Below are 57671 nucleotides of genomic sequence, written 5' to 3' on the forward strand. Positions count from 1 at the left end.
TGGGCAAAGCAGCGCACAGCATGGCGGCAGACTCAAGGCGCGATTAGTATTCATATGCCGGAGTCTTCGATCAAAGTCAAAAATGACGGAGAAGTGACGATCGAGGTTCTAGACGATTCGATGTCTCGGCAATTGGTCGCTGAAATGATGATTTTGGCGGGTGAAGTGGCGGCGCGCTATGCTCAGACTCACAGTTTGCCATTACCGTTTCGGGGACAGCCTCAACCAGAGCTTCCTTCAGATGAGGAATTGTTGCAGCTTCCAGCGGGACCTGTGCGATCGTGTGCGATTCGGCGCTGTATGCCTCGGAGCGAATTGACGATTACGCCTGCGCGTCATGCGAGTTTGGGATTAGATACATATACACAAGTCACTTCTCCCATTCGCCGCTATAGCGATTTACTCGCGCATTTTCAGATCAAGGCACATTTGCGGGGAGATGTGCTGCCCTTCTCTGAAGAAGAAGTCAAAGAATTGATGATCAATATTGGCTTAGCCGTTCAAGAAGCGGTCTTTGTGGAGCGACATACCAATCGCTACTGGAGTTTGGAGTATCTCCGCCGACATTCAGATGAGGTTTGGGATGCTCTGATGCTGCGCTGGTTGCGAGAGCATGAAGGCTTAGGATTAGTGTTGCTAGAAGAGCTAGGTTTAGAATTACCAATGGTGTTTCAACAGCGATCGATTCGCCCTGGTGATCAATTGCGCTTAAAAGTGAGCTTAGTTGATCCACGTCGCGACGAAATCCGATTCCAAGAAGTAACTTCACAAGAAGCTCAGCAGGTTGCAGGTTAATTAAAGGTTACAGTAGGCGCGATTCGCATGGAGTTTGAGTGGAACCCAGAGAAAGCGGAATCAAATTATAGAAAACATGGCATCTCCTTATGAAGCAGCAGCAACTGTATTTGATGATGCTCTGTCTTTCACCTTCCCAGATCCAGATCATTCGATCGGAGAAAGTCGCTACGTTATCATTGGGATGTCTCAATATGGAGAACTGCTAGTCGTTGCTCATACTGACCGAGACGAAAAAATCCGAATTATCAGCGCCCGAAAAGCCACTCGTTCAGAAAGGAGGTTCTATGAGCAAGGAGAATGAGATGGAAGATGAATTACGCTCTGAGTATGACTTTTCTCAACTTGGAGAAGGAGTCCGAGGGAAATATATTGAACGATATCGAAAAGGAACCAATTTAGTTCTCCTAGCTCCTGATGTTGCACAAGCTTTCCCAACCGAAGAAGATGTCAATAATGCTTTACGGCTATTGATGCAAGTTGCTCAGCGCCAAGTGAGTAGATCATCCGAGTCAGAGGCATAGGCAGCTCGATTCGCCCCGGTGATCAATTGCGCTTGAAAGTGAGCTTAGTTGATCCACGTCGCGATGAAATCCGATTCCAAGAAGTAACTTCACAAGAAGCTCAGCAGGTTGCAGGCTAATTGTGAGCATTTACATTGCTACAATTTAGAGCTAGCAAGCAAGCTCTAATTGCTGCTGGATGATTTGAATTGACCTAGAATTAGACCAAGCATTCAATTTCTAGTCATGCCTACTGCACAGACTCATTCTCAGGATTCTGTAATCCTGCTCCATAACAAAAGTTGGCAAGATTTTGAGCAAATGGATCGTCTTTTCTCTGAGGTGAAAAGACGGTTGAGTTTTTATCAAGGAACCATTGAATTACGGATGCCTGGACAAGACCACGAAGTTTTTTCGGGAATCATTGCTTTTCTGCTAGGGCTTTACTGCTTAGACAAAGGAGTCTGGTTTCTTCCTACAGGAAGTTTTACTCAGAAAAAACCGCCTGAAGCTGCGGCAGAAGCAGATGAAAGCTATTGTTTTGGGTCTAGAAAACCGATTCCAGATCTCGCGATCGATATTATTTTCACTTCTGGTAGTGAGTCTAAATTGTTGAAGTATCAAGCTCTAGGAGTGCTAGAAGTCTGGTTTTGGGAAGATGGTGTATTTAAGCTGTATCGCTTATCTGACAATGGATATCAAGCGATTCAAAGCAGTTTGATTCCAGGGTTAGAAGATTTGGATATTCAACTTCTCAGTCGATGCGTTTTGATAGCAGAAACGGATATGCAGACTGCTGTCAATGAATTGAGAAAAGGGATTTAGGAAATTAGCGTCGTAGCTCTTGAATGCTCTGGCGAATCAGTGGAATGGTTGAGCCTAGAATTAAAACTGCGATCGCTAAACTAATCGCGCCATCTGCCCACATCCAATGAAATGCCGCCACCGAGATCGCTGCGATAATCACTCCAATTGCTCCCAACGCATCTGCAACCACATGCAGAAAAGCGGCACGCAAATTCAAATCGAATTCGCTGCCTTGATGTAGCACTGCAATGTTAATTCCATTGACAACTAAGCCTACGATCGCAGTCAGTAACATTGGAATGCTGGAAATCTCTGGTGTAGCCGTTTGAAATCGCTCGATCGCTTCCCAAATAATCCAAATCGTGACGGCAACTAGTCCCAAGCCATTGAGTAAAGCAGCCCAAGTTTCAGGCGATCGGCTCGGTTTAATCGCAACGGTGTTCTCTCCAATCCAGCCCCATTGCATCGGAGATTGAGCGATGCGAGTGGCGAGCAATGCCAGCAACAAAGCAAAGCAATCAGAAACTAAATGTCCTGCTTCAGCCACTAATGCAAGACTATGACTTGATAGCCCGATCGTACATTCCGCAACAGCGAAACTTCCCACCAGAATGAGAGCGGTGAGAAGTTGACGCTGCTTGGTTTGCGGATCGTGGACAGGACAGGAACAATCGTGCGGGTGCATCGGCTCTCTCAACTAACACAAAGAGTCAGGGATCTCTGACTGTGATTAGTGTAGATGAGTTTCCGAGGATTGTCCGAAAAATCTACCACTTCTTATAAGGGAGGAATTTTCCATTCATTGTGACGAGGACGCGATCGCCTTTTGGATCTGCAACTTTCTCAATATCAAGCGTGAAGTCGATCGCGCTCATGATGCCGTCGCCAAATTTCTCATGGATAACCTCTTTCATCGGCATTCCATACACCTGCATGATTTCATAGAACCGATAGACCAAAGGATCTGTCGGCACGATCGGCCCTAATCCTTTCACCGTGGAGCTTACTAATTCAGGCACAAGATCCAGGCTTAAGCCTAATGCTTCTAATAATTTGGTTGCTTCTTCTTCAGATGCACTCGCTTGTCGATAAAACAACGCTGCGATCCAAACTTCATCGCGTCCAAGCACAGATTCGAGATCTACAAAGCTCAATCCTTTTGCTTTTTTCGCGGCGAATAGTTTCTGTGAAATTTCTGGAATAGTCATCATGCAATCAAACTCGATACCGTTCTACTTGTAGTCGAGTTTGATCCCGCTGCGTTGTTACAAACGATACAAAAAATGGGGAGCGCTTTCTACTCTCCCCATTCTGCATTTGCGATCGCCTTATGATTCAGACGTTGCTTCATCTTTCGGTTTTGCTTGGGCTTGCTCACGCTCTTCTCGTTTTTTACGATCGGCAGCCAAAGCTTCTGCAATCACAACTTGCATCTGATTCATTTTTTCGAGATTGCTGCGATACAGTTCTAAATCTTTCTGAACTTTCTCTTCGGAAATATTTAACGCTTGGCAAATTTGCTTAAACGTCTCGTTCAGTTTTGCGGTGTCTTTGACCACATCAGGGCTAGACGCTTCCAAAATCGTATATAAACCCACGGCAAAAAGGCGGCTGTACTTGAATTTTGGATTCGACGCGACGGCTTGTAACGCCTCTCGATAATCGTATGCCTTATCTGGAATCAGCATTGAATCCCAAGCTGCGCTCGATGCCGTCGAAACTAATCGCTGAGCATCAGTGCGATATTGCTGTGGATCCGCTTCTAATGCTTTGCATAATGCTGTAAAAATCGACTCTTTATCAGCTTCAGGGCGATACCCTTGCATAAAGCGATCGAAAGTTGTCACGACACCCAATGCATAAAACGGGTCGTAACGAAAATCAGTATTCACAGCCAGTAGGTGCATTTCGACCATCAATTCTTCCACGACTCGGCGGAAAATCGAATTCACCGGACGGGTGTGAAGACTATAAAACGATCGCTTAGTATCGGAAACAGTACGGACGCTATTCACGGTTTAATTTCTGTGGGATTCTACATTCAACCATTGTAAAGGGTATTGTGGGATCGATATTTTTTTGATCAACCTAGGGAACTGAATCTGCCAAAATCATTCAAGCCATTTGTATTCGGATGAGGTCTGTATGCAGCGCTTAATCACTATGACACTTGCTCTTGCCATTTTGGGTCAGAGTTCAGCAATGGCAGCACTTCCTGATGTTGAAACGTTTAATTTCGTGATGAGAAAATATAGTCTGCTGATGCGGCAGACGCGGGATGGTTGCGAATTTTATACAGATCCAGAATTTATCGTGGCACGTCAGGAACGCCCCAATCAGCCAGATAAAAATATTCGTCAACTGATCGTTGTGCAGACGATGGGAAAAAATAGCGGGACAGCGTGCAGTGGCGTGTTTCAGTTTCTCTATGCAGATGTGAATTGCAAAACCAATCAGATCACGTATACCAACGGAGTCGGCTCTCCTGCAACTTGGAAAACCGATCGCTATTCTGATCCACAGATGACGAAAAAGATTTGTGCGCTGCCGACGGTTGAATTCGGTACGCCTACTCAGAATCTCCCGCCTGCAAAATAGTTTTAGAAACGAGTCGAGTTTTTTTACGATCGACTTCCGATAAGTCTTCTCCTAAACTCAGTTGAGTTGCATTAGTTTGTAAAACGGTTGCCGCATTGCGATCGCCCATTTGCAAAGCAGTTTGTGCGGCTGTTTGCAGCATGGTTACGGCTCCTTGTCGATCACCTTGCTGCAATTTGGTTTCGGCGATTTGGGTTTGTCGATATTTTGCGAGAGCGAGAATATGCTGCTGAACGTCTGAGTTTGGTGCGGGTTGGTATTGAGTTTGAGCTGTAATTTCAACCGGGAAGGTTTCAGAGGCGAGTGCTAATTCACCTGAAGTTGGATCATCGTATTTCACTTGAATTTCGGCGATCGTATTTTTCCCTTCCGGCAACTGCGTCAGGTAAACATTCGCCAAAATCACGCGAGGTGAGCCGACCATCAAATCGCCTAAGCGCGCGCCGACTAAGTTATCTTCATGCTGCACAAGTAATTCGACGGTTTCGGGTGCAACTTGGGCGACAGGCTTAAAGTCTGCGAGGCGAACTCCTGGCGATAAAACAATGCGTAAAAAGGCATTCGTTAAGCCGATCGATTGAATGCGATCGAACAATCGCCCAAACTCTGTCACCGCTTGCTCAGGTTCTTGAATATAAGAAAGTGCCCCACCACCCGCATCGGCGATTTTTTCTAAAACGTCTTGATTCCAAGCACTTCCGAATCCGAGTGAATTAATCGACAGACCGTATCCGGTCGCGACTTGAGCGAGTTTGAGACAGCGATCGTTACTGCCGTGTTCATTCTCTCCGTCCGTCAAGAGAAACATCTGTGAAACGGCATTCTTTTTCCCTTTTGCGACTTCTTCAATTCCGAGTCGAATCCCTTCGTCGATCGCAGTGCCGCCCGAAGCTTCCAGACGGTTTAAGGCAAGTTTTAACGGCTCTGGATCCTCAACGATTTGATTGGGGAGGAGAACTTTGGCTTTGTGATTGAACGTGACGATCGAGAGTCGATCTCCTGGGGATAAGCGATCGATGAGCCTAGCGGCGGCTTGTTGAACAGTTTGCAGCGATCGACCTGCCATCGATCCACTCTGATCGAGAACCAGACAGAGATTGAGCGGAGTCTCACGAGGCGACGCTTGGGGGATGGCTTCGATCGAGATTGCCATCTGACGCTGACTACTTGCTTGAGCAGCATCAATATGGACATCACTCAGCGCACAGTTCAAACCGACCTGCATGATAACAACTCCACTTTGGAGAACTTTGACTTGCTCAACAACTACAGCTTAGCTTATGCTCTCTCCGCATTCGGATTGCCGAACGATTCAAATTGATTGGTTCAAGTTTGTCTGACGGGTGCAGGGAGTGTGAGCAGAGCACACCGAAACTCTGAACATATTCTTGTATGATACCTGTGCAAATCAAAATCAATGTCTAATAACGATGCAGAGCAACATCTTCACCTCTGTTTTACTACCGCTGGCTCTGGCAATTGTGATGTTGGGTATGGGGTTAAGTCTGGTTCCAGAAGATTTTAAGCGAATTACTCGTGATCCCAAAGCAGTTGCGGTGGGCACGATCTGCCAGCTATTACTGCTGCCGCTGATTGGGGTACTGATCACGCTGGTCGTTCCCATGCAACCCGAAATCGCGGTTGGTCTGATTGTTCTGGCAGTTTGTCCGGGTGGTCCTTCTTCTAATCTCATAACTTATCTGGCAAAGGGCGATGTTGCTCTGTCAGTAACGCTCACAGCGCTGAGTAGCATTGCTACTGTGTTTACGATTCCCATTTTTACAAATCTGGCGCTGCAATATTTCCTGGGGCAAAGTGCTGCAATCGCTTTACCGATTGGTCAAACCATGCTGCAAATTTTTCTGATCACACTGCTACCGACAGCGATCGGCATGGCAATTCGTCATCAGTTTCCTGACACAGCACGCCGTCTAGAAAAGCAAATGAGCCGACTTGCCATAGGATTGTTAGCGCTGATTATTGTGCTGTTGCTGGTACGAGAAGGAAGTAAGCTCCCAGGATTTCTGGTGCAGGTGGGAATCGGTGTCGTATTGCTCAACCTCCTGGCAACACTGGCAGGATTTCTGGTCGGAAAGCTGTTTCGGCTGCCGCTCGCTCAACAAATCTGTATCGCTATTGAAGTCGGGATTCAAAACGGAACGCTAGCAATTGCTATCACTGCGGGTTTACTCAACAACCCCGATATGGCTGTGCCCGCTGCGGTTTATAGCTTATTGATGTATATTACTGGCTTCGGTTCTATCCTTTATGGCAGACAAGCGAGCAGTAGAGTGTCCAGTAGTTCACTACAGTAAATCTGATGGGGATAGGGAGCAATGTGAATCTGGGTTCTCCCCACTCCCCCATCTCCCCACTTCGCACGACTAGCTTAAAGTCCTGAACCTCGAAAGATATCTATGGCTTCTCAGTCAACACCATTCGCACTCCACCTGTCGGAGCGAGCGTAAACCCACGGCGCTGTAGTTTCACAGGTTTATCGTCAGCTAAAGCAAGTTGGTATTTCGATAAGATTGTTGCCAGAACGAGCTTCATTTCTAACTGAGCCAGCGCATATCCCAAACATCGCCGACTCCCGCCTCCAAAGGGAAAATACTCAGCAGGCGAGTACTGTCGATCGAGAAATCGTTCCGGCTCAAAGTGGTGAGCATTTGGATATACATCTTCTCGATAATGCACCAGATAAGGAGATATCCAGAGAGTCGTATCTGCATCAAATGAATAGTCTGCAACCTTCACAGGCACTTTAGAAATGCGCGGAAACAGCACAGGAATCACAGGATACATTCGGAGTGTTTCCTGACAGATAGCATTCAAGTAGGGAAGTTGAGCCATGCTCATTGGAGACGCATGTGCATCTAGGCTTTCAAGCTCTTTGAGCAATTTCTCACGCACTTCTGGCTGTTGATGAATCTGGTAAAACGCCCAAGATAGAGTTGTTGCAGTGGTCTCATGTCCAGCAAACAAGATCGTGAGCAATTCATCTCTCAATTCTTCATCGCTCATGGCTTGCCCAGTTTCATCTCGCACTGCCATCATCAGGCTGAGAACATCACTCCGTTTCTCATCTCCCTTCGTTCTTCTCTCGTCAATTTCTGCCTGAAGTAGGTCATGAATTTGGCGTTGGCGCTGTTGCATCCGTCCCCAAGGAGTCCAAGCTCCCCAGTCTTTCTGCAAAAATTTTAGGAATAACATGCTCGATCGTGAAGGTGAATCGGTCATGTCCAGCCATTCGGTCAGGAGAACTTTAAGCTGTTGATATCGCTCTCCTTCACTCAACCCGAAAACAACTTGCAAGATGATTTCTAAGCTAATATTTTGCATCGAGGTTCGGACAATAAAAGGCTGTCCAGTTTGCCACTGACTTGCCACTTGATCAGCAACTTTGCAGATTTGCGTGGCGTAAGTGTGCAGTCTTTCCCCATGAAAAGGCGGCATGAGTAATTTGCGTTCTCGTCGGTGGCGATCGCCATCCAGTAACAGCAAAGAATTTCGTCCTAACAGCGGTTCTGCGAGCGCATTACCCCGTCCCATATCAAACTTTGCATCTTGATTAAAGATTTCCTGAATCGCTTTCGGATTGGCAATGACGACAGACAATCCCAGTCCAGCCAGTTGCATGGTAAAAACATCACTATGCTTCTGAGTGTATTTGTCCAGGAATCCAAGCGGATCAACAATCCAATTGAAAAGTTGCACCCAAGCTGGAGCCGTAATCTGATTCGGGAGTTGGCTCATCATGATTGTTTCTCGTGAAGCGATACATGTTTAGCTCTTAAACGATAGCATTCTTGAGCGATCGCCCAATCTTCTTGCGTATGAATGACTAAAACTCGTACCGTTGAATCTGTTGTGGCAATATCTTGATCAACGGGGCGATTTGCATTCTTGTGAGCATCAAGCTTTAAGCCCAGAAAACCAAAGGATTCACAAGCTAGAGAACGCACGATCGCTGAATTTTCCCCCACGCCTGCTGTAAAAATCAAAGCATCTACCCCTCCTAAACTGGCGAGCATTGCCCCGATGTAAGCGCGCAAGCGATGAATGTAAATGTCGAGTGCTAACTGTGCTTGAGAATTGTTGTCTGCGATCGCCTTCATGACTTGGCGCAAATCAGCAGAAACGCCAGAAATTCCTTTCAAACCCGATTCTCGATTCAGTTCGCGATCTAAGCGATCGACAGAATAGCCTTCTTGTCGCATCAAGTGAATTAAAATCCCTGGATCAACCGAACCAGAGCGCGTTCCCATCATTAAGCCATCGAGCGGCGTGAATCCCATTGTTGTATCAATACTATGTCCTTGGGCGATGGCAGAAAGTGAGCACCCGTTGCCAAGATGACAAACAATCAGGCGCAAGTCTTCTAAGTTTCGCTGTAACAAGTGTGCGGCTCGTTCAGCACAGTACTGATGACTAATGCCATGAAATCCATAGCGCCGAATTCCTTGCTCGACCCAAGCATAAGGAACGGGGTAGATTGCAGCAGCATCGGGGATTTGACGATGAAAGGCAGTATCGAATACGGCAATCTGTGGAATTTCAGTTCCTAAAAATTGCTCGATCGCTTCAATACCTTCGAGATTAGCAGGATTGTGATTTGGAGCCAGTGTAGAAAGCCGATCGATCGTTGCTTTCACTGTTTGATCAATCTGTACAGGTTGAGAGTATTCTTGCCCACCTTGTACGACTCGATGTCCAACCACATCAATGTCAGTCGGGTGATTGAGAACTGCGGTCTTCCCTTGCCAAAGCATTGAGAGCAGATGCGCCATAATCTCAAGACGCGATTTGACTTCAATCTCTTCTGTCAGTTCTTCAGTTGCAGTTTTGACCTTGATCTCTGCAAAGCCGGGATGATGTGCCCAATCGATCGCGGCTTCCCACATTGGCTCTGGGGGTTCATTGGGTAGGCGATCGTCGATTGAATACAGACAACTCTTTTGGCTGCTTGAGCCTGCGTTCAGCACCAGAATTTTCATAGTAAAGCTGGAGAAGGGTGGTAGACAACTTCGTTCTTCAATGGCTTTCCTTGCTCAAAATCTGAAATATTGGAGAGCGTTGTTGTTGCGATCGCTTCTAAGGCATTCCGAGTAAAAAATGCTTGGTGCGCGGTAATCAAAACATTCGGAAAAGATTGTAAAAGCTGAAAGGTGTCATCTTGAATAATGGTGTCAGAGAGATCTTGGAAAAATAAGTTCTCTTCCTGCTCATAAACATCAATTCCTAGATAGCCAATTTTGCCAGTTTTAATTCCTGTGATCACAGCATCCGTATCAATTAAAGCCCCCCGACTTGTATTGATCAGCATGACTCCGGGCTTCATTTGTGCGATCGCACTTTGATCAATCAAATGATAGGTTTCTGGCAACAATGGACAATGCAGCGAGATAATATCAGACTTCTCAAATAGTTCAGGTAAGGAAACATACTGTGTCAATTGCTCGTTTGGATAGGCATCATATCCAATCACAGAACATCCAAATCCCTGCATGATTTGAGCAAAGACCATGCCAACTCTGCCTGTACCAATCACCCCAACGGTACACCCATGCAAATCAAATCCAAGGAGTCCTTCTAATGCAAAGTTATCATCTCGAACTCGATTGTAAGCTCTGTAAATTTTACGATTCAACGCCAAAATGAGAGCAACGGCATGTTCTGCAACGGCATAGGGAGAATAAGCTGGAACACGGACTACTTTGATGTCTAGCTCTGCTGCTCGTTGTAAGTTCACGGTGTTAAATCCAGCCGATCGTAAGGCGAGAAGCTGAGTTCCATATGCAGCGAGACTGTTCAAAGTCTCGGTATCTGCGACATCATTCACGAACATACAAACTGCGGGATAGCCTGTCGCAAGCATTGCCGTATCGGCGTTTAGTGGTACTTCAAAAAAGGTGATGTCGTGCTGATAGGTTGCATTGATAGCTTCAAAAAATCGGCGATCGTATGATTTGGTACTGAAAAAAGCAACTTTCATAAATCTGGCTCACTTTGCGACGATCATTTTAACGAAATTGCCTGTGCGAGTCTTGTCTCTTCAGCTACGAGTTCTGATTCTTTGGATTTCCTCAAGGATTGATGTGTGTGTGGAGTGGGGACTCCCTACTCCACACTCTGCATAATGAATGAGATCGACGAGTAGAGCTAGCAAATCTTATAGCCGAAAGCGCTCAACTTTCTCTTTGAAGATAGTTTGCCAGCCTGCTTTGCGATCGCCAATCGGTTCAGGCGATTTATTCCACAGGGTTTCATAGAAAAAAAACGACATTCCAGCATAGCCTTGATCGCGGACGGCTTTGACTTGACGCTGAATTTCTTCGATTGGGCGAGGTGTGCTAGACAATCCACTTAAAATCCCGATCGCAGTGGGAACCGTATCGCGAGCAGCTTTTAAGGTTACCCAGTTGTCAGGGTTACTACGATCGACAAACTTCTGTCCCTGAAAGTAGATTTGGGGAATGACTTCTTCAAGCAAACCTGCTTCTCTCCACTTATGCCAATCCACTAGATGTTCCTCATAAGCAAAGGGTAAATCTAGCGGTGACAGTGAGATCAGAACATTCGGCTTGCGAGATTTGACCGTTTGGAAAAGCTTGGTCAGAAAGTCTTGTAGTTTATCTGAGCGCCAACGTGACCATTCTGGATCTCGCTCATTGCTAGGTGGAGCTTTACCTTGATGTTCTTTTTTGTAGAGATTAACCGTAAAGTCGTCGTATCCAAAGCTCACAGGTAAACCAAAGTGATCATCGAACTGAATCCCATCAACATCATATTTTTCAACCACTTCAGTGACTAAGTTCAGAAGATACTGTTGAACTTCAGGTTTGAAGGGATTGAACCAGACTGGAATTTGCTTGCCGTCGAGGGCTGAAGGTTGATAATCAACCGAGCCATTGCGTTTCTGTGTCCACCAATCTTTGTGTTTTTGAGCAAGTTCTGAATCTTTGGGAGCCATAAACCCAAACTCAAACCAAGGAATCACCGCCATCCCTTTTGAGCGAGCTTCGGTGATCAGTTCTTGCAGCATATCGCGATCGCGTAATCCTGCTGCAACGGGGCGCGGATCGACTGGAAATCCAATCTCTTGCTGCATGACATTACTGGGATACAAGGTATATCCCCAATTCAGTACCGTCGGATAAAGCGTATTAAAGTTCAATCGCGATAGTTCATTGACAGCATTACTCAGGCGCTCTTTCTCAAACAAGACATCACTATCAATGTTAGTTAGCCATACACCACGAATTTCTCGCGCCTGTGTTTCTGGTTTAGGAATGAATTGGTTGCTAATCAAGCCTTTAGTATCGGGTAATGCCTGACAGAGAAACGCTGCGATTTCACCGCGTTGAGCAGTTCGATTCGGGTTCAATCGACGCATGATTGGATAGTTGACGGTAATTTGCTTTGCGGTGGTTGCCGCGATCGCGCTTTTCGCAAAGTTAGGAATAGTTCGAGTGTCAATGAATGCTTTGTTGCTGAGTTCAACATCATTAGTTGGTTTGAGCTTCAAGCCGCTTGCTAATGCGGTTAATGCTTGCGCTCTCGGAATTTCTAAATCGGGCTTAAAGGTCTGATTCTCAAAGCCTGAAAAAAACTGCGATCGATACGCTTTCTGAATGACATCTCGCGCCCAGAAATTCGCGGGAACATCGCGAAACTGAATCGCAGGACGACTGGGAGCATTCATCTGTTCAGGAAATGCCTTAGCAATCATTGCCGCAAATTGTGCGCGGGTGACTGGTGCATTCGGACGAAACTGATTGCCTGGGAAACCGCTAATGATTCCTTTTTGTGCCAATTTCTCAATGCAGGGTTTTGCCCAGTGAGATTGAATGTCCGTGAAATTGGTTTGGGAGAAAGTGGGATGTGCGATCGTCAAGAGTGTCAGGAGTGTGACGAACCCAAAGATCCAAGCACGACGCATAGATAGGACTCCGATGATATTGAGCTGGTTTGTCTCAAAGCTCTGCGTCGATTCCTGTGAGTTGGGAAGGACGAACGCATCACTCTCTGTGAGTCAAACCAGAAAGCTTGATTCAACATCGCATCTGTGTCGTTCAATTCCGCATTTTGTTAGCGTTTCTTATCTTCGCCGCGCTTTACTAATCATCTTGCGAGACAGTCTCAGGGTCAGATCTTCTTTTTCTGCCCACTCTTGTAACAATCGATAAAAGGTTTGGCGATCGTCATTTTTCAAAACTGCGACTTGATCCGCCGTTTCGATCACATAAGGATATCCGCCGCCAATGATGACCTCAGCCCGAACCCAATCGAGAATTTGATCGTGCCAGCCTTCTTCATAAATCCACAGGGGCAGTTCAATTCGAGCCGCATAGCTATCCCGATTGGTTTTGAGGTAAGTAAATGCGATGCGATCGCGATGTTCCTGATATAAGTCTAGAACTCCAGACCGTTGAGACAAAAAAATCGGCGTGCGATCGCCCCACTGCATCTGATTTTTCGCGCGATTTAACAATTGAGCATCATGAATCGTTTTACTATCGGGTAGCTGAGCTAATCGCTGAATCATCTCTGTTAAATCTCGTGCGCTGGAAGTATCGATATATCCAATCACCGGAACGCGATAATCTTCACTCGCACGTAATACGTTGAGAATACATCTCAAATAAAAACTGCGTGTCTCTTCATCAAACGCTTCTGAAAATGTTGCAATCAGCGATCCATCGAAAAATGCTAAACAATCGCGTTGTCCTGCATGTTCTTCCATATATTGAATAATGCGATCGCATTCCATTTCAAATCGACGTAAATTTACTCGTCGATCGGCAAGATCACCGCGTCCAACTTTCAGATCATTGGGTGTAAGAACATCTAACTCAATATCTTTTTGATACTCACCTGAAGGTAAATGAAAGTTTTCATACCAGCCAATCTGCACAAGTGCGACCGGAATTGAAAAGTCTTTACTAGGATAAATCTGTGATCCGTCTACTGAAAACGTTGAGACGCCAGTAATTCGATCGCGCACCCATTCCAAACTTTCTTCACGATTTTGCCAGGACAATCCTGCGTGCATGACCCATTCTGGAAACATTCCCAACGGCTCTAAGGGTCTAGCTCCACACTCTCTGATCCCGTCGAGTGCTGCTGATATGGCTTGATCAGATTTCTGCGACAGTTGAATTAATGCAGTTCCATACTGCTGCAACGCTTGTAGAGCAGCGCGATCGAACAGTGCAAAATCTTCGCGTTTACGATCGAGCAGATTGAGAATTTGCGAGGGCTTAATCGGCATAGGGAGATACCATTTGGTATCTAGGTACTATATCAGACCTTTGAAGAGGTGAGGAGTGGAGAGTGGGGAGGTGGGGAAATGTTTTTCTGTCCTCACTCCCTACTCCTCTACTCCCCACTCTCCCTACCATTTTCAACGGGACAAACTACTCACAAAAAACAGCTACCGATTCAGCAAAATTCCCCGCAACCCTGCCGCATTCGCCGCTTCATAATCCTCTTGCTGACTATCGCCAATGTGCCAAGCATTCTCAGGCTGGCAATCATGTTTCTCAAGCGCGATCGCAAAAATTTTTGGATCGGGTTTTGCGACTCCGACTTCTGTTGAAATCGTAATTGAGTCGAAAAAATCTTCTAGATTCAACGCTTTTAGAACTTTATATAATCGGGAATCAAAATTTGATAAAACTCCGAGCGGGATGTCTAAAGAGCGCAATTTTTCTAGCGTTGGAACGGTATCGGGATAAATGAACCAAGGTTTTGCAGTCTCGAAATGGTAGTAGAGATCTGAGAAGAATTCAGAAAAATCTGCAAACTGATGCAAAACGCCAGCCCGATCGAAAGTCTGTTGTGCGATCGTATTCCACCACTGCTGCTCAAGCTGCGGAATTTCTAATACATCCACTCCTGGAAATGTACAGGGCGGAGAAGCCTTGAAACTCTCATAAAATGCGCGATCAATCTTCGCGGCATCGACTTCTACACCATGAGCACGAGCAATTTCTCGATAAACTTGCCCGACACTTCCTCGCACACCAAATAATGTACCAACAGCATCAAAAAACACCACTTGGGGGCGTTTCATAACAACAAAATCCCGATTTCAACTAGGAACAGACCCAATAGCCTTCTAATTATTCACCCATTTGCGCGATCGCGGAAATAATTGGGCGAGTGATCCAGTTGAATCCTACACGGAGTTGATGCTTTAAAGTAGGCATCCGATTTAAATACGCTAAACGGCGGATTAAGTGAGCCGCAGTGCCTTCTAATTGAATGCCAAGCCCGGTTAAAGTTGCGTCATGAATGCCTAAAGTCATCATTTCGCCAAAATATTGATACCGAAATGGCAGTAATGGGCGATCGCTCAACGATGCCCAAAGATTCCACCCAGTATAGTCAGACTGCTGAAAGGCAGCTTGTGCAGTGGCAGGCACTTGCTGACCATCGGCATCCTTGCAATCTGCTAAGTCGCCAATAGCAAAAATCTCAGGATGATCCACAACTTGCAATGTCGAAGTGACGAGAATCTGACCGCGCTCATTTTGTTTCAGTGGCAAATTCTTGACGACTTCATTCATGCGCGTCCCGATTGTCCACAGCACCAAATCGACTGGAATCGTATCAACGACCCCTTTGTACAACAGTGAAATACTTCCAGCACCAACCGATTCAACCGAGGTTTCTAAATCTGTCCAGACTCCGCGTTCTTCGAGGGCTTTTGTGGCAGCATCGCGGTTATGCGTAGACGACGATCGCAAAATCTGATCTCCGACTTCGATCACGCGTACTCGACCGCGATCGCCTAACTTATCCGCGAGTTTACAAGCTAGTTCAATCCCGCTATACCCGGCTCCAACGACTGCAACTCGAATCTTATCGGTATCAGATGCTTCTAACTGACGGAGCCGATCTGCGAGTTGATAGGCATCCGAGATCGTTCTAAAAGGAATGGCAAATTCTGCGGCTCCTGGAACCCTGTCCATCGGAGTTTCGCCGCCCATCGCCAGCACTAAGCGATCGTAATCGAGCAGTCCACCATCTGCGAGTCGGACTTGTTTCGTGTCGGTATTAATATCTGCAACCGCCGTTTGGCGAAATCGGATCGTTGTGTCTTCGAGCAATTCTTCGTAAGGCGGAGCAACTTCCCAAGATTGCAGTTCTCCGGTGACTAATTCATACAGCAACGGCGAAAAGACAAAGCGATCGCGCGCATCGACTAACGTAATTTCGGGCTGCTCGTTTCTTCCCCAAGGAAGGTTACTGAGTCGAAGTGCGGTGTACAAGCCTCCGAAGCCACCACCGAGAATGCAGATTTTTGCAGGAGTCTGAGACATAGGGCAACGCAGGAAAGGGCTACTTTAGAGGATGTTTGAAATGTATCGTTCATCGCATTCACCCGCTCCCGACACGAAGCGAGGAAATTGATACGTTTCAAACACTCTCTAAACTATTCTAAGTTCGGATTCTCAATTCTGGAATCACCGCATCCTTGATCGCCTGAATTTCTACCTTGCGTCCTTCGTCTTGATAGGTCAGAACTATCTCAAGGTAGGAATCTGGCTTAAATGCTAACCGCTCTGCCCATTCGATCGCGCAAATTCCCGGCTCCACTTCAATGCCTTCCCAATAGATCTCAGGATAAAGCGTTGCCGTTTGCTCTGGCTCTAATCGGTACAAATCAAAGTGATAGAGCGGAATTCTTCCGGTTAAATACTCATTGATCAGCGTGAAGGTCGGAGACTCGATCGCATCTCGAATTCCCAAGCCTTCCCCAATTCCTTGCACTAAAGAAGTCTTGCCACTGCCTAAATCGCCCTGAAGCAGTAAAACTGTGCCTGCGGGTAAAACTTGACCGAGTTGAATGCCGAGCGATCGCGTTGCTGCTGCATTTTGGAGTTCAATTACCATTTTTGCCGTGCCCGTTCCGACCATCGATAAATCACCCGTGCTAAGCGCCGCGAATCATGGCGGACATAGCCCGTCTCTTCATCTTCGATCATAATATTGGCACGAATGATTTGCCGACCTAACTGCGTCACCGCATCCGCATCGAGATCCACCGGATGAGACTGTTCTTGAGCGTATCGAATCAACGCTTTGGCAGAAGGTGGCGTTTTCTGAACGAGTACTGAATCGAATAATCTTTGTCCACACGCACGATCGATGGCCTGAATATGATCCGCGACCGAATAGCCATCGGTTTCTCCAGGCTGCGTCATGATATTGCACACATAGATGCAAGGCACTTGTCGAGCGGAAATCGCTTCTGCAATTTCTGGAACGAGTAAGTTCGGAATTACGCTGGTATAGAGGCTTCCCGGTCCAATCACAATATAATCCGCTTCATCGATCGCATCTAAAGCTTTCGGCAATGCAGGCGGATTGGCAGGCTTACAGCCCATGCGGACAATTTTTCCCCGTGCTTCTGTAATGTTCGATTCGCCTTCGATATAGCGTCCATCAGCAAGTTCTGCCCAAAGCCTGACATCACTCAACGTCGCAGGGAGCACATGTCCTCGAATCGCCAAAACTTTAGAACTGGCTGCGATCGCGCGTTCAAAATCTCCGGTGATATCACTCAATACGGTTAAAAACAAATTCCCAAAACTATGCCCGACTAAACCATCGCCTGCTTTAAATCGATATTGAAATAATTCGGTTAAAAGTTTTTCTTCATCCGCTAAAGCTGCAATACAGTTGCGAATGTCTCCGGGTGGCAGTACACCAATTTCTCGTCTCAGTCGCCCCGAAGATCCACCATCATCTGCCACAGTCACGATCGCGGTAATATTGGCGCTGATCACTTTTAAGCCCCGCAGCAGCGTCGATAACCCGGTTCCGCCCCCGATTGTAACGACTTTCGCGCCTCGGTTTAATTTGCGATGATTAATCAACACATCGACTAATTCTTCATCGCGATCGCTCATCAAAACTTCACTGATGGAGCGGACGGTGCGCTTTTGTCCCCAAAACACCAGCAACAAGCCCAAACCCAGGACGAGCGGTCCACTGACATAATTCGGAATTAAGCGAGTCAGCAATTCGAGCAAATCACCGAACAACTGCGTAAGATGAAACACTGGAGTCCGTCTGCTCCAAATTCCCACTCCCAGTAGAATCAACAACACCCCGCTGGCACTGATAAACATCCAGCGCTTTACCAGTAACCCCGGAGATAGCCACTTAAACCAGTGATTGGCTCGATTGGGGAGCCGTTGTGATGCCGATCGCGAAACGCGAATGGCTCGTTTCAAAAAACGGTTGCTCGTCATGTGGATTTTCAACTTCAAACGGCTCGAACTATCTCAGCAGGACACACTAACTTTTGACTCTCAAGGGGACTCGCCCGTTCAGAAAAATGCAACGTAGTGATCTTTGAGTGATATTTGACAACTACTCTGTTTTCTCAGAAATCGCCTCAAAACCCGGGAAGTCTTTACGCAAAGTTTACTGAATAACTGTGGTAATTGCGGATTTAATTAGAATTTTTGGGCGTGTCGGGAGTGCGATAAATTCCAATCAGGAGACAAATAATCCCCAGATTGATAAAAACATCCGCTAGATTAAAAATTGGAAACTGAATCCAAACGAAGTTCGGAAATGGGTTGGGATAAGGAACATAGACGAATGGCACTTTAATAAAATCGACAACATGCCCGAGTACAAAGCGATCGATGCCATTTCCGAGCGCTCCACTCAAGACCAATCCGTAACCCCATTGCTCCCAGCGCAGCATTCTCCGCCCAAACCACGCCCACGCCATCAATGCGACACTGGCAAGCAGTGACAACCACCGCAGAATCGGACTCCCCGATAAAATCCCAAACGCTGCCCCATCATTGATCACATACGCCCAATGTAAAATCCCTGGAATCACGATCGTTTCTTGGGGCGGAATGGTCAATACCATCGTTTTCACGACCCACAATTTCGTCAACCGATCAAGGAGTAATCCTGCGATCGCGGCAATCCAGAAAAAACGATTTCTCAGCATGAAAGAATCAGCAAAGGGCAAGATACTCAATTCTCACAGAAAATTGGTTCTGTTAGTAAAACATCACCCGTCGGAGCACAAACGCCAGGACAGCAACCGAGCACGTGACTGCCATTTGTCCGGGCAACAAATTAACCGAATAGGAGAGAAAAGCCTGCCACAGCGACTGTTCGCCGAAATTGATCCAGCGGAATATCGATCCGAAAATTAAATACAGAATCCCGATCGCATGAATCACGACGACTCCACACAATCCACTAAAAGCGAGTGATTCCAAGCGCGGGGGCACCCGAAAAGCGAGATATCCGCAAATCCAAGCTGCCGGGACAAATCCGAGCAAATATCCAAATCCGGGTGAACTCATATACTGAATGCCGCCGCCTTGAGAAAAGACGGGAAATCCAGCAAGTCCCAGAGCAAGGTAAGCAATCTGCGACATGACGGCTGCATTTTTCCCTCCCAAACAGCCAATCAGTAAAACGGCTCCAATCTGATAGCTAGTTCCTAAAAAGTGGAGGGGAACCGCTTGGGGTGTCCATGCCCAGGGTGCGCCTGCGATCGTGGCTCGAAGCAAGGTTCCACCAATCGTCAACATCAGCCCAATCAGTGCCCACAGCATGTCGGTGAGCGTGATCCGAAATCGTTTAGGACGAACCGGAGGACGTTGGCGGGAAGGGGTTCGGGTCATCATCGTGGAATTGTACATTGAAAGAGGGTAGATGGGAGAATGGGGGAGTAGGGAGTGGGGAGTAGGGGGTAGAGGATCTAAAAAATGTCTCTCCAGTCTCCAATTCCCACTCAAAACAAAATCCGGCAGTCGAGATTGTATCTCAGGTCAGAATCACCGATGATAAAGAATCGTTCTTTCTCGACTGTTGCTCATGATTTCTGCTGTTCACACGCGCGATCGCATTGCCCAGATTTATCACCAGCCTTTTCCAGACTTGTTATTTGAGGCGCAGCGGGTACACCGCGAACATCACGATCCGCGGGCGATTCAGTTTTGTACGCTCGGCAATATTAAGAGTGGGGCTTGTCCGGAAGATTGCGGCTATTGCGCTCAGAGTGTGCATCACAATACAGGCTTGAAGCCGGAACCTTTGATGCAACTCGATGCGGTTCTTGAAGAAGCACGAGCCGCAAAAGCAGGAGGTTCGACTCGGTTCTGTATGGGTGCGGCTTGGCGAGAAGTGAAAGATGGATCACAGTTCGATCGCGTTCTCGACATGGTGCGACAAGTGGCAGCCTTGGATTTAGAAGTGTGCTGCACGTTGGGAATGCTGAAACCGCATCAGGCACAACAACTCAAAGAAGCGGGACTCACGGCGTACAATCATAATCTCGATACCTCTGAAGAGTACTACGACAAAATTATTACGACTCGGACGTATCAAGATCGACTAGAGACGATTCGCGCTGTCAGTGACGCAGGAATTTCCGTCTGTTGTGGTGGAATTGTCGGATTGGGTGAAACGATCGACGATCGCTTATCGCTCCTCGAAACTCTCACAAAATTAAATCCGCCTCCTGAATCGATTCCCATTAATGCACTGATTCCAATCGACGGAACGCCTTTGGAGGCGGCAAAACCGATTGACGCGATCGCGCTCGTTCGGATGGTCGCGACAACTCGGATTCTCTTTCCAAAGGCAATGGTAAGGCTGTCTGCGGGTCGGACTGAAATGAGTGATGAATTGCAGGCGATGTGTTTCTTTGCAGGGGCAAATTCAATCTTTACGGGTGCGAAGTTATTAACAGCACCGAACCCAGAGCGATCGCACGATGAAGAATTAATTCTCGATCGATTAGGAATGATTCCAAAACCGCTTTAGAATCGCGTCGAGCCACTAGAATGAAACTGAATTTCAAGCAAATCTTAGAAAGTGCTTGAAAAGCTTAGCTTGCTTGCAGATAATTTCTGATACGACTCGGTAGATTTCTGCTGCAATTCAGTCATCAACTCTGTGTTCCATTCATCTAGTCGGGGGATCTGATATGACAGAAGCACTACTCATCGGCATTGGTCAGTACGATGATGCCAATTTGCAGCCCCTGGCAGCACCCGATCGCGATGTTGCTGCTCTGCAAGAACTCCTTCGCCGTCCTGATATTGGCGCAAGTCGTACCGATGAGGTCACGGTTCTCAATCATCCAACCCTCCAGCAGATTCGAGACACGATCGAGACATTCTGCACGCTGCGTGACCCGAACGAAACGGTTTTAATTTACATTTCGGGTAACGCCATCGTCACTGATCAAAGAGAACTGTTTCTGCCTTGTCGCAATACGTCGCGATCGCATTTAGAACAAACAGCCTACTCGCTGTCTGAACTCAAAGCCGAACTTGAGTCCTGTCCGGCTCGCCAGCAAACTGTGATTCTCGATTGCTGCTTCAGCGGCACGTTTGCCAAAGACATGATCGCCCCCGAAGACTTTAGTGCGATCGCCGCATCCTTCGTCAGTCCAAGCCGTGCCTTGCTGACTTCTCCGATCTCGATCGAGTACTCTGCCAAACACAAATCGAATCGCAATTCAACCTATACCCAATTGATCATTGATGCGTTTGAAACAGGGATGGCAGACGGTGCAGCGAACCAACCGATGCGAGGCGAAATTAATGTCACCGAGCTTCATGCTTACATTGCGACCCGTCTACAAGATAGCTTGCCTGCTCTATCCCCAACTCTACACAGCCAAGAGCAAGGCTATTTCATACAGCTTGTGAATGCGCCTTATCTGAACTTCCGTCAAGAAGCAATGAGCCTAGCAAGTCAAGGAGAAATCTCGATCGTCGGGCACAACATTTTAGAAGCGCTCCGGATCAAAGAAGGCATTCCCGAAAATATTGCGAATGCGATTCGAGAGGATGCGTTACTTCCGCATCGTCAGCAAGCTGAGAAACAGCGCCAGTATGAAAACATCCGCGAACAAGTCAGTCAGCGCGAGTCTCCGTTAAGCGACAATACTCAAGCTGAGTTAATGCAACTGCGGCAACTATACGGGCTGCAAGACAATCCGTTAGTCACACAACCGCTGCCAGTAGATTCAGCAAATGCAACGCTTGCCCCCCTCCCCACAGAAATCGAAGTCCCTGTCGAAGCATCGGTCGAAGCTCCTGTGGAGAATGAGATTCCCGTCGAAGCTCCGACGACTGGCGATCGATTGACTCAATTTCTCAGAAATCGTCGAATTTTGCGATCGTCGGATGAAGCAGTCGAACCTGCAACTGATCCAGCCTCGCGGTTTCTGCAAGAGCGCAATATTTCTCCAGAACTAGTGCGGCTTGGACTAGCAAGCTTAGCGGTACTGGCTCTCTTTGGGGCAGTGCTTTGGGCGTTGTTCCAACCTTTCCCAAATTCGCGTCCTCAAATTGCGACTGCAGATGGCTGGTTTGAGGAAGGCATTCGCAAGTCGAAAGAGGGCAATCACAATGCTGCGATCGCAGCATATACCGAAGCGCTCAATCTCAGTCCCACCCCTGCGAATCGTGCTGCGAATCTTTACTACAACCGAGGAGTGGAATACGCGAAGAATAGCAACTTTGATCAAGCGTTTGCAGACTATAACGAAGCAATCCGGCTCGATCCGAAATTAGCAGATGCTTACTTTAATCGAGCAAACATTGCAGCAAAAAGAGGCGATCGCAGTTCTGCGATTAAAGACTATCGCGCAGCAGCTCGACTCTATCAAGCTCAAAATGCAAGAAATCTTCAGCAGAATGCCCAGAATGCAATTCGCGCATTAGAGCAACCTGCGACTTAATGGGATTGAAAGCAACCTGTGATAGAAAACGTATCAACAGGTTGCCGCTCCGTTCTAGCTCGCCCCGGACTGGAAGTTCGGGGCTAACCGTGCGAAGTCCTTTGAAAAGGACTGAAGAGCTTATTCTGATTGGCTATTAGTCCCTTTAGTGAACTTCGTTCTGTTAGCCCGGATTTTCAATCACGGGTGGGTGAATGCGATAAACAATACTTTTCAAACGTTTTCTGATAGGGATATGGAGAGATAGAAAGCAATCTGAGTTTAGGTTCTCCCTACTCCCTACTCCCCACAATGAATGCCGTTGACTACTAACCCAATTGAGTCAGGAACTGCATTGCTTTTGCTACAAAACTCGCACAGTCATAAGGTGAAGTTTCATAGAACGATCGCCAAGCTGAACCTTTGAACTCATCATAGCGATCGTGATGTTCGGGATGTTTATCAAGCCAAGCTAAGCGAACTGCGTGACCGATGAGGACATCCATCACGATGTATTCTTCTACTTTGAAATCGGGGTTGCGTTCTGCGATCGCAGCAAGTTCCATCAAAGCTTCAACATTCGCCTGTCGATACTCAGGAGCTTGCATTTTGTTCAGCAAATGCTCAATTTTCAAAGCAAAGTTCTTTTCGCCTGCGGTCATTTCTGTGGTCAAGAACTCACTTTCTAACCGATTGCGGCGTTCGAGCTTGTCTCCGACGACTAAGCCTTTGCAGTGATGGAGTACCTTCCACACACTCGGATAGAAGTCTGGCGGAACGCGATTTAATGCACCATCTAATTGACGTTTGCGCCACCAATCTTGAGCAGTCGGTTCGACCTCCGCTTGATCGACGATGACAACCCAATCGATCGCTTGTTTGGGCAGTTTAACTTTCAGAGATTCTTGCTTGAGTAATGCTTTGTTCAAGTCAGCATAACCAACGACGATCTGCCGCAGTCGAGTTTTAATCTCAAAGGGGCTGAGAGTCATTAACTTCTCATAAGCTTCGTCTTGCGTTAGGTCTAGCTCACGAGCCAGATCAGTCGTAATCAGCAAAATCAGATAGCCGACTCGCAGTGTCAGTAATCCCTTAAAAAGATTGGGTTCTGCTTTAATCAGCAAACTGAGATAGATGATCACTTCTTGCGTGAGAACGCGATCGCTAATATCTTCGCGACAGAACTGACGAATTTTTTCTAGTACTTCAGTGTGTGGAAGCGGTTGCACAATCAAAGAATCTTCGCTGTACGCTCGTCCGATCGCAATTTGTTTCTGCCTGACCAGAATATCAGTGACCGCATCAGAAAGCCCAACATCGACTTTATCCAGCAATCCTGCACAACGCCGCAGTAAGCTCCAGTAAGGCTGTCCACTCGAATCTCCCTTACTTGCTCTTGCATAGCTCTCATTAAGCAAGTCTCGCACTGTGACTGGTTTTCCTGCGCCTGCTAATCCGGTGTCAAACTCTAATCCCTCTAATCGAGCTAAGGTTCCGAGTAGCTCAACTTGTTCATAGAGATTTTGCGACGATCGTAAGCTGTCAAGTAAAACTTTGACATCCGATTCGTACTCTAGTTTGAACTCTTGTGAAATGCTGAGTGGATGCGTTTTATCGGGATCGAAGCCCAGATGATAGCGAGACACACTCAATCTAGCAACCGAAGCAGTTTCAAACTTGAACGCATGGAGTGAATCAATTCGCTCCGTTCCTGCTGTAAGAATGAACTGTTTAAGCTGTCCCAACTGCACCGGAATATCACCACATCGTCCAGCTTGAAGTTCTTGAGCGAGATCCAGTAATGCTTCTCGACCCAGTTCAAACATCTCTTTGGTCAATAGTAAGGTGACAATCGGTCTGCCTAAACTTTGCCAATGTCGATGAATGTAAGCGAGTTCGGTTTTGATATTAGAGACGAGGAAGTGATAGTCCAATGTGAGGTAGAAACGCTCAGGTTCGAGAAATGAGGGAAGAAAGACGATCGTATCTTTCTTGATCTTGTAAACCCTTGCAGTGGTCAGACTTCGCATTCGTCGCTGAGGACGACCTGAGAGTGCTAATTTTGAGTTTTGCCCAACGTAGGTATAAGCTGCGGCAAGTTCACGAGCATGTCGGACTTGAATCGGTTCAACTTGTTTGAGCGTTTGAGTCGTAATGTTATTGGCTTCAAGCTTGACCTGTAGTGATTCGTCCTCTGCAATTAGAGCAATTTGAATCGTTGCTTTGCGGCGTTGTCCTCGACGGAGATAGCGTCCACACGGATCAATGTCTCCGACTGAAATGATGCCCTCATGCAGCATTTGAGCAAGCAGATATAAGCTCTGCGCCCAAACTAACGGGACATTGTCATTGGGGACGCGAATTTGGCTACGCGGAGCAGCTTTCTCAGCTTCGATCAACTCTTCTGGAACAATGTACAACTCGGGTAACAGTTTGAAGCCATCTCGCTCGACAGTGAGGGTATCTAAGCGATCGAGATAAGCTTGAGCTTGTGCGCGATCTCCTCTAAAAATTCCATCTAAGGCAAGGTAGGTAAAAAACAACGGCCATTCGCATTCAATATGCTCGAATTGCTTCAGTTCAAATGGCTCGTAGTGTAATCGGGTCGTGTCTTCGATAACGGTTTGATGTCCATCTCGGAGGAAGCGCTTACAGCCGTAATTACCTTGCAGTAAATCAATGATTTTATTGCGAGTGCGATCGACTAATTCCGAGTCTTCGACTGCAAATGCAGGAAACCCGATCGCGCTTAATAACGCTGCATCTACTTCTTTAGAACTTGATTCCCGTGGTAGCAGTGATTCTAATGTCGTGCGGCATCTTGCAATCTCATCCGGCAACACGTGAATAACCGAAGCTTGTCCGCCTTGCGTTCCAAACAGATTTAAGCCGCTCATAGCTTCGAGCGCAGCTTTTGCCATCCCGACAGAACTGCCGTTTAATTCTGGATTGCCATGATTGATCTTATTGCCACGTTCCCAAATTCCGTAATCAGGAGTGCGATAGGTGCGACCAATGTAATAAACCAAGTTTTGGACAAAGTTGACTTCATCGATCGTGTACACAATTGACAATCCCGAATTTGTCATTTGCGCCAACATTAAGAGAAACACTGAAGTCGCATCTAACTGCAAATGTCCCCATTCGTCATCGCCAACAACAGTTGATCCGGTAGCGGTGTCGTATTTGGCGTGGAGTGCTTCTAAAGGATTCTGAGTTTCTTTGAATTTCTCCACTTTCTGCGCTTGGTGCATCATGGCATTGAGCAATCCGCGCATGAGTTTGACAACGCTATATTCTAACTCGTAGGTACGTCCACGATCGTCATCAAATTTGCGATACGCAAGTGACAATCCCCAAACTGCCAAAATGCTATAAACGTTGTCTCGTACCCAGGCATCGGTATAGTTCCCGTGTTCGTTGATCGCCGTACTCGCGGGCAGCAATCCAGAGATCGGATTTTGGCGACTCAAAATAATCGCTTGAACCTGCTCATAATAGCGATCAAGACGATTTGCGAGATCAACTGCGGAAGTTGCCATAGCGGGATTCAGGGTTAAGAGTTGAAAGACGACATTCGGACAGATCTGAAGATCTTAACCGAAGTTGTTGTTATTATTTCATCTTGTCTTAAGGTTTGTAGTTCGGCTTTCCTCCCAATTCAATTTCAAATTCAATGCAATGGGGCGCAATCATTTATGTTGAAGACTGCTCGATCGCGATTTCAGGCAATCCCATCACAGATCGATATCGCGCCTCTGTTTGGGCAACTGCTGCCGATTTTCGTTTCGGGTTCCATTCACTTTGCTCAAACAATTTCCCTGCAAGATCATTGACGCTAACATTACAAATTTCATGATCTGAGATAACTTGTTTCCCATTCACCCAAGCATGACTTATTACACTCACGGGACGACCCAAAATCAGTAACCCAATTGGATCAGTTCTCGGCAATAACGATAAACTCTTGAGATTGTATAGAACGAGATCGGCTTTTTTGCCAACTTCTAGTGAACCAAATTGATCAGCCCGATTTAATCCGATAGCACCTCCTCGCGATGCCATTTCTACAGCTTGTCGAGGCGTGATCCAGTGTAGATAATCAAAATCGGTCACATTATGCAAAATTGACCCCATTTTGATAGCTTCTAGCAAATCTTGAGAATCATTGCTGGCTGAGCCATCACATCCGAATGAGACATTCACCCCGGCTTGTCGGTATTTCAAAATCGGCGCGATGCCGCTGCCTAAACGTAGGTTACTCAGAGGATTATGTACGACGGTCGATCGCGTTTCTGCCATAATTTCGATATCACGATCGTCAAGCCAAACACAGTGAGCGAGAGAAGTTTTCGGACTGAGAAATCCAATCTCTTGCAGATGTTGCACAGCACTACAGCCATACTTCTCTTGTGCTAAAAGTTGCTGTGCTTTGGTTTCTAAAAGATGAGCATGGCGATTGAGATTATAGCGATCGCTCAATTCAATGCAGCCGGCAAACAAAGCATCTGAACACATTTGAATGCCCGTGGGAGCGACCATAATTTCTACGCCTTCGTCAGGACGATGAAACTTTTCTACAGCCGTTTGTACCAAATCGAGCATTGCTTCTGTTGTCGCTTGATAACTGCTGTGTTTTACTTCATCGCCTCCAGTCGGAATACCCGCACTCAAGGCTTCGTCCTGAATCAGCGGTGCAATAAAGGCGCGAATTCCGACGTCGCGATAGCCTCGTTCCGCAGCCGCGATCGTTTCAAGCTCCCGACCTGGGATCAACACTAAATGATCGACAACACTCGTTCCCCCCGTCATTAATGTTTCAACAGCTGTTCCAACCGCGCTGAGATAAGCTTGCTCTGGATCGAGAGGCGTAAACTCGTACAGTTCTGCAATCCAGAGTTCAAGTGGACTCGGAGGAATGATGCCGCGTTGCCACATCTCAGAAGAGTGCGTATGAGCATTGACAAATCCAGGTAGTAAAAGCTGATGACTGCCATCGATCACCGTTCCAACCGCGGGTAAATTCGGCGCGATCGCAGTAATACGATCCGCTTGAATCTGTACGTCCACGGTTTTGTAACCCTGATCGTCTGGAATCAAAACATTCTGAATTGTAAAGCTCATAGATTACGATATCCGATCACGTTCTTGTAGCAGTGTACGTGATTAATTTCGATCGCGAAGTTGTTTAATCCACAATTTCGGGTGATCATCAGGACGCACTCGAAAACTGAGGATGGAGAGTAAAAGCGGAACTCCACCCACTTTTGCACTCATCAATAGGTGTAGAGCGAGACAAATCAGCATCGTTGCCCAGGCTATCAAGTGAAAACTGTAAGCGACATGGAATAACTGACCTTGGGGCAACCAAGTTTCATCCATGAGTTTGCCAGTTCCAGCGGCAAAGACGATCGCCACAATCATCAAGGTGTTGGTGCAGCGTTGCAGCGTTGCCCACCAAATCGGTTTGCCAACTTGGGTGAGATTCGCGATCGTATTGTTTTGAATCAGCTTCTTTCTGCCTAGCCAAAGACTATAAATTAAGAACAAAGGTGAAAACAGAAAAAAAGTCAACCCGATCGTACCGTGATAATCAATAATTGCATTAATTCTCGGTAACGGAATTTTGCCAAATCTTTGATCAAATGTGTCATAGACCCAGAATCCACTGAGCAAAGCAGCGATCACTAATAGCGCATTGATCCCGTGTAAAAATCTCAGCAGTGAAGGTTGATAAGGCTTTGTACGAGACATAAATTCTGAATTTCTAGACAATACTCTTTACTGATATACCTTAGAAATTGCACAAAACTCAAAATTAGTTATTGTTTTTTTTCAGGATGTAACATGATTATTTCCTGACAAATTTCACCAAGCCTGATCAAAAGATTACGTCTGAAGGCTTATTGAAATAAATGCGATACCGTATGTGAACACCAAAAATTTTGAAGTGTGATTTTCTCGATTTCATACTTCATTTTTCCATCATTATTGTTGGAGTTCTTCACATGGCTACTGTGAAAATAGGGATCAATGGTTTCGGTCGCATTGGTCGCCTTGTGTTTCGCGCCGCACTTGAGCATCCCGATCTGGAAGTGGTTGGGATCAATGACTTAGTTCCGCCTGATAATTTGGCATATTTGCTGAAATACGATTCAACTCATGGGGTATATCCCGGCAAGGTGCAAGCTAAGCCGGATGGCATTGTGATGAATGACAGGTTTATTCCCTGTTTTGCAATGCGGAATCCGGCTGAGTTGCCCTGGGGCAATTTGGATGTAGATTATGTTGTGGAATCGACTGGATTATTTACCGATTTTGAAACTGCTTCAGCTCACTTGAAAGCAGGTGCAAAACGGGTGATCATTTCTGCTCCGACCAAAGACCCTGAACGGGTCAAAACTCTGCTCATGGGAGTCAATCACGATTCGTATAATCCTGAGCACGATACGATCGTCTCGAATGCAAGCTGTACCACAAACTGTCTTGCCCCAGTTGCGAAAGTCCTCAATGATCATTTTGGGATTACTGAAGGCTTGATGACGACGGTTCACGCGATGACCGCGACTCAGCCAACGGTGGATGGCCCCAGTAAAAAAGACTGGCGCGGCGGACGCGGTGCTGCCCAAAATATCATTCCTTCTTCAACAGGTGCAGCAAAAGCAGTGAGTTTGGTGCTGCCAGAGTTGAAAGGGAAGCTGACAGGAATGGCATTCCGGGTTCCGACTCCAGATGTGTCTGTCGTGGATTTGACGTTTAAAACTGAGAAGCCAACGACCTACAAGGAAATCTGCGAAGTTATGAAAGAAGCCGCGGAAAATTCTCTGAAAGGGGTTTTGGGCTATACCGATGAAGAAGTTGTTTCCACTGATTTTCAGGGCGATCGCCGTTCTAGCATTTTTGATGCAGGTGCAGGAATTGAACTGAATTCCAATTTCTTTAAAATTGTGTCTTGGTATGACAACGAATGGGGATATTCCAATCGGGTCGTTGATTTGATGATGATGATGGCGAAAAAAGACGGCATTTTAGATTAACTTTGAGACTTGAAGGACTCTGACTTTTTGAAGAATCGGAGTCCTTTTATCTTCAAACGAAGCGAGCGATCCACAATAATGCGTCTTTCACGTCTGTTACTCTTTCCCCCGTTGGCATTGCCGGACGTTTGACCATGACGATCGGTAAATCCAGTTCTCGTGCTGCAATGAGTTTTGCAGCGGTGGCATCTCCGCCACTATTTTTACTGACGATCGCTGAAATCTGATAATGCTGCATCCACGATCGCTCTTGTTCTAACGTAAAAGGCCCCCGAGCAAGTAACACTTCTCCGGGCGGAATTAGACCCGTCGGCGGATCAATCATTCGCATTAAAAACCACAGTTGCCGCAAATGAGCAAATGCTGCAAGTTCTTGTCGCCCGATCGTTAAAAAGACCCGCTGTGCGAGATCGGGTAGGATCTCTGCAGCGGCTTCGTTACTTTCGACTTCAATCCAATTCGATTCGGGCTTCCATGCAGGACGACTCAGCATCAATCGAGGAATCGCATCGCGATCGGCTGCTGCTGCCGCATTCCAAGAAATCTGTGCAGCAAATGGATGAGTCGCATCGATTAATAAATCGATCGATTGCTCTTGAAGATAGTGCGCTAATCCCACCTCTCCCCCAAATCCACCGACTCTGACCGTTCCAGATAGAGGGATTGCCGTCTGAGTCCGTCCTGCTAGTGAAGAAATGACTTCTATGTTGGCAATCTCTATGGCTCGTGCTGCCAATTCCTTTGCTTCAGTTGTCCCACCCAGAATGAGTAACCGCTTTTTCACGATAATATTGTTCAGATCGTGATTTCAAAGTATATGGCAGACTCTCCCATCTGGCGACCTTTTACTCAAATGAAAACCACTCCCGAACCGTTGAAGGTGAAACGGGGCGAGGGAGTTTGGCTTGAACTAGAAGACGATCGCCGAATTCTCGATTGCATTTCAAGTTGGTGGGTGACGATTCACGGACATGCTCATCCGAAACTTGCAGAAGCGTTGTATCAGCAAGCAAATAACTTAGAGCATGTCATCTTTGCCGGATTTACACACGAACCCGCTGAGCAACTTGCTCGTAAGTTACTGAAGCATCTGCCGTCACAGCTTACTAGAGTCTTCTTCTCCGATAATGGTTCTACCGCTGTTGAAGTCGCGCTGAAAATGGCGTATCAGTACTGGCGCAACTTAGGAGAAGAACGCACAACCTTCATCACATTCGATGGCGGCTACCACGGTGACACGATCGGCGCAATGTCAGTCGGTGCAGGCTCAACCTGGTGGCAAAAGTTTCGATCGCTGATGTTCGAGACAGCGCTAGTTCCCTTCCCTGAAACGTATGACGGAGATTTAGAAGTCGATCGCAAAGAAGCTGAAGCGTTAGCCGCGATCAAGCAATTTCTCAAGCAGCAAACCATCATTGGGATCTTTATCGAACCCTTAGTTCAAGGTGCAGCCGGGATGCGGATGTGCCGCCCTCAATTCTTACAAGCATTGAGAAAGCTAGCAGATCAGTACAATGTGCTACTAATTTACGATGAAGTGATGACGGGATTTGGTCGCACTGGAGAGCTATTTGCCTGTCTCAAATCTTCAACCGCTCCCGATATTATTTGCCTGTCTAAAGGGCTGTCAGGTGGGTGCTTGCCGCTCTCTGTCACTGTTGCAACGGAAGCCATCTATCAAGCCTTTTATCAAGATGATCCGACTCAAGCTTTTTACCACGGACATTCCTATACGGGGAATCCTTTAGCTTGTGCAACGGGTGTCGTGTCATTAGAGCTACTCGAACAGAACCCTGATGGTTATCAAAAATTAGAAAGCTTGCATTGGAAATTTCTCGATCGCTATCTCTTCTCAAATCCCCGCTTAAAACAGTTTCGAGTTTGCGGCACAATCGCAGCAATGGAAGTCAAAACTGAAGAACAATCGGGTTACTTTAATGCGATCGCACCTTTGCTCAAAGCTAAATTCTTAGAGGCTGGATTTCTACTACGTCCATTGGGTGACACTCTTTACATTATGCCTCCCTATTGCATTACTGCGGATGAGTTAGAGACAGTTTATCAAGTGATCGATCTCACCTTAAAAAACCTCTAACGTTTAGCAGAAAATTTACACTTTTTTATCAAAGTTCTCCGGAGAAGGAAAAATAAGTACTGAATATTGCTAGTAGCAAAATACACAAGTAGCTTTTAGGCTCACACTAGCAATGTCTAAACTTAACGATGTTGAGTTAATTCGGAAATTCATTCAGGGCGATCTTAGCTTTCTTGCGAATCAAAATCTACGACTTGAGCCTGTCTTCAACTCGGCTCAACTGCTTGCAAAAAGAGGCGAACTCATTGCAACAGCCAAACTCGTTGGAAAGATTCGAGCGATCTTAGTTCGACAATCTTCTGCCTATCAGGAATTACTTAATCGCATCTTGACCGAGCATCAATACCTGCCAATCGGAATCAACGATCAGGGTTTAGTGGAATATGAACATTCCCCGATTCCGTCAGGTTACGAAGCAAACTATACCGAGGTGCGTCATCTGTGGAAAGCGTGGCGTACGCACTACAGCCGCAAGACAAATCTGAAAATTTTGATTCGATCGAATCAAAACTGGCTCCCGATTCAGAAAATTGAATTTGGTCAAGAGAACTTCTTTCTGCACGTTCCAGGTGATGAGAAAATGCTGTGTGTCAGCGATCGGATTATTTGGCTGAGTCCGATTGAGACAGAAGAACCTGCAACACAATTTTTTGTGGATCAGCCTTGTATCCAAACGACAAAAAAAACTGCTCTCTAAGCCTTTAAGAGTCACTGTGCTAGCAGGAACAACTGCCATTTCTGCGACCAGCATTTCTGAAGCAATCTTGATACACAGGTTAAATAAGCTTCCACATCCCGTAACGCCTCTAAATTTAGGTATTGTGGCAAGAAAAACGGTGATACTGCCAAACAACCACTCTGAAATTTGAACTCTTTTCGCGATCGCGCTGTCTAAACTTCATTTCTATTCATTAGACTGTGAAACAGATAGATTGGGGGCGAGAGCGTGAAAGATTGGATTAAAACTCGACCAAAAATTCCAAAATGGCTATTGTGGCTTGGAATTGCCGGACTATTGGGCATAGGCGGATATTTGGGATATCAGCAATACACGGCTTCTCAACGGCAAGAATCGCGGCGAAGAGTGCAGACGGTGACCGTCGATCGAGTTGATACTGCACTAACCATTTCCGCCAACGGAACTGTCCAACCTGCTCAATCGGTCAATGTCAGCCCGAAAAGTTCGGGTGTGCTCAGACAATTATTAGTGAAAGAAGGCGATCGAGTTGAAGCAGGTCAAGTGCTTGCTTACATGGACGACTCCAACTTTCAAGGACAATTGATGCAAGCACAAGCACAGGTTGCTACTGCTCAAGCGAACGTAACAAAGCTTGAATCTGGCAATCGCCCGCAGGAAATTGCTCAAGCCGAGGCGCAACTCGCAGCAGCCCAAGCCAATCTCGATAAATTAGTCGCGGGCAATCGTCCTCAAGAAATTGCTCAATCGCGATCGCAATTAGCCGCAGCCGAAGCGAACTTACAACAAGCCGAACTGAACTTTAATCAGAATCAGAGGCTCTTTGGATCTGGAGCATTGTCTCAGCGAGAATTGGACACCTCTCGAACCGCATTAGCGACTGCCCGTGCGCAAGTTGAACAAGCAAAACAAGCCACCAATTTGCAGCAGACAGGAACTCGACCCGAAGACATTGAAGCGGCGCGCGCTCAGGTTGAACAACTCAAGCAAGCATTGAGCTTGCAAAAGGAAGGGGCACGATCCGAAGACATAGAAGCCGCTCGCGCTCAGTTAATGAATGCTCAAGGACAGCTCAAAACCGTTCAAACTCAGATTAACGACACGATTATTCGCGCACCGTTTCGGGGAGTGGTGACTCGGAAGTTTGCTGATCCGGGTTCATTTGTTACTCCGACGACTTCAAGTAGTGATGTGAGTTCTGCGACCTCTTCTTCGATTCTGGCTCTTGCCGCAACCAATCAAATTGTGGCAAAAGTTCCAGAAACGAGTATTCCTCGAATTAAAGTCGGACAGACGGTAACGATCGAAGCAGATGCTTTTCCAGGCAAGTCCTTTAAAGGAACCGTTGTGCAAGTTGCTAATCAATCGACCGTGGATCAAAATGTCACGAACTTTGAGGTCAAGTCTGCGATCGACGATCGAGACAACCAACTGCAAGCAGGCATGAATGTCAATGTGAAATTTAATGTTGGCAAGCTTGAAAATGCGCTGGTTGTGCCCACTGTTGCAATTGTTCGGCGGGCTGAAGGGACAGGAGTTTTACTAGCAGGACAAGACAGACCCCGATTTCAGAAAATTACAACCGGAGCTTTGATCGACGACAAAACAGTCGTTGAATCAGGATTAAAAGAAGGCGATCGCGTGTTGCTCAGTTTTCCGCAGGGTGAGCGACCTACTTCAAGAACGCCCTCTGTGTTCCCAGGTGCGCCTGGTGGCGGTGCGCCTGGTGGTGGCAGTAGACGGAGCGGAGGTTAGAGCTATGGGAAAACTTCGAGTCAGACAAGTTCCACTGCTAGAGATCTTCAGCATGGCAGTAGAAGCGCTGTGGAGCAATCGATTAAGAACGAGTTTGACCATGCTCGGTGTGATTATTGGGATTGCTTCGGTGATCACAGTAACTTCAGTTGGGCAAGGCGTGCAGAAAGCGACTGAGCAGCAGATTCAGGCATTAGGGACAAACGTGATGCTGGTTCTGTCTGGGGTTGCTCGATCGGGTGGGATCAGTCAAGGAGCAGGCTCAGCAAGTACATTGACCTTTGAAGATGCTCAAGCCGTTGGCAAACAAGCTCCAGCAGCAGCAGGAGTCACTGCTTTTTTGCAACGGGGTGGGCAGGTTGTCTATGGCAGTCAGAATACTTCGACTTCAATTTTAGGTGTGGATTTGAACTATTCTGATGTCAAAGAGATTCAACCACAAGAAGGACAGTTTTTCACACAAGATGATCTAGTCAATGCCACTTCAGTGGTTGTTTTAGGCAGTGCGGTACGGGATAACTTATTTGCATCTGGAGAACGAGCGATCGGAGCAAATATTCGGATTCAGAATGGGCGCTATACAGTCGTCGGTGTGGCAGAGTCAAAAGGATCAGTCGGGGGGCAAGATCAAGACGATCGCGTTTACATCCCATTGACGAATATGTCGGCGCGGATTGTGGGAAATAATTCGCTCAATGGTCGGGCAATTAGCGGGTTTTGGGTGAAGGCAAACAGTCAAGAAGAACTTGAAGCAGCGCAATTTCAAGTCACGAATCTGCTGAGAGTTCGACATAATATCTATCCTCCCAAACCGGATGATTTTCGGATTAGTAATCAGGTGGACATTATTAATACATTTAGTAGTGTTGTGGGATTGTTTACGGTATTGGTGAGCGCGATCGCGGGGATTTCGTTAATTGTGGGCGGAATTGGGATCGCGAATATTATGCTCGTTTCGGTTGTCGAGCGAACTCGTGAAATTGGAGTCAGAAAAGCGATCGGGGCGACAAATCAAGCAGTACTGAGTCAGTTTCTCACCGAAGCAATTTTAGTCTCCCTGATGGGAGGCGCAATCGGGGTGGCAGTCGGTTTAGGCTTAGCGTTTGCTGCTTCAACGGCGTTTAGCTTTCCATTCATTATTTCTGGAGTCGCGATCGCGGCTGGACTCACTTTAGCGTTAGGAGTGGGATTAGTCGCCGGAGTAATTCCAGCGAGAAATGCGGCTCGACTGGATCCGATTACAGCATTACGCAGTGAGTAAGGGGCATTCTTGAGATAAATCGAGCAGTCTGAGGTAACGGATTATGACTGAAAATAATTTGCCTTTTCACGTCGTTCATAGTGTGACTCGTGGTGGCACGACGTTTGAATTGTTGGAATATAAACCACTGGCGGGAAGTGAAACCCTTGCGATCGCGGAGCAACTGCACGTTCTGAACAAAGCAGGCGTGCATTTACGCCAGTTACGAGTGCGCTTAGACAAAGATGGAATTCGCACAGAACCGGGAGCACTGCAATTTAGTAAAGGTCGGATTGAGATGGAAAGCTCAACCGGAATGGGAGAAGGGGTTGGAGGACTCGTCAAAGGCGCACTGGCAGCAGCACGTACGGGTGAAACGATGTTCAAGCCGTTGTACAGTGGCACGGGTGAAATTTACTTAGAACCCACCTTTGGACATTACTGGTTCATGCAGCTAAACAACCAAACGCTGTATGCGGATCAGGGATTGTTTTGCTGTAGTGAGAATTCCATACAAGTTGGCGCGCATCGGGTTGAAAGCTTTAGCGCACGAGTTGCAGGTGGAGAAGGACGCTATCAAACGAAGGTGATGGGCACAGGAATTGTCGTGTTTCGGATTCCTGTCCCGTTAAGCGAGATTATGGAATTAACATTAGAGAATGAAACCCTGCAAGTCGATGGGTCGTTTGCGTTGTTGCGAACCAGTGGAATTCAGTTCAGTGTGGAGAAAGCCTCGAACTCTCTGATGGGAGCTATGACCAGTGGTGAAGGATTTCTGCAAACGTTCCGAGGAACAGGGCGCGTGTGGATTGCTCCGACGCAATCGGTCTATCAGCGAATGGCAGGATTAGGAGTGACTCGTTTAACTTGATGATCTGTTGTGGGAAAAGCACTCTGAGCTTTTCCATCCTCGGAGTGCTCCAGATTTTAGCTTGCGATGTGCGTGATTAATGGGTCGGGGACGGGGAACGATCGCTTTTCCATCAACATGAAACGGTGTTTCTCTGCATTAAAGGCAAATACAGTGCCCGTCTCGATCTCATACATCCAGGCATGAAGGTTTAACTTACCTGCATGGAGTTTGGAGCGAATTGCCGGATAGGTTTCAAGGTTTTCAATTTGGGTGAGGATGTTTTGTTCGATCGCGATTTTCAATAATTTCTCTGGCTCAATTCCTGCATAGTTATCTTGTACGACTCGACGGGTCGCTTCTCCATGGCGTTTGAGCCAGTCATAAACAGCAGGCATTTGTTCAGCCAGCGTGCCAATTTGCAGCAATCCTTTCATTGCCCCACAGTGCGAATGCCCGCAGACAATAATGTCTTTGATGCCCAACGCCTGCACTGCATACTCGATTCCGGCTGATTCCGCACTACTCGCTGCTCCATAAGACGGAATAATATTGCCGACATTGCGCATCACGAACAGTTCGCCGGGTTGGGCTTGGGTGATCAGACAGGGATCAATGCGTGAATCAGAACAGGTGATGAATAAAACGTCGGGAGATTGTCCTCCAGAGAGCCGCTCAAATAATTCTCGGTGATCGTTGAAGTAATTGCTGTGAAACGAGTTTACGCCTTGAATCAGTCCGGTCAGCGACATAATCTTTACCTGAATGCGGTGAGGTCAGCAAGTCTGCGAACGATAGAGCCAAGTCATACTTGACGATTGGCTTTATTCTTCCTTTTCTACAGCGCTAATGTAACACTTTCCGAATTTTTGTAAACATCTTTTCCGCATTTTCTAGTTTAAAGGCAGCAAAATTTCAAACACTGTGCCCCGTAATCTCGGTGAAATGTCGCAGTAAACTCGGAAGATGCCGCTATGTCTTGCTGTCACAATTCGATAACTTGTCGCAAGACTGGTTTCTTTCGTGAGTTCGGTAGAAAAGGCTTGCATGAGTTGACGTTGAATTTCGATCGACATTTCGCTTGAGTTGTCTGCGATTTGAATCGCAACCCAACGCTGTCCAGTTCCATCGATCGAGCAAACTTCGGTTGAAATTCTAATTTGTGGAGCGTCAGAGCTTACTAGATCAGGATTTTGTTCTCGGTATGCAGCTTGATTCAGCAGCGTATCGATTGAACAATTCAAAATATTCATAAACACCTGGCTCAGTTGGCTAATGAAGCAAGGCACTGGCGGCAGGTGTCCATAATTTTTCGTGACTTGAATGTCGCTCGACAGGCGGCTTTTCAGCAGCAGCAGCACCGAGTCGAGACAGTCATGTAAATTGGCTGGACGCGGATACACTTCATCGATATGGCAGAAATTCTGCAAGCTATTGGCAAGACGGGAGAGACGCTCGGCTCCAGTTTTGATGCTGTCTAGCGTTTTGGGCAGATCTTCGCGAATATAATCGAACTCGATCGCTTCTTTGAGATCGATCACTTTCTGGGGAACGTCCGTAATACATTTCTCGTAAGCGCTGATAATTTCCAACAAACTGCGGCTGTACTCGGCAATATGACTCAAATTTCCCCAGATAAAACTGACGGGATCGAGAATTTCGTGAGACACTCCATCGACCAAGCGTCCCAAACTTGCCATTTTCTCGCTCTGGAGCATTTGAAGCTGGAGGCGTTCGATTCTGACTTGGGTTTCAATACCGCGCAGTTGCCAATAGGCAATATTTAATTCATGTGGATCGAGAATTCGGTATTGATCTGCACCGAGACGCACGACAATCGGATCGCGCAGTCGGTCAAACGGACGACGCAAGGCTTGTTGGGCAGCGGTGAGAATCGGAGTGTCGCCACTGAGAATCAGCGGCACTGTGCGATCGTAACTCTGTAAAATCCGCAACGGTTTCTCAAGAAACAGGTCAATTCCGTAGGGACGGAGCAAATATTCCAACAGACGATGGCGGGAAATCAGGCTCAAAAAGCGCCCATTTTCAGTCAAAATTACCCCTGGGAGTAACGGATGCTGCTCAAAGATCTCAGCCACCTCCGTTCCCAAAACGTCCAACTCTGCCGCAAAATCATACAGAGGCAAATCTTGTAGCATCGATTCGAGCTGAATTGTCTGTACGTTTCCGGGAGCCAACACGGGAACGTTTAGTTTCGATCGAAACTCAGATGTAGATGGTGTCATCACAAGGGTAATCGTCCATAAACTTGCTAAATCTACACTGCCCAAATTTGCGTCTACCTTACCAGAACCCTTTTAACTCCTGCTATGCAATTGATTTCATTTTTGTTCCGCTCATCTCGTAAATTAGTGTCGATCGCGATTTTGACGGGTTTTTTGAGCGGGGCGAGTAGTGCAGGATTAATTGCATTAATTAGCCGCGCCTTGGGCAATGGTGCCGTGTCACAGATTGCGTGGGCATTTGTCGGATTAGCGATCGTGTCGCTGATTACGAGCGTGATTTCGCAGATGGTGCTGATTCAGTTGGCGCAGGATGCAGTCTTTAAATTGAGATTGCAGTTAAGCCGACAAATTTTGTCGTCGGAGTTGCGGCATTTGGAGCAGCTTGGAAATGCGCGCATGATGGCAACTTTGACCGAAGATGTACAAGCGGTCGCCACTGCGGTTTCTTCGTTTCCGTTTTTGTGTATCGATTTGGCGACAGTTGTTGGCTGTTTTGTTTATATTGGTTCGCTGTCTTGGGTTGTGTTTGCGATGGTGATGGGGTTGTTTTTCTTTGCATTCGCAACTTGTCAATGGATGCTCAACCAAGCTCGTCGTCGGATGGTATTTGCACGCGAAGATCAAGATGTGTTGTTTCGGCATTTTCGATCGATTACCGATGGCATCAAAGAGATGAAGCTGCATTACCCGCGCCGTCAGGTGTTTCTGCGCGATGAGTTAGAGACCGCTTCCGCGTCATTTCGTCGGCATAACATTCACGCTTTAGTGCTCTTTGCGTCGGCAGGAAGTTGGGGCAAGCTGATCTTCTTTTTTGCGATCGGGTTTGTGATGTTTGCCTTGCCAGGTCTTGTATCGATTCCGCCTGAAACCTTGTCCGGCTATGTTTTGACGTTTACTTATTTGATGTTGCCATTGGATAAGATGGTGCTGAAATTGCCGATTCTGAGCCAAGCAAGTGTGTCATTGCAAAAGATCGACATGCTAGGGTTGTCCTTGAAGCAAAAAGCCGAGTCTACAACGATTCCCAGTCCAGTTCAGACGTGGAACCGCTTAGAACTGAAAAGTGTGACGCATAGCTACTATCAGTCTGAAGATACGAAGTTTACTTTAGGCACGATCGATTTAACATTGAATGCAGGCGAGATTGTGTTTATCGTTGGTGGTAACGGCAGCGGAAAATCTACCTTCGCTAAGCTTTTAACGGGATTATATGCGCCCGAAACTGGCACGATTTTACTCGATGGCGAACCGATTACTGAGCACAATCGAGAATGGTATCGACAGCATTTTTCAACAGTGTTTGCTGACTTCTACTTATTCGATCGCTTACTCGGCTTAGATGCGTCTGACGAGGATGCTCAGCGCTATCTTCAGCAGTTACAGCTTGAACACAAAGTTCAGGTTGTAGATGGAAGATTATCAACCACGGAACTGTCGCAAGGTCAAAGAAAACGGTTGGCATTGTTGACGGCTTACTTGGAGGATCGTCCGATCTATTTGTTCGACGAATGGGCTTCGGATCAAGATCCAATCTTCCGAGAATTGTTTTACACCGAGTTTTTGCCGAAATTAAAGCATCGGGGTAAAACGGTTTGGGTGATTAGTCATGATGATCATTATTTTCAATTTAGCGATCGTGTGATCAAGCTCGATTACGGCAAGGTAGAGTACGATCGCGTGACTTCAGAACATCCTTAGAGGATGTTTAAAGACAATCGAGGATGTAAAAAAGCTCTCTGGTTATAAGCTGTAAAGACGTTTCAGGGATCAGGTTCGATCGCATTCCTAAGCTCACAAGCAGTTAACGAGCCATTTCGCGCTGAAGCAAAAGCCGTTGATAGGCGATCGTAAAGTCATCCATTGTAATCCTCAAACAGGTCGGATCATTCATGCCTTGAGTACGATAGCGGCGCACTGCTTCTAATGCTGCTTGATTGCTTAACAGCGCTAGATCAGCCCCATTCCAGCCTTCTGTTTGGGCAGCGAATGAGTCTAACTCTACCTCCTCCAACGGGCGATCGCGATTATGCACGTGCAAGATAGCAAGGCGACTCATGTGATCAGGGAGATCTACTTTGAGTTGCAAATCTAATCGTCCTGCTCTCAGTAAAGCAGGATCGAGGGTTTCCGGGCGATTTGTGGCTCCGACGAAGAGCACATTCGTACAGTCATGCAAGCCGTCGAGTTCTGTGAGTAGTTGACCGACAACGCGATCGCTCACTCCTGAATCGCTTTGATATCTCCCGCGTGCTGGCGCAAGCGTATCAATTTCATCGACAAAAACAACGCAGGGAGATGCCTGACGCGCTTTTGTGAAAAGTTCTCGCACTGCTTGTTCTGAGGCTCCAACCCATTTACTCAGCAATTCAGGTCCATTCACTGCAATGAAGTTTGCCCGAGCTTGAGCCGCAACCGCTTTCGCCAAAAGCGTTTTACCTGTTCCAGGTTCTCCCCATAGCAAAATTCCGCGTGGTGCTTTCGCTTTAGTATGATCATACAGTTCAGGATAGAGCAATGCGCCTTCTACAGAGTCTTGTAGCGTTTGTTTAATGTGATCCAGTCCGCCGATCGCATCCCAGGTAACTTTCGGTGCTTCGATTTCAATCGATCGCAGTACCGCAGGCTTAATGTGTCGAATTGCTTCTAGAAAGTCAACCTGCGTCACACTCATCTGTGCAGGCATCGGACTATCCAAGCTCGGCAACAGTCGCCGCAGTGCTAAGTAAGCTGCTTGTTGAGAGAGTGCTTTGAGATCTGCACCAACCATACCTCCAGATAAATCCGCGATCGCATTGAGATCCACGGATTCGTGCAGGGGCATCATTGCCGTTAAAATCTCAAGAATTTCTAAGCGCCCACCGCGATCAGGCACACGGAATGCAATCTCTCGATCGAACCGACCTGGACGACGTAACGCAGGGTCAAGATGATCCGGGCGATTGGTTGCAGCTAGGACAATAATCCCTTTTGTCTTAGCAAACCCATCCATTAGACTCAAGAGTTGCGCCACGACCCGCTTTTCGACCTCGCCTTCGACTTTAGAACGGTCGGGAGCAAGACTATCAATTTCGTCGATAAAGATAATACAAGGAGCAGACCGTGCTGCTTTTTGAAAAATGCTGCGCAGTCGAGATTCGGCTTCTCCGTAGTATTTTCCGATGACTTCTGGACCCACGATCGCAATGTAGTTCACATCGAGATCTGTGGCTAAAGCTCGCGCAGTGAGAGTTTTTCCGGTTCCAGGTGGTCCTGTCAGCAACACGCCTGTCGTCGGTTCTAATCCGAGCGCGGCTAATACATTAGGACGCTTGAGCGGAAGCTCGACAAGTTCGCGTAGCTCTCGCAGTACGCTAGACAATCCACCCACACCTGCCAGGGTCGGCTGTACACTATCCTCGCTCGATGGCGTACTCAGAACTGTATTTTCGCTAAAGAAAGATTGCCTTTCATCAGTTGGGGAGCTGTGATCGACATTTTCCGACTGGTTCACACGAAATTCAGGCTCTCTTGGCTCTCGCCCTTCGATCACTCGCACAATATCCAGCAATCCTTCAAAGCCTTGATCAACCAGTGCTTCAATCTCTTGGAATAAATCATCCATCTGTCTTGCCTACCCAATATCTCCAGTATAGAGACTGAGAATCGACACTCGCAGATCATGCGATACAACCCTTTACGTTCTCACGAGAGCCTATTGTGCTTCTAGTCGTCAATCACATCAAGTTGGCGAAGTGAAGAAATGGGAAGACCGGGAGTCTGATTTGCTGCTGAGAAAACTTAGGACTGTTCACTTAGGACTGTTCACTAAAGATGCGATCGCTTGAATTAATAAATCTGGCGCGACTGGCTTTGCAAAATGTTTCTGAAATCCAGCCTCAATTGCTTTTCGCTGATTCAATTCTCCGACATAGGCTGTAAGCGCGATCGCTGGAATCATCCCTCCTTGCTCCGGAGGACGCGATCGGATCAGTTGCATCAGCGTATACCCATCCATATTGGGCATACCAATATCACTGAGAAGAACGTCAGGCATGACTTGATTCAATTGTTGTAGAGCCGCGATCGCAGAGTCTACCACGGTTACGTTCGCTCCTCGTTGCTCCAACACAAACGCCTGAAAATCGCGCGCATCTGGCTCATCATCCACAATCAGCACATGGATGCCGACCAGAGAAGCATGGGCGACAGCAAACAATTCATCTGAATTGGGCGAGCTTGGCGATTCGATCTGCTCCAAGGGCAGCGTAACCGTAAACGTTGCTCCTTGATGTTCTCCAGGACTACTGACGTTGACAGTTCCACCATGCAATTCAACAATTTGCTGTACGATCGCAAGCCCTAAACCCAATCCGCCAAACTGGCGCGTTGTCGAGCCATCTTCTTGCCGAAACCGCTCAAACACATAAGGCAAGAACTCCGCAGAAATGCCTTTCCCGGTATCACTGACTTCGATTTGCGCGTGATGCCCAACTTCGCTTAAGCAGATTTCAACTCGTCCTTGCTCAGGCGTAAACTTCACCGCATTCGACAAAAGATTCCAAACCACTTGTTGGAGCCGAGCAACATCCCCAGAAACTCGCCATCTTGTTCCCTCAAACATTGTCTGGATCTGAATATTTTTTGCTTCTGCGGCTAATCGAATTGTTTCCAGCGCGGCTCGAATAATACTTGCTAAATCAACAGAAACAACATTTAAGACGAGTTTGCCGCGTAAAATTCGGGAGATATCAAGTAGATCCTCAATCAATTGAGCTTGCAGTGTGGCATTCCGCTCGATCGTGGCTAACGCTTGCTGCGTTTGAGGCGCATTTAATCTGCCAGTTTGTAGCATCCTCGTCCAGCCCAAAATCGGATTCAGCGGCGATCGTAGTTCGTGAGATAGAACCGCAAGAAATTCATCTTTAATCCGGTTTGCAGTTTCAGCAGCTTCCTTCGCAACTTGAGTTTGCTGAAGTAATTGTTCGCGTTCTACTTCGGCTGATTTACGATCCGTCATATCCCGCGCCACACAGTACATGAGCTTTTGCTCGATAAAGGGAGCAACGCTCCAGGATATCCAACGGTAAGAGCCATTTCGAGCACGATACCGATTTTCAAACTCATGCAGTGGAATTCCTTGAGCAATGAGGTCTGCTGCAGCCACAGTTGCCGCGCGATCGTCAGGATGCACAAACTCAATGTAAGGCTGAGCAGTTAGCTCTGGTAACGTATAGCCGAGCGTGGTTTCCCAGGCTGGATTCGTCTGGAGAAAGTACCCGTCCATATGCACAATCGCTAGCATGTCTTGAGACAATTGAAAGAAGCGATCGCGGTCTTCTTCTGCCCGTCTGCGGCTCTCTTCAAGACGCTTCGCAACCGTCATATCGGCAAGTGCGCCAAGTAATGCAATGGGATTGCCTGTAGCATCATACTCAACCTGACCGCGTGCTGTGAACCACCGTTTCTCTCCGGTGGCAAGCTGAACGCGATATTCAGAGGTGTACGCTTCGCCCGTTGTGATTGCCTGCTGAAGGGCAGCGAAGCCAAGAACGCGATCGTCGGGATGCATCCAGTTGATGAACGTTTCGATCGGGAGTCCTTCAGTGGTAGCTACAGCAGCATCAATGTCAAGCAATCGGGCAAACTTCGCATCGATGATGACTCGATAAGCAGGAATGTTCCAGCGCCAGGTATAAACGGCTCCCGCCGCCAAAGCAGATTCTAGTTGCTTATGTGCATTACGCAAGGCAGCTTCAGCACTCGCACGTTCAACCGCCGCCCAAGTCCGCTCAGCAACTTCTTCGGCTAGAGCAATTTCCTGGGGCAACCACACTCGCGGAGTAGCGTTATGCACTGCCAGCCCTGCTACAAACTCACCATTTTTGATCAGCGGTATGCCAATGTGAGCCTTGATCTGAATCGCGGCATACGCGGAGTGCTGCTCTGGAGACAAATTTGGATCGGCGGTCACGTCAGATGCAGAAGTTGTCTGCCCAGCACGGTAAGCCTTGAGTACCTTTTCTCCAAATGATTCGATCGCGTATCTACCTGCCAGCGCATCTGCACCATTCACGTAATCGCGCTCAACGACATAATCTGCGCCTTGAACCTCGAAGTACACGACGCGAGTGACATTCAAATATTCACCCAGCATTCGGCTCGCTGTTGCCTGAACTTCAACTGGATGCGCAAGCGGACGGAGCGCATCGACTAAGGACACCCGAAATGTCTCGATTTCGGTCGCTTGACGTGCAAGTTTTTCGGCCTGTTTGCGCTCAGTAACGTTCGTAAACAACAACGCGAACTGATGGCGCTGTGGCTCACCGATGCGAAAAGCGTTAACATCAAACCAATGACCGAGCGCGATCGATTCCTGCTCAAATCGAATCGACTTGCCTGTCTGGACAACTTGAGCATAAGTCTCTAACCAAAAATCCTCAAGATTGGGAACCAGTTCTCGTGCCGTTTTCCCTGTCGCTTGCTCTAGCCCTGTTAATTTCTCAAAAGCAGAATTGACTTCTAGAAGTCGATAGTCCTGAGGTTCACCATTCTGATTCAACAGCAGTTCGCAAATGCAGAAGCCCTCATCGATCGATTCAAACAGCGTGCGATACTGTTTTTCCCGGTCTTGACAAACAAGGTCGGTTCGATCTCGCTCAAATACGATACTCGCAATCTGAGTACCAAACTGGGCAAGTTGAAACTCCCAATCTGTTCGTATCCGTGCTTGTTCAAAACATAACATCAGCAACCCGAACGGTAGATGATTGACACCTATGAGAGGTTCAGAATGACACGCCAGGATATTGTGAGCAACACAGAGCGATCGCCATTCCGAAGACCAGCGATCGTCATTGGCAATTTCAGGACAGGAAACGGGCTGACCTCGATACATCGCGTCGCCGAAGCTTCCAATACAGAATTCATTGATCAGAGCACCTTCGAGTCTTTGCCGAAACGCAGCAGGCAGGCTGGGCGCAATCACCTGCAAAAAAGACACCCGTTGTGCATCGGCAATCAAAAAACAAGCGTGAGTCCCAGGATTAAGTTGAGCGATCGAGTGACAAACCTCAGTCAGACAAGTTTCCAACGGCTGACCGGATGCAACTAACTTTAAGAGCCGATTTTGCTCGATGAGCATCAGTCGCGCTTGTTCTGGAGAAGAGTGATCGTGGTAAGGATCGATCTGTTGGTTCATACACTCTTCTGCAAGATTTTGCCCCCCTCAACATCAGTAAATTGCTCTTGAGCCAGTTCTGTAAACTGCGACTGTTGACGATTGAAAGAATTGATGTCGGGCTGTTTTAAAAAATTGATTTGATGAAGTCGGGCAACTTGCATAGTGATAAAAAAATGGTATCAGACAGAAAAAGCATTCCTCTTAACTTCTACCAAATGGCAGAAGTAGTCATCTATCCAACGAGAGAAGCAGAGCTAGCAGAACTTATTCGAGGCACGCAAAGCCATCTCAGGTAGCGTTTTCCGACTGTGAAATCTGACCCAGGCTTTTTATTGAGATGATGATATAGCATTTTTAAGCTAGTTCCTGTTGCTTGATCAATCTAACTTGAGTTAGATGAAGCATCCATGAGAATCACTACGGACTGGACTAGCTTTGAGAATTAAGCCATTGAATATCGGGCTAGGGAAGGTCGTTTGTTGTTTGAGTTTGAATTATGTTTGCGGATAGCACACATTTCGAGGATGAAAATGCAAACTCCAACTGCGATCGACCATGACTCCCTCTCTCATAAGTTAGAGCAAATTGGTAAGATCCTTCGTTTAATTGGCTGGGTCGGCATTATCACACAGCTTGGGTTTGGCATTGTGGCTGGCGTGATGCTGCTATTTGCGATCGCTGGACGGAATTTTAATCAAGCTGTTGCTCCTGCTGTCTCAGGGATAGCTATCGGCAGAGGTTTTCAGAATGCAACGACTCCCGGACTAGGCATTGGCATATTTTGGGCGGTCTGTGGCATCATCGCGTTGCTGTTTACGGCTTATCTTGCATTCCGTCAACTTCGTTTCGCGCGTCGCCTTCGCAATCCAAACCCAGAACTTCATCCCAAAAAAAGTGAAGTAATGCGAATTCTGCGAATTGGAATCATTGCGGGATTTATTGGCATGGGGCTTACAATTCTCGGCGGAGGTGCAGCAATGGGAGTCTTACTCTCTAAATCGATCGCTCAACCGCAAGGGGTCGCCATCTATGATCCCACTCGCATCATCCGCCCCTTAGATGTGCTCGTTGCAATGGCAAATATGATTGGGATCAGCGCACATTTTCTCGGCACGATCGCATCTGTCGCCACAGCAAACTGGCTCCATCGGCAGTAGTTGATTCGGACGATCGTTAGAGTAAAAATTGACTGAGCGATCGTAAATCGCTTTGATCCAGATATCTAAGCATTTGCAGTCTCGATTGTAGTTCTCAAAAAAGAGGACGCAAGAAATCTACCCATTCCTGCGCCCGTTTGCGATTCTCTAGAGCAAAGACAGACTAAGAATGTGCTTCATTTGCCTCATCCTCATCTGTCTCATGTTTTGGATTGAGCAATGTTGGTGTTTGACTACCAAGCAGTCCAAAAATTGTGCCGATGCCAATCTTCCAAGTTGTGTCAAGCGTTTCGAGAATACGAGATTGTTCTGGAGTGAGTTCGGGTTGACTCGCGATGCTAATCGCTCCGCCACCGGATAGCAGCGTGAACGCAACGACGGTGAAGAAAACCTGCTGAAAGAGAGAAGGTGTCGATTTGTGCATAATCATCAGTTTGTAACTAACACTCTTACTATCAGCGAGATCGATTTGAAGTTCAGGCTCTACAAGGGTTATCGTCTGGATGAGTTTGGGTTGACTTGCGGATAACTTTGAATGAGATGTGTAAAATTGTGGGATTGTGCTGGTGAGAGAGTATGGCAAGTCGATCGCTTCAAGCATGTCCAACAGGAGTTGAGCAAATTGCTCATGCACTGACTCATCAAGGATTAAGTCAAGAGAAATTGGCAGGAGAAGATTGTTCGTCAGCGACCTCGAAGAAGTTTTGTCGAGGAGAAAAGGTCGATCGACGGATTTTCGTCAAACTTTGCGAGAAGCTTGACTTGAATTGGGAAGAAATTGCGGGAATTGCTGCTCAATCTCCAGATGTGAAGATCGACGCTTCGATGGATTTGGTGCAGAAGTTTCGCGATCGCATCAAGCCCCATCTGCAAAAACGCTGTGGCACGATGCGAGTATTGGATATGTCGCAACCAATTGGCTTAGATGACATTTACACCAGCGTCAACATTCTGGAGAAAATCACCGGATGTAGACAATTAAAGCTATCAGAATTGGTGCGAGAGGCGTCGGCTGAGCAAGTTGAGCAATCTGGTTTGGGAGCTGTTAAAGAAGAACCAGTTCCGGGATTAGTCGCGATTGATATATACAGCAAGCTGATGATTTTAGGAAAACCGGGAGCCGGAAAAACGACGTTTCTCAAGCATTTGGCGATTCAGTGCATCGGGGAGAGGTTCCAACCGCAGCGAGTCCCGATCTTTATCACCTTGAAAGAGTTCGCGGAGTCGCAAGACCGTCCTGACTTACTGGAATACATTCGTTTGTATCTTGAAAGCAATGAACTTGATGAGATTCGGGAATTGCTCGATCGTGGAAATGCGCTGATTCTGCTCGATGGTTTGGATGAGGTTCGGGAAACTGATGTTTCTCATGTTCTGCGACAGGTTCAAAAGCTTTCAGAGCGTTACCATCGCAATCAATTCGTTGTGACTTGTCGAATTGCTGCTCGTGAATATACGTTTGAGCAGTTTACAGAGGTCGAAGTGGCTGATTTTGATGAGGATCAAATTGCAGATTTTGCTCGGAAGTGGTTTCGCAGCCGAGAAGATAGGGTGAAGGGCGATCGCTTTCTCAAACAGTTGAAGGCTTATCCACCCATTCAGGAATTAGCCACAAATCCACTGTTACTGACGCTGTTATGTTTAGTGTTTGAAGATATAGAAAGTTTTCCATTACCAAAATGGAAATTGTATAGAGATGCCTTTAATGTGCTTCTCAAACGATGGGATCAAAAGCGGTGGAATGTGGTTCTAGACAGATCTTGTGAACCTATTTACAAAAAGCTTTCTTCTAAAAGTAGAGAAGCGTTATTTAGACATATTGCATATCAAAGCTTTAAAGAAAATTATTACCTTTTTGATATTGATTATCTTGAATCCCTTGTAGGAAGTTTTTTAGAAAATTTAACCTATTTTGACTCTAAAGTAGAGGACTTAGAGGTTGAGGAATTTGTAAGATCTATTGAAGCGCAGCACGGAATCCTTGTGAAACGCACACGAGAATATTATTCATTTTCACATTCAACTTTTCGTGAGTATTTCGCAGCATGTCAAATTGTCAAAAACTCTAATCCATCAACAAACAACTTGATATTAAATCAGTTAGCAGCTCATGTAGCAGATAAACGATGGCGTGAAGTATTCCTATTAACTGTTGAGATGTTACCAGAAGCAGATGCTTTAGTTAAACTCGTGAAAAGGGAGATTGATAGCCTAGTAGCTAGAACACCTAAAATAGATCTACTACTTAATCAAATTAATCATAATTATCCCAATGCGGAAGCTCTCTTACAAGAATCAGAACTGGAGTTTCCTTCGCTTGCTGATGCCGAAGATTGGTTGCACATAATTCGTGCTATTTGTTTTGAGGAAGCAATAGAGTACGTCTACAATATTGCTTCTGCTCTCTTCTTAATTTATTCTGAAAAACAAATTGGGCTACAAGATGCCTTGTATTTTGCAAGAGATCGTGTTCGATATAAGTGTTATGAACTGGCACAATCTCTAGAAAGTTGCGTTGGTGAAGCTCCCATAAACCAACTGAAGGCTATTGCGAAACTTCCAATAGCTGGCGAACTAGATAGAATTTTGCAGCCCGTGAAGCATCCATTCATGTTTGTGGAAGTAGAGTTTATGACAGTAGGGCGCAATGCATTCGATCATTTGAAGCATCTTATCGAATGGTGGAATTTAAACGGAGCAGATTGGAATAAAAAACTTAGAGGCTTTGTAGCGAAACACGAATCCGTTTTTCAAGAATTAGAATTTAGCGATTTAGAGTTGCGTGCTTTGAGAGATTATTATAGTGCCAACGTATTGCTCGCTGACTGCCTCAAGAGTGATTGCAAGATTAGCGCTAGAGTGAGATCTGAAATTGAAAGTGCCTTGTTGTTACCGATCGCTGAAATTCAAAAACTCCAATCATCCGAATCTAAGCCTTGAAACATAGATAAAATGGAGCAATCACAACATCACTACTGGTAATGACTCACTCGCTCAATCTAGATGAATCTTTAATTCAGGAAGCATTGGCACTCGATGAACAACAGAACCTAGAATCTGTCATCGAAGCTGCTTTGCGCGAATATATCCAGCGTCGCCAACGTCGCAAAATTATTGATTTATTCGGAACGATCGATTACGACGAAACCTACGACTACAAAGCGCAACGCCAAATTTCATGAGCGTGATCGTAGATACCTCAATTTGGTCGCTGGCTTTGCGTCGCAATACGCCTAATTCTGAAATTGTCGATCGACTTCGCACTCTCATTGCTGAAGATGAGGTCAGCATTCTCGGAGCCATTCGCCAAGAAATTCTCTCCGGAATTCGCACAACCGAACAATTTACAAGGCTACGGGACTATCTTCGAGCGTTTCCAGACTTAACCCTAGTGCAAGACGACTACGAAATCGCTGCTGAATTCTTTAATACTTGTCGCCGCAATGGAATTCAAGGATCGAATACAGACTTTCTGATCTGTGCTGCTGCTTATCGCCGTAACGATTCTATTTTTACAACAGACCAAGACTTTAGAAGCTTCCAAACTTACTTACCGATCCAGCTTTTAGAATAATGGCTCACTTGAGCGATCGCAAAACGCTTTGATCTAAAAATTTGAGTATTTGAAGTCTCGATCGTAATTTTCAAAAAAAGCGGACGTAAAAAATCCATCGTTTTCTACGTCCATCTGCCGATCCTCTAGAGAGGAGAACACTGAAAATCACTATAAAGCTTATTGAAAACTCTTGTCAATACAGATGAGAATTTATTTCAATAACTTGTCGCGATCCAATGATTTTCCGCTGATTAAAATAACCGAAAATATTAGAGCAGAAGGAGTATGATGGTTCAGATTCAATTCTGATGAGCGATTTATGACTCTGCAACTGCGTGTATACGTTCCCCCCCATCCGTTAATTAAGCATTGGCTTGGCGTTGCTCGTGACGCTTCTACGCCTTCAGCACTCTTCCGCAGTGCCATTACAGAATTAGGGCGCTGGTTGACCTATGAAGCAATTCGGGAATGGTTGCCCACGACAGACATGACGATCGAGACTCCGCTTGCACCCTGTCCTGCCACCTTTATCAACCCAGAAGTTCCGGTCGTCGTCGTACCGATCTTGCGGGCGGGACTCGGATTGCTCGATGGCGCACAGGCGCTTTTGCCTTTAGCCTCGATTTATCATTTAGGACTTGTCCGCAACGAAGAAACCCTAGAAGCAAGTTGCTACTTGAATAAACTGCCGGATCAATTCAATCCTGAAACGCGCGTTTTGATCGTTGACCCAATGTTGGCAACTGGTGGCAGTTCGGTATGCGCAATGGAAGAATTGACCAAGCGGGGAATCGATCCTGCACTTGTCCGAATCGTGGCAGTCGTTGCCGCTCCGCCAGCGCTGCAAAAATTGGGAACGGCTTATCCGAGTTTGACGATTTATACAGCAGGAATTGACGAAACGTTGAACGATCGCGGATTTATCGTCCCAGGATTGGGGGATGCGGGCGATCGTATTTTCGGAACGTAAAGGTCGATACAATAAGAGAGATGTTCAGAGACGACCAACCATGAGTCAGCAAGATAATTTTTCCGGTGGATTTGTCCTCGGCGCGATCGTGGGCGGCGTGGTAGGCGGCATTATTGGTGCAGCACTGACTTCGCAACGCTTGGCAGAAGAAGGAGAAGACGGCACAAAGCCTGAATTGGCAGATGCGAGAGTCAAATCGAAGCGGCGGATGCGGGCATCGGCTGAACAGAATATCGAATTGGCTCGACGCAGTTTGGAAGATAAAATCGCACAGTTGAATGATGCGATCGATGATGTGCGTCAGCAGTTGGGAAACGTCAATGGACGCGCAATCGAGCAAGATCGAGAAGGATCGATGCGAGAAGATTAAGGCAGGATGTACTGCGAGCAAGAGTACAAGTCGCAAAAAAATCGCTTAAACTATTCTCAATGTGAATCACCCATCCCTACATTCAGAGGAACCGAAAAGGCTATGAATCCAGCTATTCTCTTGATCACGACGATTCAACAGTTTTTAGGAATCTACTTTGCACTGTTGATTATCAGAATTTTGCTCAGTTGGTTCCCGACGATCGATTGGTATAGCCAACCGTTCGCAATTTTGAGCCAGTTGACCGATCCGTATTTGAATATCTTTCGTCGAATTATTCCGCCACTGGGTGGAATCGATTTTTCCGCAATTCTGGCAATCTTCGCGCTGCAATTTGCGATGCAACTCATTCCCGGATTGTTGAGTCAAGTGCTCGCTGGTATTCCTGTTTTCGTTAGCTAGAACTTTAATTCGTAGGGAATTGCTCAGCGATCGCCAAATTGGCGATCGCTGAGCTTTTTTGTTAAAAAACGTTACGATCGAGCGTGAAGCGTTATGGAATCGATCGTGGCAGAACAGCGGATTATTATTTGGTATCGCAATGATTTACGGGTGCATGATCATGAGCCGTTAATGAAAGCGATTCGTTCAGGGGCAACGGTGATTCCCGTTTACTGTTTTGAACCGAGGCAGTTTGGTACAACTCCTTACGGATTTCCGAAAACTGGAGCATTTCGGGCGCAGTTTTTGTTAGAGAGCGTCGCCGATTTGCGGCAGAATTTACGATCGCTGGGGAGTGATTTGATCATTCGGCAGGGAAAAGCAGAAGAAATGATTCCCGCGATCGCCAAAGCATTAGCAGTAGAGTCCGTTTATTACTATCACGAAGTTACTTCAGAAGAGACACAGGTTGAAGACAACCTCAGAGAAGCATTAAAAGCGATCGGGACTTCGATACAAGCATTTTGGGGAATGACGCTTTATCATCCCGATGATTTGCCGTTTGCAATCAAGGAAATTCCAGAGCTATTCACGAACTTTCGCAAAGGCGTTGAGAAGTCTGCGACTGTCAATGAAATGTTTCCCACGCCTGAACGATTAGCAGAATTGCCCGATATCGATCGAGGTGAAATTCCAACTTTAGAAGAGTTAGGACTAGAACCGCCTCAACGTGACCCTAGAGGGATGATTCCTTACCAGGGTGGAGAAACGGCGGGGAAAGCTCGGTTAGCAGAATATTTTTGGAAGCAGGATGCTTTAAAGGCTTACAAAGAGACGCGTAATGGAATGCTAGGAGTGGATTATTCGTCAAAATTCTCAGCTTGGTTAGCATTAGGCTGTCTGTCCCCGCGTTACATCTATTCGCAAGTTCAGAACTATGAATCTCAGCGCGTTCGCAATGATTCAACGTACTGGTTAATTTTTGAACTGTTGTGGCGGGACTTTTTCCGATTTATCTGCGCGAAGCATGGCAATCAGATTTTTTATCAATCGGGCTTACTGGGAATTTCGATCCCATGGAAAGATGATGTCGATCGCTTTGAACTTTGGCAAACTGGAAACACTGGATTTCCACTCATTGATGCCAACATGCAAGAGATTGCGGCAACTGGATTTATGTCGAATCGGGGACGGCAGAATGTTGCTAGTTTTCTAACCAAGAATCTGGGTATCAATTGGCAGTGGGGCGCTGAATGGTTTGAATCAATTTTGATTGACTATGACGTATGTAGTAACTGGGGAAATTGGAACTATAACGCAGGTGTGGGAAATGATGCGCGGGGATTTCGGTTTTTTAACATCATCAAGCAGTCAAAGGACTACGATCCAGATGGGTCTTATGTGAAACATTGGCTGCCTGCATTGAAGGATGTTCCAGCAGCGAAGGTACATGAGCCTTGGAAGTTACTACCCGTTGAGCAGCAGCGATTTCAGGTACGCATTGGAGTAGACTATCCGCGCCCGATCGTCGATTTGTTTAAGTCGGCTCAAGCGAATGAGAGCATCTATAATGCGGCAGTTGAGCGATCGGCTCCAAAACGAGCTAAAAGCCGAAAGTAGAAAATAGTAAATCTGCTGATTGAACTAGAGGAACGTAGGGGGCTAGACCCCTACGCTACCATGTTCGCTACGATTGAGTTTTGCTAATCTGCTTCATAGGTGTAGTCCATTTATCTACCGCTCTGCTAGCTTCAGTATTTTCGTATTCGCTATCAATTCTCGATCTTTCATTTCATTACGACAGTCTTTCAGCCATTGAGGAGTCTGATACTCTGAAGGTAATAAGTCTCTCAACAATGATCAGGGGCAGAGAGATATGAAATACTTTGATTGGAATTCGTACCTACGTTCGAGAAGACAAGCGATCGATAAGCAGATTGAAGATTTGCAACGAGAGCGATCTGAAATCAATCAGAACTTAGGAGAAACGAGTTATGTTCCTCCGGTGCTCCATCCACCTTTCGATATTAATGATGTCCTTCATGGAAGATCAGCTCCTATTTTTCCCCCACGCGTTACACCCACATGGGTCGATATCTCAACTCAGACCGAAAAACCCCTGTGGGACGATCAGGCAGTCTATTGCGTTAATCAAAAGGGCGAACGTTCCGCAGTTTGGGTAGGAGCACCTTCAGAGGTAAGAAGGAATAGAAAAGCAACAACCCCGACCTCTGTGGAGAAATCGGAGCCATCGACCTCAATTCAAAGAGTAACACCGACATCTCAGCCTCAAACACCACCCTATAAAGTTGTACTTGGAGCGATTGGTCTTTTAATCGCTTTAGGCTTTTTTATGTGTCAAGGCAACAATCAGCCGCCAAATAACACACCCAATCCTAATCAGTCCGCTCCTACTCAACCTGATTGAATCCATTTAAGCTAACGAGAATCACGAGATTCAATCTTCATCAGGCGATTTCCGATGTAGCTAGCTCTCACATCCTGCCCTGATCGAATTGCTCTCGCTGCTTCTCGATAGGTGAGTGCATCCGTTGAAAGTGTTCCATTCTCACATTGCAATTGATACGTCACCGATCGCTGTAATTGAGGCGGATCATTACGTTCCTGAATATCACGACGCTGATCAACTTCATCAGCAGTCGGGCGTGGAGGAATTGCACCCCACCCTACCCCGTTATCATCAACGGAAACTGCATCAACAGGCTTCTCACCGTTCAGATTAGTAATCGTGTTGCTCTGAAAGGTTTGAATTCGTTGCGTGTTCAAACCGCCACTGGTTTTGTTGATATAGTAATTCACTGTCCAGGTTTGGGTCGCGATCGCGACTGCGGTTTTACACCGAGTTTTTGGAATCAACCCGTTTTGTCCAGCGCAACTGCTGAGCATCAAGATGACAGCGCTGATTCGCACAACCCGAAATTTCATACACAGAGCAGACTGATTTGAGAGCTAGAACAACATTGTAGCGAATTAATCATTTGAACCTCCTCCTCTGCTTCCAGGGGGTTCCGGTTGCGGATTCAAGCTGACCGAGCCATTGCTCAATATAACTGAGCTATCTTTCCGTTCTTGAGCAGCATTAGAGGTTCGCTCATTAGCTCGAACAGAGGCTGCATGTAACATCACAACTCCTAAAAGCGCGATCGCGAAAGCCAAGCGCTCGAAAGATTCATAAAGCATCATCAACTCTCCAAATTCATAGGTGTACATTCTTGTACACGAGCACAATTGGGGAGATATGCAAAGTCTTCTGACAAGTCGCCCTGCTCAGCAATTTCTGCCTTATTTGAGACGCTAGAACTGCATCGTGCTATCTCTAGACAGACGCGATCGCTCTAAACGCTCGACTATGATGTCCGCGTACTTCTCTCTTGCTCTAAAGTATGAACATTAAACCAATTCGGCGTAAAGAGATTCTTCGAGGCATCCTCGCTGTTTCTCTGATTATTATAGGTATCACACATTTTGTGAGCGCAGAACAATACGCTCGCATTGTCCCTCCTGTATTTCCTGCTTTTCCTTCAGTGTATGTCAGCGGCTTTTTTGAAATTTTAGGTGGCATTGGTTTACTGATTCCTTGGCTCTCTGTTGCTGCCGCTTGGGGTTTAATTTCCCTATTTATTGCTGTATTTCCCGCCAACATCTACTTGGCAGTGCATGATATTCAAATCGATGGCATTCCTCACAGCCAATTTTTATACTGGGCAAGACTGCCCCTGCAAGCCGTTTTACTAGCTTGGGCATATTGGTATACCCGCGATCCAGAAGAACAACCTGGCGCATCATTACTCAACTAGTAATCCAGTGCGAGTTGCTCTTATCAGATTGCGTCTGAATTTTGCAGGTTGATCAACCGGATGTAATCACACAAAGCATCTGTCCAACGGATACCATCTGCCCTTCAGCACAGAAAATCTCAGACACAACGCCATCTACAGGCGCAGTAATGGCAATCTCCATTTTCATCGATTCAAGAATGACTAAGCGATCGCCCACTTTAACGATCGCATCTTTCTCAACAACAATCTGCCAGACATTTGCTGGAACTTGGGCAATGACAGCTTCGCTATCGGGAGGTAGCTCAAATGTTTGTTCTGCGATCGCAACGTCTTCATCCTCAAGAACTTGATTCAAAAGAGGATTTGCTGCCCAGCGATCGCGTTCTGCCTCAAAAGCAGCTTGCTGAATCGATTTAAATTGAGTCGTTTCAGCAGCAATCGATTGGAGAAACTCATTGTACTGCTTGAGATTGAAGGTTTCCTCTTCGATTCTGAGGTGAACTCTGCCATGAATAAAGTCTTGCCGGAATTGTAAGAGTTCAGCAGGCGAAACTGGATAGAAGCGAATTTGATCAAAGAAGCGCAGCAGCCAAGGTTTACCTGGTTCAAATTCTGTGGTTTCGTGGAAGGTATTCCACATTTGGATAGTTCGCCCAACAAATTGATAACCTCCAGGACCTTCCATGCCATAGACACAGAGATAGGCTCCACCAATTCCAACAGCATTCTCGGGTGTCCAAGTTCGAGCAGGATTGTACTTTGTCGTAACGAGCCGATGTCGAGGATCAATCGGCGTAGCAACTGGAGCACCTAAGTAAACATCACCTAAGCCCATGACTAAATAGCTTGCGTTAAATACAATCTCGCGAACTTGCTCGATCGTATCTAAACCATTGATGCGCCGGATAAATTCGATGTTACTCGGACACCAAGGAGCATGAGGATTGACAGATCGGACATATTTCTCGATCGCGAGTTTGGTCGAGTCATCATCCCAAGAGAGCGGCAGATAAACAATCCGAGTTGGGACTTCCATTTCATCGATCGAAGGAAGCTCACCCTCTGCGGCAATCAATATAGACAGTAATGTTTGTAGAGGTAAAACACGATTATCGTAGTGAATTTGTAGCGATCGAATTCCAGGCGTGAGATCTAAAATTCCGGCTTGAGGATGATCGAGTAACCAGTTCATTAACGCATGAACATGAAACCGCAGATTGAGATCGAGCACAAGCGGGCCATATTCGACGAGTAGATACTTATCTCCTGACCTGCGATACTTCACAGCAATTTGCTCAGCAGAACCTGGAATTTCATGCAGAATCGCACTGTCTGGTTCTGATGAATGAACAGGGTCAACTTTTTGCGGTTTTAAGGTACTAATTTCTTGATCTTGAACCTGTTCTTTTTGAATTGCTTCTGCAAGCGATAAGCGTTTGAAACGAACTTTATCACCGGGTTTAAGCTGTCCCATTTTCCAAAGTTCAGCTTGGACGATCGTTGCTGGACAGACAAACCCACCGAGGCTAGGCCCATCGGGGCCGAGAATAATCGGCATGTCTCCTGTAAAGTCAATTGTCCCGATCGCATAAGCATTGTCATGAATATTCGACGGATGCAATCCCGCTTCACCGCCATCCTGACGCGCCCATTGGGGTTTCGGGCCGATCAATCTCACTCCGGTTCGAGCAGAGTTGTAATGCACTTCCCAGTCGGTTGAAAAGAGCATTTCAATATCATCATCAGTAAAGAAATCCGGCGCACCATGAGGCCCATAAAGCACTCCGATTTCCCAGTTGTGAGTGTAGGTCGGGATAAGCTCGGTTGGTAGCGAATGGCAACGAGCAGGCTCATCCGGTACATTCAGTTTGAGAATATCCCCAATCCGCAAAACTCTGCCGCAGTGCCCGCCAAATTTACCTAA

At 46.6% G+C, this 57671-nt stretch carries 52 protein-coding genes (2 of these 52 running past the window's edge); 25 read left to right on the forward strand and 27 right to left on the reverse strand.

Annotated features, from left to right (window positions below; all coding sequences use genetic code 11):
* The 4 genes from ACMUEV_RS07200 to ACMUEV_RS07215 form a co-directional block, all read left to right on the forward strand.
* Positions 1–795 carry the 3' portion of a ribonuclease catalytic domain-containing protein gene (locus ACMUEV_RS07200; RefSeq protein WP_017289817.1) on the forward strand. It extends 1227 nt beyond the left edge of the window, so 795 of the gene's 2022 nt are visible here — the last part of the coding sequence; the start codon falls outside the window, past its left edge; the stop codon is at positions 793–795.
* A 76-nt stretch (positions 796–871) separates the two neighbouring features.
* Positions 872–1099 (forward strand): BrnT family toxin, encoded by a 228-nt coding sequence (locus tag ACMUEV_RS07205; RefSeq protein ID WP_242044680.1) that lies wholly within the window; start codon positions 872–874, stop codon positions 1097–1099.
* 1 nt (position 1100) lies between these two features.
* Positions 1101–1319: a hypothetical protein gene (locus ACMUEV_RS07210; RefSeq protein ID WP_239741209.1), complete on the forward strand. Its 219-nt coding sequence runs from the start codon at positions 1101–1103 to the stop codon at positions 1317–1319.
* 225 nt (positions 1320–1544) lie between these two features.
* The gene (locus tag ACMUEV_RS07215; RefSeq protein WP_190652778.1) at positions 1545–2123 is read left to right on the forward strand and encodes a Uma2 family endonuclease; all 579 of its coding nucleotides are present in this window, start codon (positions 1545–1547) and stop codon (positions 2121–2123) included.
* 4 nt (positions 2124–2127) lie between these two features.
* Here ACMUEV_RS07215 and ACMUEV_RS07220 read toward each other — a convergent pair whose 3' ends face one another.
* The 3 genes from ACMUEV_RS07220 to psb29 form a co-directional block, all read right to left on the reverse strand.
* On the reverse strand, positions 2128–2790 hold the full coding sequence (locus ACMUEV_RS07220; RefSeq protein WP_190652777.1) for a cation diffusion facilitator family transporter: 663 nt from the start codon (positions 2788–2790) through the stop codon (positions 2128–2130).
* Between the two features lie 82 nt (positions 2791–2872).
* A complete protein-coding gene (cynS, locus tag ACMUEV_RS07225; protein WP_190652833.1) occupies positions 2873–3313 on the reverse strand; it encodes a cyanase in 441 nt (146 codons plus the stop codon).
* A gap of 120 nt (positions 3314–3433) precedes the next feature.
* Entirely contained in the window at positions 3434–4120 is a 687-nt protein-coding gene (psb29, locus tag ACMUEV_RS07230) for a photosystem II biogenesis protein Psp29 (RefSeq protein ID WP_190652776.1), read from the reverse strand.
* A gap of 148 nt (positions 4121–4268) precedes the next feature.
* Between psb29 and ACMUEV_RS07235 the strand changes: the two genes are divergently transcribed.
* Complete coding sequence (locus ACMUEV_RS07235) at positions 4269–4703, forward strand: hypothetical protein (protein WP_190652775.1); 435 nt, start codon at positions 4269–4271, stop codon at positions 4701–4703.
* On the opposite strand, the gene ACMUEV_RS07240 is transcribed toward ACMUEV_RS07235, so the two are convergent.
* Positions 4675–5928 (reverse strand): vWA domain-containing protein, encoded by a 1254-nt coding sequence (locus ACMUEV_RS07240; protein ID WP_017289809.1) that lies wholly within the window; start codon positions 5926–5928, stop codon positions 4675–4677. The genes ACMUEV_RS07235 and ACMUEV_RS07240 overlap by 29 nt on opposite strands.
* 205 nt (positions 5929–6133) lie before the next feature.
* On the opposite strand from ACMUEV_RS07240, the gene ACMUEV_RS07245 reads away from it, so the two are divergent.
* The gene (locus ACMUEV_RS07245) at positions 6134–7018 is read left to right on the forward strand and encodes a bile acid:sodium symporter family protein (protein ID WP_190652774.1); all 885 of its coding nucleotides are present in this window, start codon (positions 6134–6136) and stop codon (positions 7016–7018) included.
* A 100-nt stretch (positions 7019–7118) separates the two neighbouring features.
* Here ACMUEV_RS07245 and ACMUEV_RS07250 read toward each other — a convergent pair whose 3' ends face one another.
* From ACMUEV_RS07250 to ACMUEV_RS07300, 11 genes are all read right to left on the reverse strand, one after another.
* Positions 7119–8462, reverse strand: coding sequence for a cytochrome P450 (locus tag ACMUEV_RS07250; protein WP_190652773.1), 1344 nt, complete (start codon positions 8460–8462; stop codon positions 7119–7121).
* A complete protein-coding gene (locus ACMUEV_RS07255) occupies positions 8459–9700 on the reverse strand; it encodes an acetate/propionate family kinase (protein WP_190652772.1) in 1242 nt (413 codons plus the stop codon). Before ACMUEV_RS07255 ends, ACMUEV_RS07250 begins: the two co-directional genes overlap by 4 nt.
* Positions 9697–10698 carry a 2-hydroxyacid dehydrogenase gene (locus tag ACMUEV_RS07260; RefSeq protein ID WP_190652771.1) on the reverse strand — a complete coding sequence of 334 codons (1002 nt, stop codon included), beginning with the start codon at positions 10696–10698 and terminating at the stop codon, positions 9697–9699. The genes ACMUEV_RS07255 and ACMUEV_RS07260 overlap by 4 nt, the downstream gene beginning before the upstream one ends.
* Before the next feature lie 177 nt (positions 10699–10875).
* On the reverse strand, positions 10876–12645 hold the full coding sequence (locus ACMUEV_RS07265) for a glycoside hydrolase family 10 protein (RefSeq protein ID WP_190652770.1): 1770 nt from the start codon (positions 12643–12645) through the stop codon (positions 10876–10878).
* 159 nt (positions 12646–12804) lie between these two features.
* The gene (locus ACMUEV_RS07270; RefSeq protein WP_190652769.1) at positions 12805–13977 is read right to left on the reverse strand and encodes a DNA double-strand break repair nuclease NurA; all 1173 of its coding nucleotides are present in this window, start codon (positions 13975–13977) and stop codon (positions 12805–12807) included.
* A gap of 162 nt (positions 13978–14139) precedes the next feature.
* On the reverse strand, positions 14140–14781 hold the full coding sequence (locus ACMUEV_RS07275; RefSeq protein WP_017289802.1) for an HAD-IA family hydrolase: 642 nt from the start codon (positions 14779–14781) through the stop codon (positions 14140–14142).
* Positions 14782–14830: 49 nt separating this feature from the next.
* Positions 14831–16033 (reverse strand): NAD(P)/FAD-dependent oxidoreductase, encoded by a 1203-nt coding sequence (locus ACMUEV_RS07280; protein ID WP_190652768.1) that lies wholly within the window; start codon positions 16031–16033, stop codon positions 14831–14833.
* Between the two features lie 118 nt (positions 16034–16151).
* The gene (gene tsaE / locus ACMUEV_RS07285; protein WP_190652767.1) at positions 16152–16607 is read right to left on the reverse strand and encodes a tRNA (adenosine(37)-N6)-threonylcarbamoyltransferase complex ATPase subunit type 1 TsaE; all 456 of its coding nucleotides are present in this window, start codon (positions 16605–16607) and stop codon (positions 16152–16154) included.
* Positions 16601–17971: a gluconeogenesis factor YvcK family protein gene (locus ACMUEV_RS07290; protein WP_017289799.1), complete on the reverse strand. Its 1371-nt coding sequence runs from the start codon at positions 17969–17971 to the stop codon at positions 16601–16603. The genes tsaE and ACMUEV_RS07290 overlap by 7 nt, the downstream gene beginning before the upstream one ends.
* A 203-nt stretch (positions 17972–18174) precedes the next feature.
* A complete protein-coding gene (gene lspA, locus ACMUEV_RS07295; protein WP_017289797.1) occupies positions 18175–18693 on the reverse strand; it encodes a signal peptidase II in 519 nt (172 codons plus the stop codon).
* Positions 18694–18745: 52 nt separating this feature from the next.
* Positions 18746–19384, reverse strand: a complete 639-nt coding sequence (locus ACMUEV_RS07300) for a biotin transporter BioY (RefSeq protein WP_017289796.1) — start codon at positions 19382–19384, stop codon at positions 18746–18748.
* 190 nt (positions 19385–19574) lie between these two features.
* Here ACMUEV_RS07300 and bioB point away from each other — a divergent pair, with 190 nt between their 5' ends.
* On the forward strand, positions 19575–20525 hold the full coding sequence (gene bioB, locus ACMUEV_RS07305; protein ID WP_190652766.1) for a biotin synthase BioB: 951 nt from the start codon (positions 19575–19577) through the stop codon (positions 20523–20525).
* 163 nt (positions 20526–20688) lie between these two features.
* Positions 20689–22455 (forward strand): tetratricopeptide repeat protein, encoded by a 1767-nt coding sequence (locus ACMUEV_RS07310; protein WP_190652765.1) that lies wholly within the window; start codon positions 20689–20691, stop codon positions 22453–22455.
* Positions 22456–22763: 308 nt separating this feature from the next.
* Here the strand turns inward: ACMUEV_RS07310 and ACMUEV_RS07315 are convergent, their stop codons facing one another.
* The 3 genes from ACMUEV_RS07315 to ACMUEV_RS07325 form a co-directional block, all read right to left on the reverse strand.
* The gene (locus tag ACMUEV_RS07315) at positions 22764–25976 is read right to left on the reverse strand and encodes a glycoside hydrolase family 15 protein (protein ID WP_190652764.1); all 3213 of its coding nucleotides are present in this window, start codon (positions 25974–25976) and stop codon (positions 22764–22766) included.
* Between the two features lie 154 nt (positions 25977–26130).
* Positions 26131–27558, reverse strand: a complete 1428-nt coding sequence (locus ACMUEV_RS07320) for an amidohydrolase (protein WP_190652763.1) — start codon at positions 27556–27558, stop codon at positions 26131–26133.
* Between the two features lie 42 nt (positions 27559–27600).
* On the reverse strand, positions 27601–28188 hold the full coding sequence (locus ACMUEV_RS07325; RefSeq protein WP_190652762.1) for a cytochrome b/b6 domain-containing protein: 588 nt from the start codon (positions 28186–28188) through the stop codon (positions 27601–27603).
* Positions 28189–28442: 254 nt separating this feature from the next.
* On the opposite strand from ACMUEV_RS07325, the gene gap reads away from it, so the two are divergent.
* A complete protein-coding gene (gene gap / locus ACMUEV_RS07330) occupies positions 28443–29471 on the forward strand; it encodes a type I glyceraldehyde-3-phosphate dehydrogenase (protein ID WP_190652761.1) in 1029 nt (342 codons plus the stop codon).
* A 52-nt stretch (positions 29472–29523) separates the two neighbouring features.
* Here gap and ACMUEV_RS07335 read toward each other — a convergent pair whose 3' ends face one another.
* Positions 29524–30255, reverse strand: a complete 732-nt coding sequence (locus tag ACMUEV_RS07335) for a cobalt-precorrin-6A reductase (RefSeq protein WP_415354752.1) — start codon at positions 30253–30255, stop codon at positions 29524–29526.
* A 33-nt stretch (positions 30256–30288) separates the two neighbouring features.
* Between ACMUEV_RS07335 and bioA the strand changes: the two genes are divergently transcribed.
* The 5 genes from bioA (at position 30289) to ACMUEV_RS07360 (ending at position 36129) form a co-directional block, all read left to right on the forward strand.
* Positions 30289–31566, forward strand: a complete 1278-nt coding sequence (gene bioA / locus ACMUEV_RS07340) for an adenosylmethionine--8-amino-7-oxononanoate transaminase (RefSeq protein ID WP_190652760.1) — start codon at positions 30289–30291, stop codon at positions 31564–31566.
* A gap of 112 nt (positions 31567–31678) precedes the next feature.
* Positions 31679–32263, forward strand: coding sequence for a hypothetical protein (locus ACMUEV_RS07345; protein ID WP_190652759.1), 585 nt, complete (start codon positions 31679–31681; stop codon positions 32261–32263).
* 249 nt (positions 32264–32512) lie between these two features.
* A complete protein-coding gene (locus ACMUEV_RS07350; RefSeq protein ID WP_190652758.1) occupies positions 32513–34018 on the forward strand; it encodes an efflux RND transporter periplasmic adaptor subunit in 1506 nt (501 codons plus the stop codon).
* A 4-nt stretch (positions 34019–34022) separates the two neighbouring features.
* A complete protein-coding gene (locus ACMUEV_RS07355) occupies positions 34023–35279 on the forward strand; it encodes an ABC transporter permease (protein WP_190652757.1) in 1257 nt (418 codons plus the stop codon).
* 43 nt (positions 35280–35322) lie between these two features.
* Positions 35323–36129 carry an AIM24 family protein gene (locus ACMUEV_RS07360; RefSeq protein WP_017289784.1) on the forward strand — a complete coding sequence of 269 codons (807 nt, stop codon included), beginning with the start codon at positions 35323–35325 and terminating at the stop codon, positions 36127–36129.
* Positions 36130–36185: 56 nt separating this feature from the next.
* Here ACMUEV_RS07360 and ACMUEV_RS07365 read toward each other — a convergent pair whose 3' ends face one another.
* Positions 36186–36860, reverse strand: coding sequence for a carbonic anhydrase (locus ACMUEV_RS07365; RefSeq protein WP_017289783.1), 675 nt, complete (start codon positions 36858–36860; stop codon positions 36186–36188).
* A gap of 141 nt (positions 36861–37001) precedes the next feature.
* Positions 37002–38354: a sensor histidine kinase gene (locus ACMUEV_RS07370; RefSeq protein ID WP_190652756.1), complete on the reverse strand. Its 1353-nt coding sequence runs from the start codon at positions 38352–38354 to the stop codon at positions 37002–37004.
* 84 nt (positions 38355–38438) lie between these two features.
* On the opposite strand from ACMUEV_RS07370, the gene ACMUEV_RS07375 reads away from it, so the two are divergent.
* Positions 38439–40052: a cyclic peptide export ABC transporter gene (locus ACMUEV_RS07375; protein ID WP_190652755.1), complete on the forward strand. Its 1614-nt coding sequence runs from the start codon at positions 38439–38441 to the stop codon at positions 40050–40052.
* Positions 40053–40155: 103 nt separating this feature from the next.
* On the opposite strand, the gene ACMUEV_RS07380 is transcribed toward ACMUEV_RS07375, so the two are convergent.
* Together ACMUEV_RS07380 and ACMUEV_RS07385 are read right to left on the reverse strand one after the other, a co-directional pair.
* A complete protein-coding gene (locus ACMUEV_RS07380) occupies positions 40156–41955 on the reverse strand; it encodes an AAA family ATPase (RefSeq protein WP_199329660.1) in 1800 nt (599 codons plus the stop codon).
* Positions 41956–42141: 186 nt separating this feature from the next.
* On the reverse strand, positions 42142–45531 hold the full coding sequence (locus ACMUEV_RS07385) for an ATP-binding protein (RefSeq protein ID WP_190652754.1): 3390 nt from the start codon (positions 45529–45531) through the stop codon (positions 42142–42144).
* 512 nt (positions 45532–46043) lie between these two features.
* Here ACMUEV_RS07385 and ACMUEV_RS07390 point away from each other — a divergent pair.
* Positions 46044–46670, forward strand: a complete 627-nt coding sequence (locus ACMUEV_RS07390; RefSeq protein WP_190652753.1) for a DUF3611 family protein — start codon at positions 46044–46046, stop codon at positions 46668–46670.
* Between the two features lie 163 nt (positions 46671–46833).
* On the opposite strand, the gene ACMUEV_RS07395 is transcribed toward ACMUEV_RS07390, so the two are convergent.
* Positions 46834–47094, reverse strand: a complete 261-nt coding sequence (locus ACMUEV_RS07395) for a hypothetical protein (RefSeq protein ID WP_190652752.1) — start codon at positions 47092–47094, stop codon at positions 46834–46836.
* A gap of 239 nt (positions 47095–47333) precedes the next feature.
* Here ACMUEV_RS07395 and ACMUEV_RS07400 point away from each other — a divergent pair, with 239 nt between their 5' ends.
* The 8 genes from ACMUEV_RS07400 to ACMUEV_RS07435 all read left to right on the forward strand — a co-directional run bounded on the left by ACMUEV_RS07400 (position 47334) and on the right by ACMUEV_RS07435 (position 54375).
* Entirely contained in the window at positions 47334–49610 is a 2277-nt protein-coding gene (locus tag ACMUEV_RS07400; RefSeq protein WP_348251407.1) for an NACHT domain-containing protein, read from the forward strand.
* Between the two features lie 41 nt (positions 49611–49651).
* Complete coding sequence (locus tag ACMUEV_RS07405; protein WP_190652750.1) at positions 49652–49852, forward strand: type II toxin-antitoxin system VapB family antitoxin; 201 nt, start codon at positions 49652–49654, stop codon at positions 49850–49852.
* On the forward strand, positions 49849–50244 hold the full coding sequence (locus tag ACMUEV_RS07410) for a PIN domain-containing protein (protein ID WP_190652749.1): 396 nt from the start codon (positions 49849–49851) through the stop codon (positions 50242–50244). Before ACMUEV_RS07405 ends, ACMUEV_RS07410 begins: the two co-directional genes overlap by 4 nt.
* 301 nt (positions 50245–50545) lie before the next feature.
* The gene (gene upp / locus ACMUEV_RS07415) at positions 50546–51196 is read left to right on the forward strand and encodes a uracil phosphoribosyltransferase (RefSeq protein ID WP_017289762.1); all 651 of its coding nucleotides are present in this window, start codon (positions 50546–50548) and stop codon (positions 51194–51196) included.
* A 40-nt stretch (positions 51197–51236) separates the two neighbouring features.
* The gene (locus ACMUEV_RS07420; protein ID WP_017289761.1) at positions 51237–51566 is read left to right on the forward strand and encodes a hypothetical protein; all 330 of its coding nucleotides are present in this window, start codon (positions 51237–51239) and stop codon (positions 51564–51566) included.
* Positions 51567–51668: 102 nt separating this feature from the next.
* Positions 51669–51968, forward strand: a complete 300-nt coding sequence (locus ACMUEV_RS07425) for a YggT family protein (RefSeq protein ID WP_017289760.1) — start codon at positions 51669–51671, stop codon at positions 51966–51968.
* A 93-nt stretch (positions 51969–52061) separates the two neighbouring features.
* Complete coding sequence (locus tag ACMUEV_RS07430) at positions 52062–53567, forward strand: DASH family cryptochrome (RefSeq protein ID WP_190652748.1); 1506 nt, start codon at positions 52062–52064, stop codon at positions 53565–53567.
* A gap of 256 nt (positions 53568–53823) precedes the next feature.
* Positions 53824–54375, forward strand: a complete 552-nt coding sequence (locus tag ACMUEV_RS07435) for a hypothetical protein (protein ID WP_190652747.1) — start codon at positions 53824–53826, stop codon at positions 54373–54375.
* Positions 54376–54386: 11 nt separating this feature from the next.
* Here ACMUEV_RS07435 and ACMUEV_RS07440 read toward each other — a convergent pair whose 3' ends face one another.
* A complete protein-coding gene (locus ACMUEV_RS07440) occupies positions 54387–54893 on the reverse strand; it encodes a hypothetical protein (protein WP_190652746.1) in 507 nt (168 codons plus the stop codon).
* A 45-nt stretch (positions 54894–54938) separates the two neighbouring features.
* Complete coding sequence (locus tag ACMUEV_RS07445) at positions 54939–55178, reverse strand: hypothetical protein (RefSeq protein ID WP_017289756.1); 240 nt, start codon at positions 55176–55178, stop codon at positions 54939–54941.
* A 173-nt stretch (positions 55179–55351) separates the two neighbouring features.
* Between ACMUEV_RS07445 and ACMUEV_RS07450 the strand changes: the two genes are divergently transcribed.
* The gene (locus tag ACMUEV_RS07450) at positions 55352–55765 is read left to right on the forward strand and encodes a hypothetical protein (protein ID WP_190652745.1); all 414 of its coding nucleotides are present in this window, start codon (positions 55352–55354) and stop codon (positions 55763–55765) included.
* A 52-nt stretch (positions 55766–55817) separates the two neighbouring features.
* On the opposite strand, the gene uca is transcribed toward ACMUEV_RS07450, so the two are convergent.
* Positions 55818–57671, reverse strand: partial view of an urea carboxylase gene (gene uca, locus ACMUEV_RS07455; protein WP_190652744.1) — the 3' portion only. The gene runs 1743 nt beyond the window's last position; the window shows 1854 of its 3597 coding nt (coding positions 1744–3597); the start codon falls outside the window, past its right edge; its stop codon occupies positions 55818–55820.

The sequence above is a fragment of the Leptolyngbya sp. FACHB-1624 genome, assembly GCF_047649235.1.
GTDB lineage: Bacteria > Cyanobacteriota > Cyanobacteriia > Leptolyngbyales > Leptolyngbyaceae > Leptolyngbya > Leptolyngbya boryana.

What these genes read in the sequence shown, in the direction of transcription:
- ACMUEV_RS07420 (WP_017289761.1), top strand. Translation starts at nt 51,237, where the DNA reads ATGAGTCAGCAAGATAATTTTTCCGGTGGATTTGTCCTCGGCGCGATC.
- ACMUEV_RS07375 (WP_190652755.1), top strand. Translation starts at nt 38,439, where the DNA reads ATGCAATTGATTTCATTTTTGTTCCGCTCATCTCGTAAATTAGTGTCG.
- ACMUEV_RS07360 (WP_017289784.1), top strand. Translation starts at nt 35,323, where the DNA reads ATGACTGAAAATAATTTGCCTTTTCACGTCGTTCATAGTGTGACTCGT.
- ACMUEV_RS07250 (WP_190652773.1), bottom strand. Translation starts at nt 8,462, where the DNA reads ATGATGAGCCAACTCCCGAATCAGATTACGGCTCCAGCTTGGGTGCAA.
- ACMUEV_RS07380 (WP_199329660.1), bottom strand. Translation starts at nt 41,955, where the DNA reads ATGGATGATTTATTCCAAGAGATTGAAGCACTGGTTGATCAAGGCTTT.
- ACMUEV_RS07255 (WP_190652772.1), bottom strand. Translation starts at nt 9,700, where the DNA reads ATGAAAATTCTGGTGCTGAACGCAGGCTCAAGCAGCCAAAAGAGTTGT.
- ACMUEV_RS07440 (WP_190652746.1), bottom strand. Translation starts at nt 54,893, where the DNA reads ATGAAATTTCGGGTTGTGCGAATCAGCGCTGTCATCTTGATGCTCAGC.
- ACMUEV_RS07370 (WP_190652756.1), bottom strand. Translation starts at nt 38,354, where the DNA reads ATGACACCATCTACATCTGAGTTTCGATCGAAACTAAACGTTCCCGTG.
- ACMUEV_RS07425 (WP_017289760.1), top strand. Translation starts at nt 51,669, where the DNA reads ATGAATCCAGCTATTCTCTTGATCACGACGATTCAACAGTTTTTAGGA.
- bioB (WP_190652766.1), top strand. Translation starts at nt 19,575, where the DNA reads ATGATTTCTGCTGTTCACACGCGCGATCGCATTGCCCAGATTTATCAC.
- ACMUEV_RS07325 (WP_190652762.1), bottom strand. Translation starts at nt 28,188, where the DNA reads ATGTCTCGTACAAAGCCTTATCAACCTTCACTGCTGAGATTTTTACAC.
- ACMUEV_RS07430 (WP_190652748.1), top strand. Translation starts at nt 52,062, where the DNA reads ATGGAATCGATCGTGGCAGAACAGCGGATTATTATTTGGTATCGCAAT.
- ACMUEV_RS07435 (WP_190652747.1), top strand. Translation starts at nt 53,824, where the DNA reads ATGAAATACTTTGATTGGAATTCGTACCTACGTTCGAGAAGACAAGCG.
- lspA (WP_017289797.1), bottom strand. Translation starts at nt 18,693, where the DNA reads ATGCTGAGAAATCGTTTTTTCTGGATTGCCGCGATCGCAGGATTACTC.
- gap (WP_190652761.1), top strand. Translation starts at nt 28,443, where the DNA reads ATGGCTACTGTGAAAATAGGGATCAATGGTTTCGGTCGCATTGGTCGC.
- ACMUEV_RS07290 (WP_017289799.1), bottom strand. Translation starts at nt 17,971, where the DNA reads ATGACGAGCAACCGTTTTTTGAAACGAGCCATTCGCGTTTCGCGATCG.
- ACMUEV_RS07280 (WP_190652768.1), bottom strand. Translation starts at nt 16,033, where the DNA reads ATGTCTCAGACTCCTGCAAAAATCTGCATTCTCGGTGGTGGCTTCGGA.
- ACMUEV_RS07365 (WP_017289783.1), bottom strand. Translation starts at nt 36,860, where the DNA reads ATGTCGCTGACCGGACTGATTCAAGGCGTAAACTCGTTTCACAGCAAT.
- ACMUEV_RS07450 (WP_190652745.1), top strand. Translation starts at nt 55,352, where the DNA reads ATGAACATTAAACCAATTCGGCGTAAAGAGATTCTTCGAGGCATCCTC.
- ACMUEV_RS07220 (WP_190652777.1), bottom strand. Translation starts at nt 2,790, where the DNA reads ATGCACCCGCACGATTGTTCCTGTCCTGTCCACGATCCGCAAACCAAG.
- ACMUEV_RS07300 (WP_017289796.1), bottom strand. Translation starts at nt 19,384, where the DNA reads ATGATGACCCGAACCCCTTCCCGCCAACGTCCTCCGGTTCGTCCTAAA.
- ACMUEV_RS07395 (WP_190652752.1), bottom strand. Translation starts at nt 47,094, where the DNA reads ATGCACAAATCGACACCTTCTCTCTTTCAGCAGGTTTTCTTCACCGTC.
- ACMUEV_RS07235 (WP_190652775.1), top strand. Translation starts at nt 4,269, where the DNA reads ATGACACTTGCTCTTGCCATTTTGGGTCAGAGTTCAGCAATGGCAGCA.
- ACMUEV_RS07385 (WP_190652754.1), bottom strand. Translation starts at nt 45,531, where the DNA reads ATGAACCAACAGATCGATCCTTACCACGATCACTCTTCTCCAGAACAA.
- ACMUEV_RS07260 (WP_190652771.1), bottom strand. Translation starts at nt 10,698, where the DNA reads ATGAAAGTTGCTTTTTTCAGTACCAAATCATACGATCGCCGATTTTTT.
- tsaE (WP_190652767.1), bottom strand. Translation starts at nt 16,607, where the DNA reads ATGGTAATTGAACTCCAAAATGCAGCAGCAACGCGATCGCTCGGCATT.
- ACMUEV_RS07215 (WP_190652778.1), top strand. Translation starts at nt 1,545, where the DNA reads ATGCCTACTGCACAGACTCATTCTCAGGATTCTGTAATCCTGCTCCAT.
- cynS (WP_190652833.1), bottom strand. Translation starts at nt 3,313, where the DNA reads ATGACTATTCCAGAAATTTCACAGAAACTATTCGCCGCGAAAAAAGCA.
- ACMUEV_RS07265 (WP_190652770.1), bottom strand. Translation starts at nt 12,645, where the DNA reads ATGCGTCGTGCTTGGATCTTTGGGTTCGTCACACTCCTGACACTCTTG.
- ACMUEV_RS07275 (WP_017289802.1), bottom strand. Translation starts at nt 14,781, where the DNA reads ATGAAACGCCCCCAAGTGGTGTTTTTTGATGCTGTTGGTACATTATTT.
- bioA (WP_190652760.1), top strand. Translation starts at nt 30,289, where the DNA reads ATGGCAGACTCTCCCATCTGGCGACCTTTTACTCAAATGAAAACCACT.
- ACMUEV_RS07240 (WP_017289809.1), bottom strand. Translation starts at nt 5,928, where the DNA reads ATGCAGGTCGGTTTGAACTGTGCGCTGAGTGATGTCCATATTGATGCT.
- ACMUEV_RS07310 (WP_190652765.1), top strand. Translation starts at nt 20,689, where the DNA reads ATGACAGAAGCACTACTCATCGGCATTGGTCAGTACGATGATGCCAAT.
- ACMUEV_RS07320 (WP_190652763.1), bottom strand. Translation starts at nt 27,558, where the DNA reads ATGAGCTTTACAATTCAGAATGTTTTGATTCCAGACGATCAGGGTTAC.
- upp (WP_017289762.1), top strand. Translation starts at nt 50,546, where the DNA reads ATGACTCTGCAACTGCGTGTATACGTTCCCCCCCATCCGTTAATTAAG.
- ACMUEV_RS07270 (WP_190652769.1), bottom strand. Translation starts at nt 13,977, where the DNA reads ATGCCGATTAAGCCCTCGCAAATTCTCAATCTGCTCGATCGTAAACGC.
- ACMUEV_RS07390 (WP_190652753.1), top strand. Translation starts at nt 46,044, where the DNA reads ATGCAAACTCCAACTGCGATCGACCATGACTCCCTCTCTCATAAGTTA.
- ACMUEV_RS07405 (WP_190652750.1), top strand. Translation starts at nt 49,652, where the DNA reads ATGACTCACTCGCTCAATCTAGATGAATCTTTAATTCAGGAAGCATTG.
- ACMUEV_RS07205 (WP_242044680.1), top strand. Translation starts at nt 872, where the DNA reads ATGGCATCTCCTTATGAAGCAGCAGCAACTGTATTTGATGATGCTCTG.
- ACMUEV_RS07245 (WP_190652774.1), top strand. Translation starts at nt 6,134, where the DNA reads ATGCAGAGCAACATCTTCACCTCTGTTTTACTACCGCTGGCTCTGGCA.
- ACMUEV_RS07355 (WP_190652757.1), top strand. Translation starts at nt 34,023, where the DNA reads ATGGGAAAACTTCGAGTCAGACAAGTTCCACTGCTAGAGATCTTCAGC.
- ACMUEV_RS07315 (WP_190652764.1), bottom strand. Translation starts at nt 25,976, where the DNA reads ATGGCAACTTCCGCAGTTGATCTCGCAAATCGTCTTGATCGCTATTAT.
- ACMUEV_RS07210 (WP_239741209.1), top strand. Translation starts at nt 1,101, where the DNA reads ATGGAAGATGAATTACGCTCTGAGTATGACTTTTCTCAACTTGGAGAA.
- ACMUEV_RS07445 (WP_017289756.1), bottom strand. Translation starts at nt 55,178, where the DNA reads ATGTACACCTATGAATTTGGAGAGTTGATGATGCTTTATGAATCTTTC.
- ACMUEV_RS07410 (WP_190652749.1), top strand. Translation starts at nt 49,849, where the DNA reads ATGAGCGTGATCGTAGATACCTCAATTTGGTCGCTGGCTTTGCGTCGC.
- ACMUEV_RS07345 (WP_190652759.1), top strand. Translation starts at nt 31,679, where the DNA reads ATGTCTAAACTTAACGATGTTGAGTTAATTCGGAAATTCATTCAGGGC.